This is a genomic window from Saprospiraceae bacterium (assembly GCA_016710235.1).
Taxonomy (GTDB): Bacteria; Bacteroidota; Bacteroidia; order Chitinophagales; family Saprospiraceae; genus Vicinibacter.
The window spans coordinates 2,566,000-2,623,670 of sequence record JADJLG010000001.1 but is presented as its reverse complement, the minus strand read 5'-3'; the positions used below and the strand labels follow the sequence as shown (position 1 = coordinate 2,623,670).

The 57,671-nt window shown below is 38.3% G+C and carries 48 protein-coding genes (2 of these 48 only partly in view); 26 read left to right on the top strand and 22 right to left on the bottom strand.

Going from position 1 to position 57,671, the window contains the following annotated elements:
• Positions 1-800 carry the 3' end of an ATP-binding cassette domain-containing protein gene (locus IPI99_10450; protein MBK7340936.1) on the top strand. The gene continues 826 nt to the left of window position 1, outside the view, so the window shows 800 of its 1,626 coding nt (coding positions 827-1,626); its start codon lies off the left edge, out of view; its stop codon occupies positions 798-800.
• Between the two features lie 192 nt (positions 801-992).
• Positions 993-1,436, top strand: coding sequence for a universal stress protein (locus IPI99_10445; GenBank protein MBK7340935.1), 444 nt, complete (start codon positions 993-995; stop codon positions 1,434-1,436).
• Between the two features lie 201 nt (positions 1,437-1,637).
• On the opposite strand, the gene IPI99_10440 is transcribed toward IPI99_10445, so the two are convergent.
• From IPI99_10440 to IPI99_10410, 7 genes are all read right to left on the bottom strand, one after another.
• On the bottom strand, positions 1,638-2,741 hold the full coding sequence (locus tag IPI99_10440; GenBank protein ID MBK7340934.1) for an AI-2E family transporter: 1,104 nt from the start codon (positions 2,739-2,741) through the stop codon (positions 1,638-1,640).
• 218 nt (positions 2,742-2,959) lie between these two features.
• Positions 2,960-3,232, bottom strand: coding sequence for a T9SS type A sorting domain-containing protein (locus IPI99_10435; GenBank protein ID MBK7340933.1), 273 nt, complete (start codon positions 3,230-3,232; stop codon positions 2,960-2,962).
• Between the two features lie 166 nt (positions 3,233-3,398).
• Positions 3,399-4,160: a hypothetical protein gene (locus tag IPI99_10430; protein MBK7340932.1), complete on the bottom strand. Its 762-nt coding sequence runs from the start codon at positions 4,158-4,160 to the stop codon at positions 3,399-3,401.
• Between the two features lie 10 nt (positions 4,161-4,170).
• Entirely contained in the window at positions 4,171-5,019 is an 849-nt protein-coding gene (locus IPI99_10425) for a hypothetical protein (protein ID MBK7340931.1), read from the bottom strand.
• Positions 5,016-5,681: a hypothetical protein gene (locus IPI99_10420; GenBank protein ID MBK7340930.1), complete on the bottom strand. Its 666-nt coding sequence runs from the start codon at positions 5,679-5,681 to the stop codon at positions 5,016-5,018. Before IPI99_10420 ends, IPI99_10425 begins: the two co-directional genes overlap by 4 nt.
• Before the next feature lie 144 nt (positions 5,682-5,825).
• On the bottom strand, positions 5,826-6,866 hold the full coding sequence (locus tag IPI99_10415) for a hypothetical protein (protein MBK7340929.1): 1,041 nt from the start codon (positions 6,864-6,866) through the stop codon (positions 5,826-5,828).
• Complete coding sequence (locus tag IPI99_10410; protein MBK7340928.1) at positions 6,867-7,178, bottom strand: hypothetical protein; 312 nt, start codon at positions 7,176-7,178, stop codon at positions 6,867-6,869.
• 717 nt (positions 7,179-7,895) lie between these two features.
• Between IPI99_10410 and IPI99_10405 the strand changes: the two genes are divergently transcribed.
• The 3 genes from IPI99_10405 to IPI99_10395 all read left to right on the top strand — a co-directional run bounded on the left by IPI99_10405 (position 7,896) and on the right by IPI99_10395 (position 11,875).
• Entirely contained in the window at positions 7,896-9,038 is a 1,143-nt protein-coding gene (locus tag IPI99_10405) for an acyl-CoA dehydrogenase family protein (protein ID MBK7340927.1), read from the top strand.
• Between the two features lie 32 nt (positions 9,039-9,070).
• Positions 9,071-9,520 carry a hypothetical protein gene (locus IPI99_10400; GenBank protein ID MBK7340926.1) on the top strand — a complete coding sequence of 150 codons (450 nt, stop codon included), beginning with the start codon at positions 9,071-9,073 and terminating at the stop codon, positions 9,518-9,520.
• Between the two features lie 120 nt (positions 9,521-9,640).
• Positions 9,641-11,875 carry a TonB-dependent receptor gene (locus tag IPI99_10395; protein MBK7340925.1) on the top strand — a complete coding sequence of 745 codons (2,235 nt, stop codon included), beginning with the start codon at positions 9,641-9,643 and terminating at the stop codon, positions 11,873-11,875.
• Positions 11,876-12,281: 406 nt separating this feature from the next.
• Here IPI99_10395 and IPI99_10390 read toward each other — a convergent pair whose 3' ends face one another.
• A complete protein-coding gene (locus tag IPI99_10390) occupies positions 12,282-13,262 on the bottom strand; it encodes a pyruvate dehydrogenase complex E1 component subunit beta (protein MBK7340924.1) in 981 nt (326 codons plus the stop codon).
• 228 nt (positions 13,263-13,490) lie between these two features.
• Here IPI99_10390 and IPI99_10385 point away from each other — a divergent pair, with 228 nt between their 5' ends.
• The 7 genes from IPI99_10385 to IPI99_10355 are packed head-to-tail and all read left to right on the top strand — an operon-like array spanning position 13,491 to position 22,425.
• Complete coding sequence (locus IPI99_10385; GenBank protein MBK7340923.1) at positions 13,491-15,320, top strand: UbiD family decarboxylase; 1,830 nt, start codon at positions 13,491-13,493, stop codon at positions 15,318-15,320.
• Positions 15,317-16,657 carry a hypothetical protein gene (locus tag IPI99_10380; protein MBK7340922.1) on the top strand — a complete coding sequence of 447 codons (1,341 nt, stop codon included), beginning with the start codon at positions 15,317-15,319 and terminating at the stop codon, positions 16,655-16,657. The genes IPI99_10385 and IPI99_10380 overlap by 4 nt, the downstream gene beginning before the upstream one ends.
• The gene (locus IPI99_10375) at positions 16,612-18,216 is read left to right on the top strand and encodes a M28 family peptidase (GenBank protein MBK7340921.1); all 1,605 of its coding nucleotides are present in this window, start codon (positions 16,612-16,614) and stop codon (positions 18,214-18,216) included. Before IPI99_10380 ends, IPI99_10375 begins: the two co-directional genes overlap by 46 nt.
• Positions 18,209-18,709, top strand: coding sequence for a 2-amino-4-hydroxy-6-hydroxymethyldihydropteridine diphosphokinase (folK, locus tag IPI99_10370; GenBank protein MBK7340920.1), 501 nt, complete (start codon positions 18,209-18,211; stop codon positions 18,707-18,709). The genes IPI99_10375 and folK overlap by 8 nt, the downstream gene beginning before the upstream one ends.
• Positions 18,699-19,349 carry a deoxynucleoside kinase gene (locus IPI99_10365; protein ID MBK7340919.1) on the top strand — a complete coding sequence of 217 codons (651 nt, stop codon included), beginning with the start codon at positions 18,699-18,701 and terminating at the stop codon, positions 19,347-19,349. Before folK ends, IPI99_10365 begins: the two co-directional genes overlap by 11 nt.
• A gap of 11 nt (positions 19,350-19,360) precedes the next feature.
• Positions 19,361-21,151 carry a signal peptide peptidase SppA gene (sppA, locus tag IPI99_10360; protein ID MBK7340918.1) on the top strand — a complete coding sequence of 597 codons (1,791 nt, stop codon included), beginning with the start codon at positions 19,361-19,363 and terminating at the stop codon, positions 21,149-21,151.
• A 5-nt stretch (positions 21,152-21,156) separates the two neighbouring features.
• Positions 21,157-22,425, top strand: a complete 1,269-nt coding sequence (locus IPI99_10355; protein ID MBK7340917.1) for a replication-associated recombination protein A — start codon at positions 21,157-21,159, stop codon at positions 22,423-22,425.
• Between the two features lie 32 nt (positions 22,426-22,457).
• Here IPI99_10355 and IPI99_10350 read toward each other — a convergent pair whose 3' ends face one another.
• From IPI99_10350 to alaS, 5 genes are read right to left on the bottom strand one after another with little or no spacing between them, the layout of a single operon-like run.
• Positions 22,458-23,870 carry a sugar transferase gene (locus tag IPI99_10350; protein ID MBK7340916.1) on the bottom strand — a complete coding sequence of 471 codons (1,413 nt, stop codon included), beginning with the start codon at positions 23,868-23,870 and terminating at the stop codon, positions 22,458-22,460.
• 6 nt (positions 23,871-23,876) lie between these two features.
• Positions 23,877-24,743, bottom strand: a complete 867-nt coding sequence (locus IPI99_10345; protein MBK7340915.1) for a hypothetical protein — start codon at positions 24,741-24,743, stop codon at positions 23,877-23,879.
• Positions 24,740-25,702, bottom strand: a complete 963-nt coding sequence (locus IPI99_10340; GenBank protein MBK7340914.1) for a Gfo/Idh/MocA family oxidoreductase — start codon at positions 25,700-25,702, stop codon at positions 24,740-24,742. Before IPI99_10340 ends, IPI99_10345 begins: the two co-directional genes overlap by 4 nt.
• A 1-nt stretch (position 25,703) precedes the next feature.
• Positions 25,704-26,000: a hypothetical protein gene (locus IPI99_10335; protein ID MBK7340913.1), complete on the bottom strand. Its 297-nt coding sequence runs from the start codon at positions 25,998-26,000 to the stop codon at positions 25,704-25,706.
• Between the two features lie 4 nt (positions 26,001-26,004).
• Positions 26,005-28,635, bottom strand: coding sequence for an alanine--tRNA ligase (alaS, locus tag IPI99_10330; GenBank protein ID MBK7340912.1), 2,631 nt, complete (start codon positions 28,633-28,635; stop codon positions 26,005-26,007).
• Between the two features lie 190 nt (positions 28,636-28,825).
• Here alaS and IPI99_10325 point away from each other — a divergent pair, with 190 nt between their 5' ends.
• A complete protein-coding gene (locus IPI99_10325; protein ID MBK7340911.1) occupies positions 28,826-29,806 on the top strand; it encodes a M23 family metallopeptidase in 981 nt (326 codons plus the stop codon).
• Positions 29,807-30,070: 264 nt separating this feature from the next.
• Here the strand turns inward: IPI99_10325 and IPI99_10320 are convergent, their stop codons facing one another.
• The 4 genes from IPI99_10320 to IPI99_10305 form a co-directional block, all read right to left on the bottom strand.
• Complete coding sequence (locus IPI99_10320; GenBank protein ID MBK7340910.1) at positions 30,071-30,475, bottom strand: TerB family tellurite resistance protein; 405 nt, start codon at positions 30,473-30,475, stop codon at positions 30,071-30,073.
• Between the two features lie 62 nt (positions 30,476-30,537).
• On the bottom strand, positions 30,538-31,020 hold the full coding sequence (locus tag IPI99_10315; GenBank protein MBK7340909.1) for a macro domain-containing protein: 483 nt from the start codon (positions 31,018-31,020) through the stop codon (positions 30,538-30,540).
• Between the two features lie 156 nt (positions 31,021-31,176).
• Positions 31,177-32,157 carry a 6-phosphofructokinase gene (pfkA, locus tag IPI99_10310; protein MBK7340908.1) on the bottom strand — a complete coding sequence of 327 codons (981 nt, stop codon included), beginning with the start codon at positions 32,155-32,157 and terminating at the stop codon, positions 31,177-31,179.
• Positions 32,158-32,161: 4 nt separating this feature from the next.
• A complete protein-coding gene (locus IPI99_10305) occupies positions 32,162-33,043 on the bottom strand; it encodes a hypothetical protein (GenBank protein MBK7340907.1) in 882 nt (293 codons plus the stop codon).
• Positions 33,044-33,096: 53 nt separating this feature from the next.
• Between IPI99_10305 and IPI99_10300 the strand changes: the two genes are divergently transcribed.
• The 7 genes from IPI99_10300 to IPI99_10270 all read left to right on the top strand — a co-directional run bounded on the left by IPI99_10300 (position 33,097) and on the right by IPI99_10270 (position 41,924).
• Positions 33,097-34,023: a 3-hydroxybutyryl-CoA dehydrogenase gene (locus tag IPI99_10300; GenBank protein MBK7340906.1), complete on the top strand. Its 927-nt coding sequence runs from the start codon at positions 33,097-33,099 to the stop codon at positions 34,021-34,023.
• Positions 34,024-34,040: 17 nt separating this feature from the next.
• Complete coding sequence (locus IPI99_10295) at positions 34,041-34,409, top strand: DUF983 domain-containing protein (protein ID MBK7340905.1); 369 nt, start codon at positions 34,041-34,043, stop codon at positions 34,407-34,409.
• Positions 34,410-34,734: 325 nt separating this feature from the next.
• The gene (locus IPI99_10290) at positions 34,735-37,434 is read left to right on the top strand and encodes a gliding motility-associated C-terminal domain-containing protein (GenBank protein ID MBK7340904.1); all 2,700 of its coding nucleotides are present in this window, start codon (positions 34,735-34,737) and stop codon (positions 37,432-37,434) included.
• Between the two features lie 376 nt (positions 37,435-37,810).
• Entirely contained in the window at positions 37,811-38,245 is a 435-nt protein-coding gene (locus tag IPI99_10285; GenBank protein MBK7340903.1) for a DUF1761 domain-containing protein, read from the top strand.
• Between the two features lie 324 nt (positions 38,246-38,569).
• On the top strand, positions 38,570-40,585 hold the full coding sequence (locus tag IPI99_10280; protein ID MBK7340902.1) for a urocanate hydratase: 2,016 nt from the start codon (positions 38,570-38,572) through the stop codon (positions 40,583-40,585).
• Positions 40,586-40,650: 65 nt separating this feature from the next.
• On the top strand, positions 40,651-41,049 hold the full coding sequence (locus IPI99_10275; GenBank protein ID MBK7340901.1) for a CBS domain-containing protein: 399 nt from the start codon (positions 40,651-40,653) through the stop codon (positions 41,047-41,049).
• A 110-nt stretch (positions 41,050-41,159) separates the two neighbouring features.
• Positions 41,160-41,924 (top strand): hypothetical protein, encoded by a 765-nt coding sequence (locus tag IPI99_10270; protein ID MBK7340900.1) that lies wholly within the window; start codon positions 41,160-41,162, stop codon positions 41,922-41,924.
• Between the two features lie 517 nt (positions 41,925-42,441).
• Here IPI99_10270 and IPI99_10265 read toward each other — a convergent pair.
• On the bottom strand, positions 42,442-44,211 hold the full coding sequence (locus tag IPI99_10265; GenBank protein ID MBK7340899.1) for an acyl-CoA dehydrogenase family protein: 1,770 nt from the start codon (positions 44,209-44,211) through the stop codon (positions 42,442-42,444).
• 166 nt (positions 44,212-44,377) lie between these two features.
• Positions 44,378-46,189 (bottom strand): hypothetical protein, encoded by a 1,812-nt coding sequence (locus IPI99_10260; protein ID MBK7340898.1) that lies wholly within the window; start codon positions 46,187-46,189, stop codon positions 44,378-44,380.
• A 336-nt stretch (positions 46,190-46,525) separates the two neighbouring features.
• Between IPI99_10260 and IPI99_10255 the strand changes: the two genes are divergently transcribed.
• Entirely contained in the window at positions 46,526-46,981 is a 456-nt protein-coding gene (locus IPI99_10255) for a hypothetical protein (protein MBK7340897.1), read from the top strand.
• 77 nt (positions 46,982-47,058) lie between these two features.
• The gene (locus IPI99_10250) at positions 47,059-50,166 is read left to right on the top strand and encodes a glycosyl hydrolase (GenBank protein MBK7340896.1); all 3,108 of its coding nucleotides are present in this window, start codon (positions 47,059-47,061) and stop codon (positions 50,164-50,166) included.
• A gap of 2 nt (positions 50,167-50,168) precedes the next feature.
• On the opposite strand, the gene IPI99_10245 is transcribed toward IPI99_10250, so the two are convergent.
• Complete coding sequence (locus tag IPI99_10245) at positions 50,169-50,774, bottom strand: tRNA-(ms[2]io[6]A)-hydroxylase (GenBank protein MBK7340895.1); 606 nt, start codon at positions 50,772-50,774, stop codon at positions 50,169-50,171.
• The gene (locus IPI99_10240; protein MBK7340894.1) at positions 50,753-51,739 is read right to left on the bottom strand and encodes a hypothetical protein; all 987 of its coding nucleotides are present in this window, start codon (positions 51,737-51,739) and stop codon (positions 50,753-50,755) included. The genes IPI99_10245 and IPI99_10240 overlap by 22 nt, the downstream gene beginning before the upstream one ends.
• 88 nt (positions 51,740-51,827) lie before the next feature.
• Between IPI99_10240 and IPI99_10235 the strand changes: the two genes are divergently transcribed.
• From IPI99_10235 to trmD, 4 genes are all read left to right on the top strand, one after another.
• A complete protein-coding gene (locus tag IPI99_10235; protein ID MBK7340893.1) occupies positions 51,828-53,981 on the top strand; it encodes a S9 family peptidase in 2,154 nt (717 codons plus the stop codon).
• Positions 53,982-54,011: 30 nt separating this feature from the next.
• Entirely contained in the window at positions 54,012-55,403 is a 1,392-nt protein-coding gene (locus tag IPI99_10230; GenBank protein MBK7340892.1) for a dipeptidase, read from the top strand.
• An 84-nt stretch (positions 55,404-55,487) separates the two neighbouring features.
• Entirely contained in the window at positions 55,488-56,072 is a 585-nt protein-coding gene (locus IPI99_10225; protein MBK7340891.1) for an FKBP-type peptidyl-prolyl cis-trans isomerase, read from the top strand.
• Between the two features lie 517 nt (positions 56,073-56,589).
• Positions 56,590-57,267 carry a tRNA (guanosine(37)-N1)-methyltransferase TrmD gene (gene trmD, locus IPI99_10220; GenBank protein ID MBK7340890.1) on the top strand — a complete coding sequence of 226 codons (678 nt, stop codon included), beginning with the start codon at positions 56,590-56,592 and terminating at the stop codon, positions 57,265-57,267.
• Between the two features lie 29 nt (positions 57,268-57,296).
• Here the strand turns inward: trmD and IPI99_10215 are convergent, their stop codons facing one another.
• A protein-coding gene (locus IPI99_10215) for a hypothetical protein (protein MBK7340889.1) crosses the window boundary here: on the bottom strand, positions 57,297-57,671 show its end. The gene runs 393 nt beyond the window's last position; the window shows 375 of its 768 coding nt (coding positions 394-768); its start codon lies beyond the right edge, outside the window; it ends in the stop codon at positions 57,297-57,299.

Below are 57,671 nucleotides of genomic sequence, written 5' to 3'. Positions count from 1 at the left end.
CGTCTAAAAGCAAACAGGCTACCAGTCGTAAGAAAGCTCTGGATAAACTCGTCATCGAGGATATCAGGCCTTCGTCCAGAAAATACCCCGGCATCATTTTTAAACCGGAAAGAGAAGTGGGAGACCAAATCCTCAGTGTCGAAAATCTAGCCGGATCGACAGAAGACAGGGTTCTATTTAAAAACGTGATATTCACGGTGAACAAAGGAGATAAAATAGCTCTCATTTCAAAAGACCAGGTGGCTGTTCACAGCTTTTTTGATATACTTTCAGGAATTTCAAAGGCCGATGATGGAAAATTCACCTGGGGGACCACCATCAATTCCGCCTATCTGCCCAATGAGAATACTGAGTTCTTCATCAATCAACTGAATCTTATGGACTGGCTGAGACAATTTGTGCCACCCTCCATCACAGATGTAGATGAAGTATTCCTCCGCGGTTATTTAGGTAGAATGTTGTTCAGTGGTGATGACGTCTTCAAAAAAACCAATGTACTCAGTGGGGGCGAAAAAGTGAGATGTATGCTCAGTAAAATGATGCTTCAAAGTCCCAATCTGCTATTATTGGACGAACCGACAAACCATCTTGATCTCGAATCCATTCAGGCTTTTAACGAAAATATGATCGATTTTCCGGGAATCATACTCATGAGTTCTCATGATCATACTTTTATGCAGACGGTATGCAATAGGATCATTGAAATCACGCCTAAGGGTACCATTGACAAGTTGATGAGTTTTGATGAATACATTGCCGATCCGAGAATCAAAGAACAGCGTGAACAAATGTATTCCTGAAGCAACTTTTGTTGAATTGATGAATAGCTCTCCAACAGCATCAATTTACAGATAGGAATAAAAGTCGTTTCTTGCTATTGTAACAGCAAATCCGCTAGGTTAAATTTTTAGAAAACCTAGAATATAGCATTGAAATGTTCTACCTTTGGCAATATACAATTTGCATTTACAAAATGATCAAATACTTGGAATATGGTAAACTTTAAAAAGATATTGTGCCCTTACGATTTCAGTGAAAATGCTGATGAAGCTTTGAGATATGCAGTAAAGCTTGCGAATCCCAATACAGAAATCTGTTTGTTGAATATCATTCAACTTCCTTATCTTATAGATCCATATGGATTTGTGTATTATGACGAAAAAGCGGATCAGTTGAAAAATGATGTAGAGAGTGCCATGGAGAAGAAGATCAATGAATTGAATGATAGATACAAAGGATTTGTTTTCAGCCCACATATTGCTGTCAATAATGATCCTGCAGAAGTGATTCTTCAAAAACAAAAAGAAGCCGGATGCGAGATGGTCATCATGGGCTCTCATGGCAGAAAAGGATTAAAAAGATTGCTGATGGGTTCGGTGGCTGAAACCGTATTGAGAGAAGCCGATTGTCCTGTCCTGATCATAAAACATAAATAAAGCATATCAGTATTCAGTTCAGCATCTGGCGTGCGACTATACTGCTTGATTTAATAGCTCTGTCTTCGTTCTGAAAAGTAGAATGCGCTAATGTATTCTCATTTTCAAAGTTGATTCAGATCAACCGATATCCAATTTTATTTTGGGATATTGTCATGAAAAAATATTAAAATTATACTACCGACTTGCTGGTGTCCTCATTCAACTTTTATCACCCTTGTTTTTATTGCCGGTTTCCTCTGGAAAATTTTCTTGTATTTCTTGTATTCTAGCAAGCATGTTGTGTTTACGAAACTCAGTGAGGTAGATATTCAACAAAATCAATGCATAAGCGATGAGTAAAGGGCCAAAAATAATACCGATAAATCCAAATAATTGAATTCCGAGTATCACACCAAAAAAGGTAATCAGAGGATGTACATTACCTATTTTTTTGAGCAAAGTAAATCTCAATACATTGTCCACTCCTCCTACAACAACCAAACAATAAACTGTCAGTATAATTGCATTGACGGTATCGCCTGAAAAAAATTGTACGGTACATACAGGTACCCAAACGAGCATCGTGCCAACCACCGGAATCACGGAAGCAAAACCCGTCAACAAACCCCAGACCAAAGCATTGTTCACGCCAAATATCCAATATCCCACGAAAGCCAACAGCCCCTGAAAAAAAGCCAATATAGGTATGCCTATCGCATTGGACCTAACCATGACATTGGTTTCCTTCCAGAGTTTCTCTATGTTCTCGTCAGAAAATGGGATGAACAATCTCACTTTTTGCTCCAGATAACCTGAATTGGTCTGCATAAAGTACAATATAAAAAAGGCGACCAAAATATTCACCAGCACTTCTGAAATAGAGTTTAAAAATTTCGGAATAAGCGTTGAAATTTTCTGAATATAGAACTGAATGTTCTCATCCGAAAAATCAATCTGATTGAGAATAGGTTTGGTAGCAAAAAATTGTTTTGCTTGTTCAAATTTCAGAAGAATCACTTCAGGATTTTGGATGATTGATTTCATCTCCGGCACTACTGTCTCAAAGCTAATCCATATTGGTAATATAATCGCAAAAGCAGATAAAATCATGAGAAATATACTTGCCAGACTCTTTTTCCATTTATACTTTTGGGTGAGTTTCAAATAATAATCTCGGAATAAAATGTACAACATGACTGCACCGAGAGTACCCGGAATAAAATATCTGAGTTGGTACATGATAATACCGGACAATGTCAGTATCAATGCAATGATAAATATCTGTTTCAGAATACTATCCTCAATGAGATTCTTCGAATTCATAGAATGAATAATTTAATTCAAACTTTCACAAATAAAACCTATTGCACTTACTTCATCCATATGCAGAGCTCTTGGAGTAAAGATACATTTAAATTTTAACCTATTCTTTCATATAGTTTTGTCTCACCCCACCAAGATCGGGGAGTACAGAGAAAGTCTTCTGAGACCATAAAAGGATACAAAAAAGACAAAAAGCAAGTAGGAGAATATACTTCATGTTATTGCTTTATCAACTTAGTATTGTACCACTGTCGTCCCAGAATATCTGATATACTGACGATATAAGTTCCGTGAGGTAGGTGTGAGGGAATATCCGCAATATAATGCACCCCTTCTGTGGCCTGAAATCTGCTGTGCAGTACCCTCTGTCCGTCCAGATTGACGATATTGAGATCCATCTCTTGGTTGAGCGCAGCGCGGCAGAGTATGGCCAGTCTGTCAGTCAACAAAGAACAAAGAAATATCCCATAAAGTTTGCAAATAAATATCATCTGAAACCGATATTTTAATATCTAACCAAATGCATAATGGATAAATCAGTCAAGTTAGCATTTTGGCTACATTGCTACCCTGAAGTATGGTTTTCAAATGCACAAAGGAATTTAAACACACCTTCAGGTACATAATAGATGTTGCTGAAAAGGAAAATCCTACAAATCATATTTTCGACTTTCCTGTTTTTATAAGGAACAATCTTAGACCTCCAATATAACTTTTCATACCCCACGGAATATCATAATCTGAGTTTTCGCGGTATAAATCTTTAATCCAGGTATAGTTACAAAATAAAAATAATTTCGGACACAATTTAAATGAAACCTCAGCTTCGTATGCTAATGCCAACTTTCTCAAGTTCAATTCATTGTTTTTAACCTTTGATTTAAAATATTCATCAGGTGGAGTAAACTTCAAAGCATATTCTCCGATTGACCGATATACTGAAACGGAAAAAGGCACTGATAACATGGGAGAAAATTGAAAATATACTTTATTATTAAAGTGACAATTTATACCCACACTCAATCGAACCTGATGAATTTTGTATTTATCAAGCTCGAAATAGAATATTTTATCTTCACCTTGAGATGTATTAATCAATTTTGAATCCATTTTATGCCATCCAGTAAATACTGTCTGTGCATATTTCAACCTACAAAATAAATTCCAATATTTTAACAATTTAATTTGAGAACAGACACCAAGATCGTATCCAAATTCTTCTTCTTTATACAAATAATATAAGCTTGTATTTGCATCTGAATAAATTTGAATAAATCTTCGTTCTAAGTAATAATCTACCTTTCTTGGCATATTAAAAGACAAACCTGACTCAAGCCCCAAACTCCATTTTTGAGAAAACAAATTTCCATAACTAACTCCAACTATTCCCAATATTAATACAGTCCGAACATTCAACATACTTTAGAATTTATTTTGCAAATATTTTTTTTATTGGATTGGCTTTAATCTTTCTGTAAGCCCAATCCATAGGAAAAACAATCCCCAATCGTTTACTAAAAAATGATTGCTTATTCACCCAAAGTCCTTCATCAATCTTATTCTCATTAAACAGCAAATCCAAATGCATTATTTTGAAACTGGTCCTATTCACTTCATACAATCCATATTGAGCCAAAAAAGTCAGATTCAAACGAATATCCTTGTAAATATTAAATTCTAAACCTGCCCCATATCTTAAACCAATATTCCAATGCCGAATCGGGTCAAAAGTAGCCTCGATATTATTCAATGCATATTCAGTACTGTAATGCGAATATGAATTAGCACCACTCACATAACCAATATTGTGAACTTCAGGTTCATTGTAAATTAGATTAAACCCAATCAAAGGAACAATCTTTAATTTTCTTAGATTCTTACACAATGGCAACTGTAATTCCAGGTGAACAGGAAAATTGCGGGAATATTGTCCACTACTAGAACCGAGTATACTAACACAATTATCACAAAACAGATGAGCCCGCAAAGGTAGTTTATCTTCAAGCAAAAATGTTTCATATCCAATAGACCATGTTAAATACTTATTCTGCTTATATTTTAAATACACCGAATAATTTATAGTACCGTATAAATCTGTTGAAAACAACGAAATATCTTCAATATCCGAAATCTTGGGGGAAAAAGGTGTAAATTTTAAGTAATGGTAATGTTCAGCGTTTCTACCTAATAGATCAAAGCCAAGAAAAAATTTATTTTGTGAAAAAATACAAGTATTAACCAGCATGTAAGCTGACAAAATGAGATAAGCTCGTTTCATAACTTAAATTTAGAATATTTAATTATATATTGAATTTGAAATCCCAATGTCCACTCATGTATTGGAAGTGTCCAGTCCTGTCGGGTTTGTGGGTCCTTAATTATCTGATATGACAATTCATATGGCACTATACTGATCGACGATTTTAAGGATAGATTCCATCTTTTCGCAAAGCTATACTCCCAGGCAAAACCCAATATGGTCTCCGGTTTATGTGAGTGTAAATAAAAATTAGTATAGAAAACGCTTGTTCCCAGATTCGGATCCGGGTTCTCTAAGGATTTATTATTTATTATGGTAGCTCGATTATAAGTGTTGAATGACTGTTGAATTAAAATAAATAGTGAATGCTTATGCAAAATTTGATATCCTAATTCAATAAAGCTGAAGAATTTATGCAATACCAGATCTATTCTGATAAAATTTTCATCAAAAAGCGCAATATCATTATATGGCTCAGAAAGGGTGAGATAATTTGATTTTGACTTTTTAAATCCAATACCTGCATTCAACTTAATTCTTTTATAATTTAATCCCATTCCAATTTCAATTTCATATCCTGCTGAAGGAACAGATTTAATGAATTTATCTCCCAGATAATTTTCATATCCCTTTAAGTGTGTAAGATTTAATCCGCTATGCATTAAAACAAAATATTCCATAGAATCATTTTGAGTAACCGCGGAATTAAAAAATGTAAAACAAAAAATAAATACAAAAAAACGTTCCATATTTAATATTTAGTAAACTACCTACATGAATTAATAATTCATGTAGGTAGTTTGGTCGATAAAGAAATCAATAATCTATCGCCAATATTCAAATTCATTTGTCTGAAATGTATGTGAAGGAGCTTCAGATACATTTATTCTACATCTTATATTATCAATATAGTTTTTATCCCAGCGAGTGTGTCTACCTCTTTTATTAGTCACAGTTATATTACTTATCTTTTGTGTTTTTGGCAGAAAGGCACGATCATGATTATTACATTCATCTCTATATATTGATGTACCTTCCATATTCACTGTTCCACCCATAGCTCCAACCGTCATACTAACACCAGGATTACTAAGTTTATTGTTTGTAAAATGCTTACCTGTAAGTTCAGCAATGGCTTTATATCCATCCCAAAAATCACCATTCAGGTTAAAATACTGTGATAATACCAATTTGTAAGGCAAGCCATTATAAATATAATTTGTCGTAGATATCTCTCCTGAGCATGCTTCCTTAGAAAACTGGCAAGGGCTCAACCAATTGTGAAAAGTCATATTCCCAGAAACAGTAGAATTAGCGCAACTACAATTACAGGTCGTAATTGTCCCCGCAGCACTTACAAATATGTCTGAATTTGGTCCATTGAACGATATTGAATAATTATGTGATATAGTTACCAGTTGACTAGGAGAATTGTTAATTGTAAAATTTTGGATTTGTCCATCTCCCCAATTAATACTTACGTTTAGTGCATACGCAGTTTTAACTTGCTTACCTGCCATATCATAGAGGACAATAGCAAGCTTTAAATATAGATTATTTGCCTGATAATTAGGATTATAATCGTATAGAAACAATCCTAATTTGCAAGCTCCATTTGGTGAACTAGCAATAATATCATCTGTGGCTGAATTATGCCATTTAATATTGCTCTGCATTTTTAATCCGTTTTGCCTAATATCCAAAAGTGTAGCAAGGTCGTTATTTTCAATCTGGATATAATTGAAATGATCAAAATATTTAAATATATTCGATCCAATCCAGATTTCACCATATTCATTAAATAAGCGACTTGTATGTTCCGGCATTCTTATAAATTCATGATTCGCGTAGGCTTCTCCATCCATTCATCCTAAATCATTTAATATCTTTCTCATCGAAACATAACCTCTATTTGCTTCTTCGATATCCAAAGCCTTATTTCCACAATATTCAGGATAGTCATTATAGTTGAAATTTTGTTGAATTTGATCAAGATAGTCATCATATTCATCTAATTGGTCATTATCAGAAAATTTTAATATCCCATCTTGAACAGTTGGAAAATTATTTTGTAAGGCAGCTACTTCAGATTTTGATGGATTTTCTCGGGTTTCAATTTTGCTACACGAACTCAGGAAAAGCTGCAACATAATAATAAAACAGAACACATTCTTCATGTTAATAAAATTTATAATGCTCGACATATTACAACGATAAAGTTGGCAGCCTTTACTGAAGTCCTACCTGACTTGTTCCAATCAAGATTGAGGGTCAGCTGTCGGATTCATTGAACCCCGTAATAATAAATAAATTACATGTATACTTCCTCTGAAGTCTGAAACGGTATTTTAGACGGTTGTTCTTACTTTTACTTCTATCTATTACAGTCGGCTAAGGTTCATTTCGCTCTTATTGGTAATTCAATTTAATATTACATGAAATAATCTTTAATATTAGCTTAAAAAAGCAATACAAACATAATAAACGAAAATGATAAAATCCAAGTTTTGGGTCAATTATTTTTTATATTACTGGTAGATTTTTATTTTCAGATATGTAATATTCTGCAATTATCGCAGATTACAAATATCGATTGAGTAAACCTTTAACTGTACGCAAATGAAAATTAATTCAAAATGCCAATTATTATTCCGCATTTTGTCCATGACAAAATATCAGCTTCTTGCAACACTGAGCCCATTATACTACCCTATCTTCAGAATCCTCTTTGGCCTAACAGACATAAAACTTACTTCACGGATACTTCATGAAAAAAAATGATAAATTTGGGAAAATCCATTAACAAATGGGTAAAGGCAATGGATTGCTCTGGTCGCAACATTCTCTTAGCCGAAAGAATTCCTTAACTTTGCACTTCAGATAAGTACTCTTTCATGGTAAATCATAAAACAGATCAGCTGCTACTCATACAACAAACTGCCAGAGATTTCGCAAAAACCCATATCCTACCTCATGTTATGAAATGGGATGAATCGCAGCATTTTCCTGTAGATATGATGCACGAGATGGGAAAACAGGGCTTTCTGGGTGTATTGGTGCCTGAAAAATACAATGGTGCCGGGCTGACTTATCAGGAATACATCACAGTCATTGAAGAAATAGCGAAAGTATGTGGCTCTATTGGTCTCAGCGTAGCTGCGCATAACAGCCTCTGCACAGGCCATATTTTAGCTTTTGGCAATGAGGAACAAAAGCAAAAATACCTAAGTAAACTCGCTACAGGAGAATGGATTGGCGCCTGGGGTCTCACAGAGGCAAACACCGGGTCAGATGCCATGAGAATGCAGTGCACTGCCACCCGGGAAGGTGAGTATTGGATTATTGAAGGCAGCAAAAACTGGATCACTCATGGCATCAGTGGAGACGTAGTTGTTGTCATTGCAAGGACAGGGGAACTGCTCGATAGCCGTGGGTTGACAGCTTTCATAGTTGAACGTGGCACTCCAGGATTTTCAGGTGGCAAGAAGGAAAATAAACTCGGAATGAGAGCTTCAGAAACCGCTGAATTGATTTTTAATCAATGCAAAGTTCACCAATCTCAGGTTATAGGAGAAGTTGGAGAAGGATTCATTCAGGCAATGAAAATTCTGGATGGAGGTCGAATCAGCATTGCAGCACTCTCGGTTGGGATAGCAAAAGGTGCTTACGAAGCAGCAGTAGAGTACTCTAAACAGAGGCAACAATTTGGAAAACCGATTTCCCATTTTCAAGGAATAGCATTTAAACTCGCAGATATAGCAGCGAAGATTGAAGCTTCAGAGCTTTTAACAAGACAGGCAGGAGAAATGAAAGATCGCGGTCAGAAAATGACAAAACAGGCTGCTATGGCTAAGTATTATGCGTCAGAGACTGCAGTGGCAGTGTCCATAGAAGCAGTGCAAATTTTTGGCGGTTATGGTTATACGAAAGACTTTCCTGTTGAGAAATACTATAGAGATTCAAAGTTATGCACCATAGGTGAAGGCACTTCGGAAATACAAAAACTTGTCATTGCCCGTGAAATTGTAAAGGGGTAAACTTTTGGTGTACAAAGGTGTTTACAAAACAAGTGTCTAGAAAAATATTCTTTGGCTGGCTCATTGTTCATGTACTTGTCGCACAGATAGGTCTGAACGTTTTTTCTTTCAGTTGCCACTGTGTTAAAGAAATCTACGTAAGCTTCATACCCTCTCAGGAAGCTTGCCCCGTAAATGACGCATGCAACACCAGCTGTTGCAAAATTAAGGTTACGGGCCACACAGACCACCATCATGAAACCAGCTCTCAGAAGCATCAATGTGGCAAAAAGGATGTTCAATACCTGAATGCTTCTCTCAATTTTGTACCGGAAAACAGCCATCACTTAGTAGAGATTTTTTTAGCTGAGCCACCATTGGTACAGTTTAATTTTCATTATGATAATTTATATACTTATTCATTAAAATCACCTCTTCCGGAAATCATTCCACCTCAGCATGGCAAAGAAAGACGCATTCTGCTATGCTCTTTTATTTGTTAGTTCCATAAGATAATCCATATTCTGTATTCATCTCAAAGAATTCAGATTGAATTGAGTAGTTGCATTATTGCTACTTGAATTGATTTACATTCAATTTTGAATCACTAACAATTATAATTCATGAAAAAATATATTCTCTATATCCTCTTCGTGAGCCTACCAATATTTTCGGAAGCTCAAATGATAAGTGGTATCATCTATGACCAAAACAATCAGACCTTGCCCGGCGTAACGATCCGCTTTTTAGAAACCCCTGATGGAACAGTTTCAGACAAAAACGGCGCATTCGTATTAATGAAAAAAACCGATGCAAAACATCTTATCCTATCATTTATTGGGTTTAAGGCTGACACTATATTGCTCGATGAAGCACAAAACTTCCTAAAGTTTAAGCTCCGAGAAGGAGTTGACCTTCAAGAAATCACTGTAAAAAGCGCCAGACAAAGCGCGAGTTTTTCATTGCTAAATCCAATCAATCTGGAAACACTGGGGTCACAGGATTTTAGAAAGGCGGCTTGTTGCAGTTTGTCAGAAAGTTTCCAAGGTACCAATACAGTCGATTTGACATATACGAATGCAGCAACCGGAAATCGAGAAATTCAATTTTTGGGATTACGCGGACTTTACACTCAAAACCTGATCGAGAACAGGCCTGTTTTTGGTGGAATTCTCTCCTCTCAAAGTTACGATTACATACCCGGAACGTGGTTGGATCAGATCAACATCCTCAAAGGCGCAGGAACTTCAATATATGGGATTGAATCCATCACTGGGGCTATCAACACCAGTCTCAAAAAACCAGAAACGGATCATCGCTTTTTTGCAAATGTCTATGCGGATGGGCATGAGAGAGCAGAAGTCAATTTACACCTCAATCACAGCTGGAATATAAAACAGCATAGCGGTATTTATGCACATTATTCTCAGCACCAGGGTGGACGAGATCATAACAAAGATGGTTTCTATGATGATCCTCTTCAGAATAAATGGAATGTAATCCAAAGGAATACTTTGCTTGGAACTAAATTCGAAGGGCACCTACAATTTCAAGCTTTTGGAGATAAAAAGGAAGGTGGTGCGATTTCCTCTGAAAAAAATTACCGGACAGAAATCAATACACATTTTGCAGGAGTTTCAGGCAATTTGGGTTATGTTGGCTTTGAGAAAAAAACAAGAACCTTAGGAAGCATCTGGGATCTATCTTACTCTAAAATAGACGGAGAATATGGCAGCATCCAAAGAAAATTTGATGCAAATGAACTGAGATTTTTGTCAAATATCCTTTATAATGAAAGTTATGACGACAATCATTTTATCAACATCGGTGGATCAGTACAAGCAAATTTTGCAGAAGAAAATCTGAATCTGGACTCGATCAATACTAAATTAGATTACAAAGAAATTACGCCTGCGATCAACTTGGAATACAACTTCCAAAGCGGAAGCACTTCTGATCAGGAATTGAAAAAATTCATCGCTACCATAACTCAGCGTGTGGATTGGATTAAAACAGAACAATGGTTTTTAGCTCCGAGATTGAATGTTCGTTATAATTTAGTACCGGAATTGACCTTGAGATTTTCAGTCGGTAGAGGCTATAGACTTCCTCGCATTTTGGCTGACAATCTCCAATACCTTGTTACCAATTACAGCTGGAATATTCAGTACGATGCGAAGTATGAATCTGCTTGGAACTATGGTTTAAATTTTGTCTACAAACCGAGTTTAAAAACAAAAGCATTTACTTTAAATATAGATGCATATTACACCGATTTCGAAAATCAATTGGTTGCTGACGTGGAATACAACCAAAATGAGGGAGAAGTGTATTTGTACAATTTGAAAAACAAATCTTCAGCATTACATCTTGCTACTACCCTTTCTACCACTTTAGTAAAGGGACTTGAAGTAAAGACAGGAGGAAAATATGTGGAGTCAATTGCTGCATATTGGCATGGTACCAAACAAGTACCATTGACATCCCGATGGAGAGCCTTCAGCACGATAGATTATTCAGCACCAAATCAAAAATGGTCAGTGAGTGTGACGGGTACTTATACCGGCAGCATGCGACTTGCAGAAAAGAACTTTTTGCCGATACACTCAAGTCACAATCATACCGGAACAAGCCCCGGATATTTCCTCGTAAATTCTCAACTGAATTACTCCTGGAAAAACTGGGAATTTTATGGCGGTGTCGAAAATATTACTGGTTATACTCAGCATGATGCTATCATTTCTGCTTCAGATCCATCTGCTTCATATTTCAATGCCATTGAACAATTTGCACCAACTTCAGGAATAAAACCATACTTGGGATTTCGATACAAACTCAATCATTTCAAAAAGAAATAATTTTCAGGCTGCTTTCGATAGCAACACCAGGTAACTATCAATTCAAATATTTATAGATTTACCTGGTGTTTCATTTTATTTGTATACCAATTCTTTCTAAGTTAATCTGTTTAGACCAATTGAAATCATTTCAGTTATAAAATTAAATTTTCATAACATCCCAATTTTGCGGAGATATCAGGCACAATAAATATCCAAGGGTTTAATCCCTGACATCTCCAAAAGCAGACATGACATGAATCAGATGAACTCCACTAGGTAGGGAGGAGTTATCGAGTACTATGTATAATCCCGGGCTTTAGTCCTGAGTTTCACTTCCCTCTTTTTCTTATAAAGACCTTACTTAAAAAACAAAATGGGTTTCCAAAATGTCCATTACACCGAAATGATTGCCTTCAGATATAAATTATCTGTACATCACTTGCTTCACAGCTGCAATTACTTTGGAGGGATTGGGCAGATATTCTTCCACCATGGTTGGTGCGTATCCAAGAGAAACATCCGCTGAATTCACTCTGACAATAGGAGCATCTAAATAATCAAAAGCCTGAGACTGGATTTTATAAGCAATTTCTGATGAAACTCCTGCAAAAGGCCAAGACTCATCCACTACTACTAATCTATTTGTCTTCTTCACGGACCTGATGATTGTTTCATAGTCCATCGGTCTTATAGTCCGCAAGTCTATCAGTTCCACAGAAATACCATCTTTTTCCAATATTTCTGAAGCAGCTTTACATACTTCCATCATTTTATTGAAAGAAACCAAGGTGACATCTGTCCCTTGTTTTCGGATTGCAGCTTTACCAATCGGCACAGTATAATCTCCATCGGGAACTTCACCGGTCAATCCATACATGATCTCTGACTCCATGATACATACCGGATTGGGATCTCTAATCGCTGATTTGAGCAATCCTTTTGTGTCAGCAGGATCGATACAGGAGATGACTTTCAATCCGGGACAGTTTGCCAACCAGGATTCAAAGGTTTGGCTATGCTGTTGCGCCAGTTGGCCTGCCGCACCAGAAGGCCCTCGAAAGACAATCGGACAACCAACTTCGCCCGCTGACTGAGAAAGTGTTTTTGCTGCATTGTTGACGATTTGGTCAAAGGCCAAAACGGCGAAATTCCAAGTCATGAACTCGATGATGGGTTTGAGACCGTTCATTGCGGCTCCTACCCCTATGCCGGTAAATCCGAGCTCTGTGATGGGCGTATCGATCACTCGACGCGGGCCAAACTCCTCCAGCATGCCTTTGCTCACTTTATAGGCTCCATTGTATTCTGCGACTTCTTCTCCCATGAGAAATACGGTATCATCCCTTCTCATCTCTTCGCTCATACCCTCTCTGATGGCATCCCTTAAACTTATGACTCTGCCCATAAATATTAATTTACTAATTAGTGCGCAAACTTACGATGAATCATGCATTTTTTATGGAGAAAGGAATCCATCCGGGCAAAAACTAAATCACAATTGATCTCTTTCCTCTGGTCGTTTTAGTCTCAGGGAGACTCAAATCTAAGTGCTTTTGAGTTGCAATTTAAGGATGACTTTTGCTTATGGATTTTTTTGCTGAACTTGTGCAAAATTCACAAAGAAGATAGATTAATGGCTTACAAAAATCTGGAAGCTTGCATACGAGACCTAGAGGCAATTCAACAACTGATCAGAGTTGAAGTTCCTGTAAATGCAAATCTGGAACTCGCCGAAATTCATAGAAGAGTCAATCAAGCTAAGGGACCAGCCTTATTTTTTACCAATATTACGCAATGTAAATTTCCTGTAGCGACAAATATTTATGGCACGAATTCCAGAGTTGAATATTTGTTTCGTGACATCATAGCTACTTTTGAAAAATTAAGCCGGTTACGAGCTGACCCCTCTGCTTTGATGAGTACTCCTGCAATGGCTTTGTCAGTGATACCAAGATTATATCGCACGTGGCCATCTTACGATAGATGGAATCAGGATATTCTGAGACATCAATGTAAAGTATCAGAGCTACCGCAAATAAAATCATGGCCTGATGACGGTGGCGCATTTATTACCCTCCCACAGGTAATCAGCTTTCCTCCAAATTCCCAAAAATTGAGTGAAGCAAATATTGGCATGTACCGCATCCAAATGAGTGGCAATGATTATCTTTCTGATCAAGAACTGGGATTACATTATCAAATCCATAGAGGAATAGGCATCCATCATCAGGCTTACAATGCAACAGATCAGGAATTCAAGATCAGTATTGCTGTAGGAGGGCCACCTTCGCATGCTTTGGCTTCAATATTCCCGCTACCCGAAGGTATGAGTGAGGTACTATTTACAGGACTTTTGGGGAATAGATCATACCATTATTGCCGAAACGATGGATACTTCATCCCTACGGATGTTGACTTCTGCATAACCGGAATTGTTCGTAAAAACCAATTGAAAAAAGAAGGCCCTTTTGGTGATCATCTGGGATATTATAGTTTGAAGCACGATTTTCCGGTTTTGGAAATAAAACGAGTGTTTCACAAGAAAAAAGCCATCTGGCATGCAACCGTAGTCGGGAGGCCACCTCAGGAAGACAGCGCTTTCGGTCATATCATCCATTTGTTGACTCGTCAACTTGCTGCACAAGAATTTCCGGGGGTAAAGTCCATTCATGCTGTAGATGAAGCCGGAGTACATCCTCTTTTACTTGCTATAGGCAGTGAACGTTACATGCCTTTTAGAGAAAGAAAACCTGAAGAAATATTGACTCAGGCTTTTCATATCTTGGGAAAGGGACAGACTTCACTCAGCAAATACTTATTGATTGCTGCTGATGGTTTCGACGAATTGCCTCAAATCAACAATACAAGTGATTTTTTCAGCTATATTCTAGAAAGGATTGACTGGAAGAATGATTTGCATTTTATCACCAAAACAACGATAGACACACTGGATTATTCAGGTGAAGGGCTGAACGCAGGATCTAAGCTGATATGGGCGTGTAATCGTAATCCATTGCGCAATTTACAATCCGAATATCAACTTCCTCCAATCTCTGAAATTTCAAAAGTCAAGTTAGTACAGAAAGGAATTCTCGCTTTGCAGATTGATCCTTTCAAAGCTGATCACGAGGAGGAATTCAAAATCGCTAAGTTGTGTGAACGATTGGAAAAATGTGATCTCTCTGGATTTCCTCTATTAATCCTTACAGATGATGCGGCTTTTTGTGCGCAAAATTTTTCAAATTTTTTGTGGACCACATTTACCAGAAGTAACCCTTCGACCGATATTTATGGTATTAAACCTTTTATCCATCAAAAGCATTGGGGTTGCGAAGGAAGTCTTATAATTGACGCCAGAAAAAAGCCTCATCATGCGCCTGAACTCATCACTGATCCTGCAGTTGATAAAAAAGTTGATGATCTGATGTTTCATCACCCGGAACTCAAAAAATATTTGCCATGAAAATCCCTGAGCTTTTTGAAACCAACATGAGGGAAATTCTAGCAGAAGAATATCCGGACTTCAGAGATTCGCTTGAAATGCAGCCTGTCACAGCCATCCGTTTGAATCCACTAAAATCTGCCCATCTTCAATTTGCTGTATCTGATTCTGTGCCTTGGTGCAATGCCGCAAGATATGTAGATACCAGGCCGACCTTTACAACCGACCCATATTTTCATGCCGGTCATTATTATGTACAGGATGCTTCTTCTATGATCATCCTGCATGTTTTGCAATCGCTCAATGTAGCTTCTGATTCGCAGGTGCTCGACCTATGTGCAGCTCCTGGCGGTAAATCCACATTATTGTCCCACCACATTGCAGACACAGGCATCATCCATAGTCACGAATATTCTCCACTGAGGGCAGAGACTTTAAAACAAAATATCATAAAATGGGGACATCCCCAATATTTAGTGACCAGCGGCAATGTCAGACAACTTTGCAAAACCGACTCGAAATACGATCTCATTTTGATAGATGCCCCTTGCAGTGGAGAAGGTATGCTAAGAAAAGAAAGAGATGCACTACTTCAATGGAACTCAGATAAAATATACCATTGCAAAAAGATTCAATCCGAATTAATAAAACTTGCTGCTGAGATGTTGAAAGCAGGTGGAATAATAATCTATACTACGTGCACCTTTAACAGAGAAGAAAATGAAAATGTATGCCGCGAATTTACTACTCAATTCCCTTTTGAAAACGTCAGGTGTAACTTTCCACCAGAATGGAACATACATGAGTCAGACAAATTCTTTACTTATCGATTGATGCCTCATCGGGTAAAAGGAGAAGGCCTCACCATCAGCGTTTTAAAATCCATGGATCCTCATCAGAGCGATCTCCAGCAGAAAGAATTCAAAAGAGACGTCCATGCTAAACTGAAAGGGCTTCCCAGGGCTTTGGAATCTTTTTCAGCTCAAGTACAGGTGACAAATGATAACTATTCTTACATCATGCCCCATTTGTTCCAAAAATGGAAAGTTCTTACAGAAAAAGGGATGCGACCAAGTTATGCGGGTATTCAACTGGGACATTATAAAGGTCAAGATTGGTTTATGGATCATGCATTATCACAAAGCGTTTTGCTCCCGGATTCAACTCCTGCAGTTTCCCTGAACGATTCTCAATCCTTGGATTATCTACGTGCGTTGGAACCAAATTACTTATCTTTGGAATCTACCGAAACATGGCATGTTGCTAAGTATGAACATGCAAATTTAGGATGGCTAAAAAATAACCACAAAAAATGGAAAAATTACTTACCAAAAAATTTACGAATTATTTCTTATTGATCCAAAACGGAAAGAAGATTTCAGGAATAATAGCTTTCCTGTTTATAATTCAAATCTTATCGGCGCAAAATCAAATTCCACATCTTAGTATCATTAGTCAGTCAGGAAATTATGATACCCAGATTGAGTTGAAGTACAAAGCTGTAGATCCGGACAACATTAACCTGGAAATCAGTTGTCACCTATTTGATCAGCTGGCTGATGGCTCTATTATACCACACGTGGGGGCTACGATTTCCGGTGATACCGGACATATTTTGTCAGGGGAAGATGTAAGAACAATACAAATTCATTTTGGCAGCACCAATGCTGAAACAAAAGCTACGAAAATTATTTTAAAACTTTCAGATGGTGAGAGTTTAAACCCTAAAGATATTCTCGCACAAGCTGACAGTCAACTTCTCAAAAATCATGTATATGCTTTGGAAGGAATGAGAGTGAGATCAAATTCCATTTTTTTTAAAAAATCTCAAGATTACATATATAGTTATTTATCTGCATTTCATCCGACCCGTGTACTGGAACAAAATCTCAATATCATCCCTATAGAAAATATAGAATGCAGGAAATCCGGATTTTCGAATCCACAGGAAATTATATGTCTGGATGCGCATTATGATTGTGTATCCATATCTCCCGGAGCTGATGACAACGCGAGTGGAGTTGCTGCCGTGTTGGAAGCAGCAAGAATTTTGAACCCATATGCCTGCAATAGGTCATTGAATTATTTATTGTTTGATTCGGAAGAATTAGGATTATTTGGATCAAAACAATATTTAAAATTACTTCCGAAAAACAATACCAAAATCAATGCTGATCTCAATTTCGAGATGATAGGTTTTTATACAGAACAGACCAATACACAAAAATTACCTACAGGCTTTCAGCAATTGTTTCCTGAAGCTTACAATAAGGTTGTCCAAAATGAATACAGAGGTGATTTTATCACCAATGTTGGCAATGATAATTCCAAATGGTTATCTTCCAAAATAGATAGTTTGAAGGGAATTTGTGTTCCTGAATTAAATATCATTACGATCAACGCACCAGGTACAGGTTCGATCGTGCCCGATTTGCGAAGAAGCGATCATGCCAGTTTTTGGGATAGCGGCATCCCAGCAGTAATGCTCACAGATGGTGCCAATTTTAGAAATGAAAATTACCATACTGCCCGGGATTCTGCTAAATTTTTGAACTACGGTTTTATGCAACATGTCTTGGAACTCAGTCTCGCCACATTGATTGATCTTGCAGGATTTGAACATGCAAGTTCCCAAGAAATAGACATTGTGAAAACTGTTGGCACAGAAGAATTGAAGTCTTCTTTTAGTGCGTATTATTCTGATGGCTTAGTATATGTACAAAGCCAAAATTCCAACCTCGCATTGGAAGCTGATCTATATGATGCTCAGGGACAAAAGATCCGGAATTTTAAGGTGCATCCTGAATTCAATCAGGAAGCGAAAATTGAGGTAGGTTATCTTTCGACAGGAATATACTTTTTATCGATATATAACAAAAACAAAAGCAGGCTTTTGAAGTTTGTAGTACATGACTGAGCGAAATCATATTGCATACTTGCTACTCGGTTCAAACCTCGGAAACAGAAAGCAACAGCTGGAAGAGGCAAAGATCAATCTGGAAAGAGAAGGAGCCGCGATTAACACATATTCAGCATACTACGAAACCGAACCCTGGCAGGTAGAAGGTCAGGCCAATTATTTAAATCAAGCTCTTTGTATCAATACCTCTGCTGATCCTCTGGAACTGCTTGCACTTACTCAAAGTATTGAGATTAAACAGGGCCGCACAAATAAGAAATCCAATCAGGCAAGAACCTTGGATATAGACATCCTCCTTTATGATAATGAAATCATGGAATCAGAGCAATTGACCATACCCCATCCCAGAATGCACTTGCGAAATTTTACTTTGATACCACTTATGGAAATAGCAGGTGAAGTCATTCATCCAAAGCTCCATAAATCGATAGAAGAATTATACGAAATGTGTTCAGATCCCTCAGAAGTTTATCTGCTTGATGAAGAATAAAATCGGATACAAATACATTTGCGTCGAGGGGAATATCGGAGCAGGAAAAACTACGCTCTGTGAAAAGTTATCTCAGGAATACAACTGCAAGCTTATATTGGAAGAATTTGCAGAAAATCCTTTTTTAAAATACTTTTATGCAGACCCTGAGAGATATTCCTTGACAGTAGAATTATTCTTCCTTGCGGAAAGACAAAAACAGTTGCAAAAAGAAATCATTCACAAGGATATGTTTACCGACTTTGTCCTTGCGGATTATACATTGATCAAGTCGTTGTTATTTGCTAAAAACAATCTCAATCCCGAAGAATTCAAGTTATATCAAAATATTTTTCAAGCATTATCTCAAGGTATTCCAAGACCTGACTTGTTGATTTATTTGCATCGCCCAATAGAAAATGTACTTTCTAATATTCAAAAGAGAGGAAGACCCTACGAACTCAATATTGAATTTGAATACTTAGAAAATATTCAGAATATGTATTTTGAATTTTTCAGAACGCAGACATTGATTCCAGTACTCATAGTGGATGCAGAAAACATGGATTTCTTACAAAATCCAACACATTATAACGAAATTAAACATTTGTTCACCAGAGAATTTACTCCTGGAGTACATCATATTCGCATATTATTTTAAATCAGAAAAACATGAGACAATTTTTTAAATTTGTATTTGCTTCTTGTTTGGGCAGTTTGCTTGCGCTTGCATTATTAGTATTTATAATCATTGGTTTTGGTGCCGGAATGGCAACAAAAAACCTCAGTGGAAGAAGCAGCAAGACAGTGGAAGAAAATACAGTCTTAAAACTTACTATACCCGCTGAGCTTCCTGAACAAACAAACAATACTCCTGTAAGACAAATCAGTTTTGACAATGATGTCACAATCGGAATACATGATTTTGCGAAAACAATAAAAGCTGCCGCTTCTGATCCAAAAATAAAAGGAATCTATCTCACAGATCCCGCAGGTAGTCATGGATATGCGAGTCTGCATGTCATTAGAGATGCTATGTTGGAATTCAAGAAAAGAGGGAAATTCATTTACTGCTTTTCTAAATTCATGGACCAAAATTCGTATTATCTTGCTTCCATTGCAGACAAAATATACATGCATCCTTTGGGTTTTACTGACTTGAAGGGATTTCAGGTAGCCATTCCTTTTTATAAAGAGTTAATGGAAAAGATAGGATTGAAATTCAACATTTATTATGCCGGTCAATTTAAGTCAGCCACAGAACCATTTCGTCTTGAAAAAATGAGTGAACAAAACAGAGTTCAGCTAAGCGAATTTCTGCACGACAGATTTGACACCTATCTTGAAGAAGTCAGCAAGGCAAGGAACATGCCTCAGGAAGAGCTCAAAAAAATACTGGACCAATATCTGGCATCGTCACCTGAGAAAGCCAAAGACCTAAAACTCATAGATAGTCTGGCATATGAGACTGATATCATCACAGCTATGAAATCATCCATAGGCATTCAGGAAGATCAAAAAATCCAATTGGTTTCAGTAAATTCCTATTTTGATAATGTAAAAGACAAGGATACTGATTTTGGAGCTACAAATCGCATCGCTGTTCTATATGCAGAAGGCGATATCACTGATGCCAATGGTGAAGAAGGAGAAATTGGAAGAAATTATTTAAAAACAATTCGAGAAATTAGAAAAAATAATTCTATCAAAGCATTGGTGCTCAGAGTAAACTCAAGAGGAGGATCCGCCATTCAATCTGACGAAATGCTGAAAGAACTGGATCTTTTAAAAAATGCAGGAAAACCGGTTGTGGTCAGTATGGGAGATTATGCTGCCTCTGGAGGTTATTATATTTCTTGCCATGCAGATTCTATTTTTGCGGACAAACACACTCTGACAGGTTCCATTGGTGTTTTTGCGATGATTCCGGATGTGAGCACTATGTTGGACAAGAAGATTGGAGTTGACTTTGATACCATTAGTACAGGTCCTATGGCGGCCAAATTCAATCCGACATTTCCTTGGGGCAAAGCAGAAGGTGATATTATTCAAAACAACATAGATCATACGTATGACACTTTTTTAGGCGTGGTTGCCGGCGGTAGAAACAAATCGAAAGATGAAATCCACGCGATTGCTCAAGGTAGAATTTGGAGCGCAAGACAAGCTGAAATGAATGGCTTAATTTCTAAAACCGGGAGTTTGGAGGATGCCATAGTATGTGCTGCAAGAATGGCTTCCTTGGATCGTTACCGCACTTCTGAGTATCCAACCCGAAAAGATGCGATCACTCGTATCATCGATAAAATCCAGGGCAACGACAATGAAACCAAGTCCAAATTGTCTGAGACCGTGTTGAAAGCTAGTTTAGGCGAATATTACATATACTATTCTGAGTTGATGAACTTGAAAAAAAATAGCGGCATCCAAATGAAGATGATTTATCCTGTAGAGATCAGATAACAACAATGCAACCACTCGCGGAGAGAATGCGTCCAAAATCTTTGGACGAGATCATTGGCCAAAAACAGCTTGTAGGTCCGGATGCTGCTTTGAAAAATACCTTGTTGCAAGGGCATGTACCATCGATGATACTCTGGGGTCCTCCAGGAGTTGGCAAGACCACTCTAGCCCGTATAATCGCCTCAGAAATGAAGAGACCATTTCATATATTGAGTGCAGTCCAAGCAGGCGTAAAAGAAGTGAGAGAAGCCATTCAAAAAGCGGAAAGTTCAAAATTTTTTCAACAAAATTCATCAATTCTCTTCATAGACGAAATACATCGATTCAATAAATCTCAACAAGACGCTTTATTAGGGGCAGTAGAAAATGGAACTATAGCACTCATCGGCGCCACGACTGAAAATCCATCCTTTGAGGTGAATTCAGCACTTCTTAGCAGATGCCAAGTTTATATCCTGGAACCGATAGCTGATGATGATATGCTCTTACTGTGTGAGAGAATCGTTCAGAAAGATTATCTTTTTGAAGCTAAGAAAATACACTTTGATGAACTAAACGCCGTATTACATTTTTCAAGCGGTGATGCCAGAAAATTATGCAATATCTTGGAAATGATAGGTCATCTACCAGATCCTGAAATTCATATCACTGATGATCTCATCGCTCAGCTGGTGCAAAAAAACATTGCAAAATATGATAAAAATGGTGATCAACATTATGACATTGCTTCGGCAATGATAAAGTCTATACGTGGCTCTGATCCGCAAGCCGCGGTGTACTGGATGGCAAGAATGATCGATAGTGGTGAAGATGTGAGATTCATTTCTCGCAGGTTACTCATTTCAGCTGCAGAGGATATCGGACTTGCAAATCCAAATGCGCTACTGCTTGCTGAAGCCGGTGCTCGTGCTGCTGAAATGGTGGGCTTCCCTGAATCACGCATAATACTTTCTGAAGTTTGTATATATCTCGCATGTTCTTCCAAATCAAATTCTGCCTATATGGCAATTCAAGGAGCAATGCAAAGCTCTGCTCAATCCGGCCATCAGGCAGTACCACTCCATCTTCGAAATGCCCCTACTACATTAATGAAAAAATTAAATTATGGAAAAGAGTACAGGTATAGTCATGATTATGAAAATCATTTTGTGGAACAAGAGTATATGCCTGAATCGCTAAGCCATCAAAGTTTCTATATTCCCGCAAATAATCCCGCTGAAGAAAAAATAAGAGCTCAGCTTCTAGAAAAATGGAAAAACAAATATAAATTGTAGTATATTAGTCAACGTAAGATAAAAATCTTTGCTTATTTACCTTTTCCTTGAAATAATACCCAAACTGTATAAAACAGTATTTTAAAATCAAGGCCCAGTGACCTGTTCTCAACATACAATAAATCATACTTGAGTCTTTGTAACATTTCATCCAAGTCCGAAGCATATCCAAATTTCACCTGTCCCCATGAAGTAATTCCCGGTCTGACTTTGAGCAAATGTTTGTAGTGTGGAGCTTTCTCCATGATCTGTTCGATAAAATATTTTCGTTCAGGTCGCGGACCTACCAAAGACATTTCACCGATAAGGACATTGTAGAATTGCGGCAATTCGTCCAATCTCCATTTACGCATGACAGCACCCCATGGAGTAATTCGTGGATCCTGATCATGAGACAACTGAGGACCGTTATTCTCCGAATCGACGTACATGCTTCTAAATTTTAAAATATAAAATGGTTTAGCATTTAGCCCGATTCTTTGTTGTTTATAAATGATTGGTCCGGGACTCGATAATTTAGTGCGCAAGATGATGTAAGCTACAATCGGTGACAACAAGACCAAAGCTATAAAACTTACAACAATATCAATCAGTCGTTTGAAGAAAATCTGCCATTTAGGCATCATCTCTTGACGAATCTCAATCAGCACAGCTCCATAAACATGATTCATTTTTACGGAACCCAATAAGATATCATACATATCAGGTATAATACGAACGATCAACTTGTCTCCATATTCAAAAAGTGTGTCCAGAATCGTCTTCAATTTTGTATGCTCGGTGGATTCTATGGCAATAATGACCTCCTCAATATTCGATTGCTCAATCACCTTATTGAGATCCGGCAAGCCACCCAATTGTGGCAAATGTTGGATAAGATCATTTGACCTTCCTCCATTCGAATGGATATATCCTAAAAATTTGTTTCCCAGACTGAAGTGAGTCGATGTAATTTCTTTGAAAATGTCAACAGCTTTTTGATCACTACCAATTATTAATGTATTAAATCCTACAATCCCTCGTTTGAGTCTATTGCTTGTAAATGTGAGATAAATCAAACGGAACAATACTGTCATTCCAAATTGCAGTAAAAAATATCTCCATAATCCTTCGAAAAAATGATCTTCCAGGTGTAGATTTTTGTCGGCCATCAGGATAATGAAGACCAGCAAACATCCCAGAGAAGAAATAATTAATGTACCGGTAAAAACAGACCATCTGGACAAGCGGTATACATTGCGATACTGATCAGCCAAAAGATTGACCAAAAACCAAAAAGGCGGGATCAGCAACATTCCTTTGATCCATAAATGGGATGCACTGTTTTCTTGTCCAGGATTAAAAAATCCCGATCGTTGAAAATACACACAGATGAGATACCAAGCAAATGCGGTCAGAGCCACATCCACTATTTTGTATATGATATTTTCAATCTGAGTATTCATTCCATTTTACCTGTATATGATTTTCAGATTGTCTATCTGTACGACTTGATCTATTTCAGGTTTCTCTTTGTCGTATTGTAGCTGAATTACCGGTTGGTAAGAAGTTGCTCCTGAAGAATTGGTCAACTCTGTGAAATCAAAATAAACCTTTGTCCATTCTGTCTTAGGATTTAATCTTGCTACCACCAGATCAACAGGTGTAGAGCCAGGGATTATACCATAGAGTCCTACATAAAAATTCACCGTTGATTTGAAATGCAGCTCGATGTAAACGCGATTTGGTGTCACCGGAATATTGATCGATTTTTCATATCCTCCTATATAATTCTGATGAATACTATCTACCCTAATGATTCCGGAATTGGCTCCTTCATAACTGTCAGCAGATGCGCTCAAAACCATTTTTGTTTCCAGATCACCGTCGATGTCTTTTGTAAAAAAATGAGTAAAATCAAAATCTTCATTTAAAGGAAAAAACACGTCTGATTCATACTCATAGATTGGGTTAATCAGTGTGGAAAGGCCCGGAGCAAGCAATTGGCTTGTCTCATAAGCTTTAATAAAGGGATAAATGCGCGCTTCAGTCTGAGAGCCGTTAACTCTGATGCCGGGTGTAATCCGAATCGTTGAGTTTCCGGTAGATAAAACAGGGATATTGAATGGTATTTGGTAAGCTCCTGCATAATCTCCATTTACATACATCCAGGCATCTTGAAAATTGTGGTGAATACTCCCCTGATTTCCATTAGAAGAAAGTGAATAATTTTTAATATTAATATACGAGGGAACAGCTTCTTCAGTGTTAAAGCTACTGCAGCCAAAAAGAAGCATTACAGCAATAATGCTGCAAGCCAAGATGTAGTTTTGGTTCATTGTTCGGCTTCGATTTGTTTAACTATTGAATCGACTAAGGTCAATGCCCTTAATCCATCTTCTAGCTTCACTTCGGTTTCAGTGTTATTAACGATACTTTTACAAAAAGATTGTATCTCTTCGCGAATTGCATTGACGTCAGGAATGACAGGATTTTGAATCGATATATACTTCTTTCCACGATAGCTGTCAACCTCAAAGGAGTTCTCTACAGCCTCATCTCCCATAGTAATAATTTGGGTTTCTTTGGTCATCAGATCCATGCTGATATAAGCATCATCTTGGAATACCCTTATTTTTCTCATTGGTTTTACTGAAATTCTACTTGCAGTGACATTGCAGACCAAACCATTTGCAAATTCAATTCTAGCATTGCAAATATCAGCTACCCTGCTGACGATAGAAACCCCATTTGCAGCGATGGACTTGACATCACAACCTGCGATCCAAGAAATCAAATCCAGGTCATGTATCATCAGGTCGTGAACCACAGAGACATCAGTACCACGCGGATTAAATGAAGATAATCTATGTGCTTCAATGAATCTGACATTTTTGAGAAAGGGCTTTACGGCGAGAAAAGCCGGATTGTATCTCTCCACGTGTCCGATCTGAGCTTTGACTCCCATCTTTCTTTGCAGATTGAGCAGGGCTTCCGCTTCTGCAGGCAGCGAAGTGACAGGTTTTTCTATAAACACATGCTTCCCCATTTTCATCGCTTGTTCTGCTATTTGAAAATGAGTCATAGTTGGAGTCACTATATCAATGGCATCGCATTCACTGAGCAATTCATCCAAACTTTCAAAATAGCGCAGCTGATGTTGTTCACACAATTCTCTGGCGGGTCCGCTTTGGAGATCATGGCATCCAACAAAATCTATATCACTCACTTGTTTAATGCAGTTCAAATGGATCTTTCCCAAATAACCTAATCCAACCAATCCTAATCTCACTTTCATATCACAGATAAATTGATCTCCAGCTAAAAAGCAATACTAAAACAATAATAATAACGAGAATAAATAATAGGGATGTTGAGAGTACTTGCTTTCTGAATCGGTTCAAAAAATCGGCATCATTTGGATAGTTTTCCACGACTTCTTTTTGCCATCTCTGTGAAGAAATGAGCTGTTCCCAACCAAAACGAATTCCTTTGTCCATCATAGTTTTAATATACTTCAACGTAGATACCCGAATATAAAGATTGAATCCTATCAACAGTATAGCAATACTGATAATGATAATAGTTCCTAACATAAGTTTATGAATTCAGCAATTGAGGAATCACTTCATGAGCTGCCTGAATTGCAGCAGGCAATCCGGACAATTTTTTCCCTCCGGCAGTAGCAAAAAATGCTTGCCCCCCTCCTCCTCCTTCAATGTGCGAAGTTACTTTTTTCAAAAGTTGAGGTGCCGGATAAAGTCCAGCGATGTCTTCAGAAACATAACACATCAACTGTGGTTTTTCATCAGTTTGATAAGCCAATAATAGAATACATGGAGAAAGCTGCTTGCCCAATTGGAATATCAGATTTTTAGCTATTTTACTGTCATCCAGATTTACCTGAACTGCCAATGTTTGAATACCTTTAACTCGTACAGCTTGAGGTAACAAATTCTGATACAGTTGTTGAGCATCTTTTTCTTTCCATTCCAGAATTGTTTTTTGCAAAGATTTATTCTCTTCCTGAAGATGTATGATGCTATTGACGATATCGCGAGGATGATTCAGTTTTTCTTTAATTTGTTCCAGTAGCTGCTCTTGATCCAAAACATAATTTTCTGCACCGACAGCGGTCAACGCTTCTATTCTTCTAATTCCAGCAGCCACGGCAGACTCAGATACTATTTTCAGCATTCCAATCACCGCGGTCGATGGCACGTGACATCCTCCACACAATTCTCGGGAAAATGTTGAATCAAAAGTGATCATACGTACATTCTCTCCATATTTTTCACCGAAAAGCATCATCGCACCTTTCGTCTTGGCGATTTCTATGGGGATAGACCTATCCTCTATTCTTGGGACATTTTGTCTTATTTTTTGATTGACAATTTGCTCTATTTTCTTCAACTCATCCGGCTGTACTTTTTGAAAATGGGAAAAGTCAAATCTCAAATAATTGTCATTGACCAATGATCCTTTCTGGGTCACATGTGTCCCTAAAACTTCCCTCAAAGCTGCATGCAGCAAATGTGTTGCTGAATGATTGCATTCTATCAAACTCCTTCTCATCATGTTTATCTCACAAGACATTGACCTATCCAACGTAGCTGGTAATCTATCTACTACGTGCAGAATCAAATCATTTTCTTTTACTGTATTCAATATTTGAAGAGTTTCCTCACCTGCCTGTAATATTCCGGTATCACCAACTTGACCTCCTCCTTCAGCATAAAATGGAGTTTTATCCAGAACGAGATGATAATTCTTGTTTCCCTTAGCTGTAAACTCTCTCCATCGCAACACCCTTACTTCTGGTAAAGAAGATTGGTCATATCCCACAAAAGTCGTTTCTCCATCATTGAGAATATGCCAATCGGAATACTCTTTTTTGGCATCTGCCCGAGAGCGGTCTTTTTGCTGATTGAGCGCTTGTTGATAAGCAGATATGTCAACCTCCCAATCTTTCTCTCTGGCAATGAGCACCGTGAGATCTATCGGAAAACCATAGGTATCGTAGAGTTCAAATGCATCTTTGCCGCTGAGCTGCTTATTTGAGACTTGCAGGGTCTCAAATCTCTTGAGACCTGCTTCCAAGGTATGAAGAAACGAATGCTCTTCTTCATGGATTACCTTGGTGATCAATTCTCCTTGAGAAATCAATTCAGGAAAGGCTTCGCTCATTCCTTCTACCAATATTGGAACTAAGCGAAACAAGAAAGGATCTTTGATATTCAGGTAACTATAATAATATCTCACTGCTCTTCTCAATATTCTCCTGATCACGTAACCGGGACCGGTATTTGAAGGAATGGAACCATCTGCTATCGCAAAAACTATGGCACGGATATGGTCTGCAATCACTCTCATTGCCATATCGGATTTATCTTCTCTAGTGTAAGATCCTTTATAGAGGATACCTGAAAAGTTTTCGATAAATTGGATCGTAGGTGAAAAAATATCTGTATCGTAGCTTGCTTTTTTATTTTGTAAGACCATCGACAGCCTTTCAAATCCCATGCCTGTATCGATATGTTTTTCAGGCAGTTCCTCCAGGCTACCATCTGCTTTTCTGTTGAATTGAATAAAAACCAGATTCCAAATCTCCATGACATCAGGCGTCCCTGCATTGACCAAAGGTGCACCAGGATTTCTTTTGATTTCATCTTCTGATCTCAGGTCAATATGGATTTCGCTACAAGGACCACAGGGACCCGTATCCCCCATCTCCCAGAAATTGTCCTTTTTACCAAAAAACAAAATCCGATCTTCATCGACCCACTCCCTCCAGAAACGCACCGCTTCCATGTCCCTATCCAGACCTTCGCTTTCATCGCCACCGAACACACTGATAAACAATCTGTCCTTTGGCAACCTGTATTCTTCTGTCAAAAGCTGCCAGGCCATTTGAATTGCCTCTTTTTTGAAATAATCCCCGAATGACCAGTTGCCCAACATTTCAAACATCGTATGATGATAACCATCGGTCCCTACTTCTTCAAGATCGTTATGCTTGCCACTGACCCTCAAACATTTTTGCGTATCTGCTATCCGGCGAACTTCAGGTACCTTTGTTCCAAGGAAATAGTCTTTAAACTGATTCATGCCTGCATTTGTAAACATAAGCGTAGGATCATTTTTGACTACAATTGGAGCGGATGGCACAATTTTATGTCCCTTCTTCGCAAAATAATTCAAAAACCTTTGGCGAATTTGCTTCGAATCCATGTTTTTATTTTCTAAAATTATTTTCTAAAATATTGAATTTCTTTTATTTATAAAGATAATATATATATATATATTATTTTGCCGAACCAACTTACTCGCGAATTACGAGAAATTCTTAACTTTGTATGAATCAAACAAAACGAGTTTCGTCTCGGATCGCAAAAGTAATTAAATTACCACCGATGCTGAAATGAGAGGAGAAAAATACGTATACAACCCCCATACGCTCCAATTCGAGAAAGTCAAGCTTTCGAGGAAGAATCTCGTGCTGCGCGCATTTATGTTCCTGTGCGCAGTCGTAATCACCGCTATTATTTTCACTTTCCTCACATCTGAGTATTTTCCAAGTCCTGGAGAAAAAGCACTTCGCAAAGAACTGACACAAATGGAGTATCAGTTTCTTTCAATGAAAGATCAAACTGAAAAAGCTTCAAAAATTCTTCAAAACCTTCAGAACAGAGATGCCAAAGTTCATCGTGTACTTTTTGGAATGGATCCGATAGATCAAGGTCTGTGGGAATCGGGAGTCGGAGGACACGACCCTTCTTCTTATCTCAATCACTTAAAAAATTCCGGCTCGCTACGTGATATCAAAGAACAAGTTGGAAAGCTTGAAAAACAGTTGTATCTCCAATCAAAATCGCTCGATACTCTGGAAAAATTGGCGAGAACCCGAGAAGACATGATTGCCAGCATTCCCTCAGTAAAACCTGTTCGTATAGACAAGTTGGAGCGCAATGTTGAACAACTGTCGGGATTTGGTATCCGCTTGCATCCCCTTCACAAGATCAACAAAATGCATCAAGGTATTGATTTTACTGCGCCGGCAGGCACACCTATCCAATCCACAGGTGACGGTAAGGTAGTCAAAGTAGAAAATAAATCCTCCGGCTATGGACGCTCTGTCACCATAGATCACGGATTTGGCTACGTGACCTTGTATGCTCATATGAAGGATATTGTGGTGCGACAAGGTGAAAAAGTTACCAAAGGCCAAAAAATAGGTACTATAGGCAATACAGGCACCTCTACCGGTCCACATTGTCACTATGAGGTTCATTTCAATGGCAAACCAGTCAATCCAATCCACTACTGCATGGATGGTTTAGATCCAAAAGAATATCAGGAGATGGTCGAAAAAGCATCCATTGCAAACCAATCATTTGATTGATCATTCCTTTTACTCTTTATAAATTTATAGGAGTTTTTACTCTCTTTGCATCGACCTGTTTTATAAAGCCTAATTTATATCTCGAGGAAAGACAAGCACCAATTTAATTTTTAAAAAAAGGCATTAAGCGGTGCTTAATGCATAAGTATAGAAATTTTAGATAAGCCTTATTGTGCAGCGCAGAGATCTTTCAAGATTAATCTTCAAACCATGGCTGAATTGACTTTGCAGACTTTTAATCAAAATAAAAGAGGAAGATAAACCCTACTCTCCCCCAAGATTTTGAAGAAAATGCTCTATGTCTTCCATCATCTTCGCTTCCGACTTATTGATTTTCTTGAAGTTGTAGGCAATTTCATGACAGGTGTGCAGAATTAATTCTGTAGTCTCAGTATCAAAAAAGTAGGGATGCTCTTCGGCAAAAAGTTTGAAATCTCCTAATGCGTCTTCCGCACTGTAGCCTTCATCTTCAAGCCACTCGAAGATGGCTTCAACTTCGATCCCTCCATCTGTATCAAAATCATGTTTAGCACGATCTGTCTTTCTCCAGAAGTTGTTGATTTCAGAGTGGAGATGAGCAAATTCGTCAGGATGAACTGTACCATCAGCATCGGCAACTGCATAAAACAGATACGCTATTTTTTCATAAAAGGACTCAGATTTCTTCATCTATGTGCAGACTATTCTACTGGTTGAGCAAACAATAATATTTCTATATGTGTTGTCGCGAACTATTCTTCCGCTGCCTGACCTTTTACATACTTATCATAAATATAGACCGGTATCTTGCTGTGAGCAAAATGTTCTACGATAATTGGTTCTACCTCATTCCAATCTAGACCTCCTACTCCTGTGGCTACTTTAGGCAATGCAATACTTTGAATATTGTTTTTTTCTATCTCATGCACAAGATCTTTCAAGCAATGTCTCAGATTGTGCAAACTTGCTTTTCCCGGATGACTGGAATTCGTCTGCGGTGCTTCCTGCGTCATCAGATTGAATATCTTCTTGTGATTGATTCCTTGCCACAACCAGACACTTCCCGGTTTTGGGTGATATGTCTGACAGAAATGCCTAAAATCTTTATAGAGGGAAGGAAAATCTTCTCTTAGATGTGCTGCCAATCCGGAATCAAAATGATCCATCGGCGCAACTCCGTGTGCGATAGCGTCCGCTTTACTCAACAAGATGTCTCCTTGTACTTTCTTTATCATGATTTCTCTTAATTTATTGATGATTTTAATTCTAAAAACTAAGCTAATTCTTCTCTTCAGCTTCTTCGCAAAAATACTCAACCGAAAGGATATCAAAGGAATTAATCTAATGAAAAAAAGTGCTATCCGTTTTGACGACTCAGATCTTTTCAAAGATCACATTCCCAAGATTTCAGTGATTTCAATCAAATGATCATCAGGCTCTTTCTTCGATTTGATCGCCTTGCTGAAAGGTGTGAATTCCACATTTTGGTGGACGATACCGACCATCACATTTTGTTTACCTTGCATGAGTGCTGTTACAGCTTCATAGCCCAACCTGCTAGCGAGTAAACGATCGGCGGCACTTGGTGAACCTCCCCTTTGCAAATGACCGAGCATCGTCACACGGAGATCATATTCAGTGGTTCTTTCCTGGATAAGTTTTGCGATCTCCATACTATTGCCAATATGGTTTCCTTCTGCTACGATTACTAGTCCAAACAGTTTCTTTCTCCTCAATGACTTTTTCAACTTTTCGATTAACCCGTCAATATTCGTTTCCACCTCAGGCACCAAAAAAGCACTGGCACCGGAACAAATAGCTGTGTAAACTGCTATAAATCCTGAGTGCCTGCCCATAACTTCGATCAGAAACAGTCGATTGTGAGAATCGGCAGTATCCCTGATCTTGTCGACAGCCTCTATAGCGGTATTTACCGCAGTATCAAATCCTATTGTAAAATCGGTACCGTAAAGATCATTATCAATCGTTCCAGGCAGACCGATGATAGGCATTTTGAATTCCTTGTTAAACTGAAGGGCGCCGGCAAATGTGCCATTGCCACCTATCGCCACCAATGCATCAATATCATGTTCCACCAAATTGGCATAAGCCGCTTGCCGCCCCTCAACAGTCATAAATCTCTGACTTCTCGCAGTCTTCAAAAAGGTACCCCCTCTCTGGATAATATTTGCTGAGTCGCTGATTTCCAACCTGTCAATTTCACCATCTATCATACCTTCGTAGCCACGTTGTATGCCATACACATGCAAATCATGGAAACTCGCCGTCCTGATTATTGCTCTGACTGCTGCGTTCATGCCCGGAGCATCGCCACCTGAAGTAAACACAGCTATTCTTTTGATGTCTTGCATTGGTCTAATTCGATAAAGAATGCAATATATGATAACGAACTATTCCTTCCAAAGGTCTTCGCAGTATTTGTGGTAAGGGCAGCTTTCTCTCCCGACAATAATCGTCCAATATTTCCCGAATTTGAAATGCAACACCGCCTATAAAATAGAGCCCTTCAATCCTTTGTCTATCCAATAAGGGATTTGCATAAAAATTAAAAAAATCATCTATTGACTGGACTATGATATCACGACAAAGACTCCTGTCAATATTCTGAAGCACAAATCGAGCAATCATCCCCAGAAGGTTGGCTTTATCCTCAGCCTTGTAAAATTGAGGGATCCAGTTCTGCTGATCCATCCCTGTAGCTGCAATAAAGGCATTCGAGATATCCGGATCTACTTTGCCAGAGTAAAACAACTTGACAAACTTTCTACCAATGTCAGCTCCGCCGCCTTCGTCTCCCAGTATATAGCCCAATGATGACGACTGGTCCAGAATCTGATTTCCGTCTGAGATACAACAACTACTACCCGTGCCCATGATTGAAACCAAAGATGGCAGTCCATTTTCCACAGCTCTACAAGCTCCCAAGAGATCAGAATGAACGTGTATCTCCACAGAAGGAATAATCTGACCGATTAAATCCTTCATGATTAGCTGGCCTTGGTCTCGACAGCCCGCTCCATAGAAATATATGGATTTCCAGGCATAACGCATCCTCACGATGTGGAGTGCTTCGTGCAAAGTGGATGATATGGCGGATCCTGACATAGTCAATGGATTTAGTCCCGGTGATTCCCATCGATCTATCATCGTGGTGTTCTCCAATACTGCCCACTCCGTTTTGGTAGAACCTGCATCTGCCAGTAATATCATGCATGCAATGTAGAAAAATCCATGCATTGTGTAAACATTCTACTCAAAACTTTGATTTACAGCATAAATATTTTCCCGTGATCAACAAAATAACAGTAATAGGTGCAGGTACCATGGGCAATGGTATAGCACACGTTTGTGCTCAATTCGGCTTTGAAACAAAGCTTTGTGATATCTCAGATTCAGCACTGGACAAAGCGCTCCAGACCATCTCAAAAAACTTGAACAGACAAGTTGAGAAAGGGATCTTGACCTTCGAAGAAAGTCAAGCCGCATATAATAGAATAAGTAAGTATAGCTCCATTAGTGAGGCCGTTGCAGAAGCCGATTTGGTCATTGAAGCGGCTACGGAAAATGAAGCGGTCAAACTGAAAATATTTGCGGAAATTGATAATGCTGCCCCTCCAAATTGCATTCTAGCCTCAAACACTTCGTCAATATCCATCACAAAAATTGCCGCAGCAACCAAACGCCCGCAGCAAGTGATCGGAATGCATTTTATGAATCCGGTTCCTGTGATGAAACTTGTTGAAATCATTAAAGGCTATTCAACTCAGGAAACTGTATGCGAAACGATCATAGATCTATCAGAAAAATTGGACAAAATCCCAATCGTTGTGGAGGACTTTCCGGGATTCATCGCCAACAGAATTCTGATGCCTTTGATCAATGAAGCCATCTATTCTCTACATGAAGGAGTAGCCGGAGTATCAGAAATTGATCAAATCATGAAACTCGGGATGGCGCATCCCATGGGTCCTCTACAACTCGCAGATTTCATCGGATTGGATGTATGTCTGTCGATATTGAGGTTACTTCATCAGGGTCTGGGATTGGACAAGTACACACCTTGCCCACTGCTTGTAAACATGGTCACCGCAGGAAATCTAGGGGTAAAATCCGGCGAGGGATTCTATACCTATACTCCTGGAAAAAAAGATCTCGTGGTTTCTTCACATTTTTCTCATTCTTCACACTTTTCTCATTATTCTCATTTTTCACATTAACTGCCAAACAAAATTCAATGCCTAACTGGATACAATCTGTGCTGGGGATGAAATGTCCCGCTTGTAGAAAAGGAAGTCTTTTTCCCAACAATAAACTGTTCGATTACTCTTTTACAATGAACGAGAGATGCGGAGTTTGCAATGAAGAGTTTTTTCGTGAACCGGGATTCTATTACGGTGCTATGTTTCTGAGTTACATCATTTCGGCATTCTTCAGCCTCATCTTTGTAGGCACTTTGATATTAGTATTTCATATGGATTGGGTTCTTGCAGTAGGATTACTTGCCTTAACGCTTGCCGTATTTTTTGTTTTCCTTTTCAGGTTGGCAAGATCACTTTGGATCCACATATTGGTGAAGTACAAGCCAAAAGAAAGGAGGGCATAGCGGAGAAAGCAAATTATCCGGTTTTTACTCCCTTGCAGGCCATTGATCATGATGAAAAACAATTCCTCTATTCGATTTTTATTGTCCTCTTTATGGTTATGTCGATGATGTTTGGGAACCAGATGAAATTCTTTTCAAATCAGAGGGCAAGTATTCACCATTTTAGTCTTTAAAGTAAGCGAATTCCCTTATTTATACCATGTTTAATCTTGCTGATTGGAATTATGGAAAAGTAAATTCAATTCTTTTGATTTCCTGATTTTACTGTAATTTTATAGCAGGAATTAAATTTATCATACTTCTATTATTTGGACAATCCCCTACCATGAGAATTTATTTCATCTGTTTTTTTGCCTGGATGATGACTACAATGTCGTATTCACAAGAATTTACAATATACAAAACTCAAACCTCTTTCGGTCATGAGATTGTAAAATTGCGCCTTAATGACTGCAGCGATAGCAGCACAATGATTATGCGCATAAATGGATTTTACGATGAATATCATTTCAATTCGAATAAACATATAGAATATAGTGATGATTCCTATTATGTACAAACTGATGAATCACTAAATAAAGGACCACTCACAAAATCAAGGTCAATTTTCAGTAGTCGCCCGTTTTTCGACGGTGGAATTCAATCCTTTGCACTTGACTATCAAGGCATACATTATATCGGATTGCAAGATGGAAGACTGAAGTACATGCCCTACAAATACAAAAGGGATTCTCTTGCGAGGACTTTATCTACACTAAAACCCGGCTTGCAGTGGGAGGCTTTGACGATACTCCATGACAAGCTTTATGGCATCACAGGAGCTGTTATTGAACAAAATTATTTTGATTCTACGATGCTCTACGAAATACCTCTGGATAAGCCGGACTTACCGGTCTATATCATGTCTCTCCGCTTTGATTCTGCCAACCTTGCCGGTCCTTATAATGCCGTAAGAATGTCGCTCAACCAGTACTTTCATTCATGTGACTCTGTAGATCTCTATCTGACTCTCGTTTACAATTTTAGCAGCCCTAAATCAGGTGTGGAAGTTTATCAGATCAACCTCAGAGACAAAACCCAAAAACTCGTCTGCAAGAAATCTTCCTTAAACGGAGAATACTCTTTTACCTCTCTGGCTCATGAGTCTGAGTTTATGTCATCACGCTGCGTCCTCGCTCTGGACCTTGACGAAGATGGAAGCAGCGGTGATTATACCAATGGCAATAGCTTCTATGCACCCTGCCCAACGGACAGCATCTCCCTTTGTGACGATGATCTCTATATCCACTCCATATACCCCATCGACAGCCTACAACTCGAATTTTATCTGCCGCCATTGGACGGCCTCAACGAAAACTTACTTTGCACCAGCTCTGATCCAAACTTTCTCATCGTCCAATCCGGACCTCAAAGGCTCTCTGTTTACAATAAAGCATCAGCGAGTACCATGGACTGGAAAGCTCTGATTCAGTCACTGCGATATCACAATCTCCTGCCAGTCCCTACAGAAGGCTCAAGGGAGCTCCGCATCAAGATGTACGCCAAAGGCCAACTGGTAGATGCTCTCGTCACCATCGACATCCCGAGATTACCTGAAGCAGGCTCATATGGGGAATATACAGTTTGTAGATCAGACCCTCCGTTTGATCTATTCATTGCTATTCAAGCCCCAAAGAACAAAGGGGGCAGATGGCTTGAACCACTCCACGAAGTTAATACCGGTCAATTCACACCCGGTATAGATTCGCAAGGCATATATACCTATGTGCTGGATAGGCCTCAGTGCTATAGTGACAGCGTCAGGGTAAAAATCACATACTATCCACAGACTCCCTTCAATCTGGGCAGAGACACTGTATTGTGCCAATCCACTGACTTTATGATAGATCCGCACACAAGCCTCTATGTACCGACCTGGAGTGATGGGAAGAAAAGGTTCTCCTGGAATGTCAACTCTCCCGGATGGTATTGGGCAGAAATCAAAGATACCAACTGGTGTATCACAAGAGACTCGATCTTTGTTGATTTCCGTTCCGGTCCTGTCGAAGAACAGTCTTCCGTAACAGTTTGTAGAAACAAAAATTTTGTGTACAAAAACAAAAGTTATTCCTCCGGACAGACCATAAGAGACACCATCAGCAGGAATTCCCAATGTGACAGCATCTATATCATTGAGCTAAAAGAAGCCACACAAGTCTTTAAGACAGATAGCATCTCCATATGTGAGGGAACAGAAATACCCTACCGGAACCACTGGCTAAAACCCGATAGCATTTACTTTTTTAACCTACCCGTTCAGTCGTATGCCTGTGATACCAGCTTGACAGTGATTACTTCACGCAAGGATTTGCTGCGCTACAATACTGACTTCATGATATGCCCGGATAGTATTTTATGGTATAAAAATCACTCTTATGCCCCTGGTAGAACATACCACTTGATTATACCCGGTACAGGAACAGACTGTGATACTATAGAGCAACTGAATGTAATCTCCTTTCCTAAAAACTCACTCAAAATCACAGGTGTATATAGTGCTTATCTCGATGATCAATTGATTTTGCAACTGTATGCAGATAGCAACAAACTGCGTCAATACCAAATCCAACCATTGGACGATCAAATCATGGAATTGGATAAAAATGAAATCCATGTCAGAGTGATGAGATCTCAGGATTATACCCTTGATGCTATAGATGAAAATGGTTGTGGTCTCAGCTCCACATTCAGCATACAGCTGCTGGAAAAAACTGCTATATATGTTCCAAATGTTTTTTCTCCAAATGGAGACATGGTCAATGACAAGTGGACTGTATTCGCCAGCCCGGGCTTAATCATCAAATCCTGTTCGATATTCAATAATCAAGGTCAAAGGGTATTCTTCAGTGATTCGTCGAATCCGGAATGGGATGGGACTTTCCTTGGACAAGCTCTCAATCCCAATGTCTTTGTGTACATCATAGAATATGAAAACAATAAAGGATTCATGAATAAATTGGTGGGTGATATCACCTTAGTAAAGTAATCTTATCAAATATCCCAGAGGAGTACATTGTAATAACACCGACCTCCGATGCAGTGCAAAATCGCTTTTATATTCTTGACTCTGGTTCTGATTTTAAACTTTGCTGCCACAGTGGATTTAAAAATTACTATTGGGAATGTTTTCTGTTTTTGAAGAATCATATGATTATGTTTAACATTCCAACTTATACCCATTCCAATTTTAATGGTGTTGATTGTAGTGTCGGACCGCAGTAGCTGGCAAACTACTACTTAAAAGATCACAAGGTATTTTTATATTATTATATTATTTCAATTTATCATATTTTTATTTCTATTAAAAGACATACTGGCAAATTATTCATAACTTTAAGCATCTTTAAACAAAATCAATTATTATGAACTACAAAGTAAATTGGATGGCAATAGTTGCCTGTGTTATTGCCTGTATGGGTATCGGTTTCCTATGGTACGGTGCTCTATTTCAAGCGCCGTGGATGGCAGGAAACGGAATCACCATGACAGATGACCACTCCAAAATGTTGAAAAACGGAGTTGAAATTCCAATGTCAGCAACTCCTATGATTCTCAACACCGTCGCGATGATCGTGTACGCATTGCTGATCAATTGGTTAATCAACAAAAGCAATGCTAACAACCTTGTTTCGGGAGCCACGATCGGATTCATCATCGGTTTGATCAGTTGCATCCAAGTATTCATTGGCAATTTGTTTGCCGCAAATTCGAATACGCTCAGTATGGTCAATGGCTCTTATGCCTTGGTTGTATTTACTGTAATCGGGGCAATATTAGGGGCTTGGCAAAAGAAATAAACGTGCTGTAGATCAATCTCACATGTCATGATTGAAAAGATCGATTTGAAGGTCTGATCAATCCTCCAGACAAGCTCACAATAAAAAAGACCGGGTACATTCCGGTCTTTTTTATTAAAATCCTCAAAGTTGTCATTCTGCATAACTTATGAATAACATCATCGTTATCATCATAAATCTTAAAGTCGAGGCAAGCTAGAAAGTACCAAACGAATTCATTCAACCCAAAAATGCAATCTTGCTTTCCCAAAGCGAATTTGAGTCTACATGATCCATTACATTGCATGTAAATTGTGATCTTTGGGATTCATTTCAAATGAACTTATGTCGTCTCTTCATCAATTTCAAGAACTTGTCAAGGAATTTTTACCACTAAACCTTCCTGAAAGCAGAATACCGGATCCTCAGCTACCCCATGCTCCTAAGCGCAATATTTATGGATTGTCTAAGGATGATAAACATCTTGCTGTCCGGAATGCACTCCGGTATTTCCCTTCGAAATGGCACCATATCTTGATAGATGAATTTGCTCATGAGCTGAAGCAATACGGAAGAATATACATGTATCGATTTCTTCCCGACTATGAAATGAGGGCAAGGCCGATAGAACAATACCCTTGTGTTTGTAAGCCCGCTGCTGCAATCATGCTTATGATCCAAAACAATCTGGACCCGCTCGTAGCAAAATATCCTCAGGAATTGATCACTTACGGAGGTAATGGTGCGGTGTTTCAAAACTGGGCTCAATATAGACTTTGTATGAATTACCTGAGTCGAATGAGCCTGAAACAAACCTTGGTATTGTATTCAGGACATTCCTTGGGATTGTTTCCGTCAACTTCATTTGCTCCGCGTGTAGTTGTAACGAACGGTATGATGATTCCAAACTATTCTACCAAGGAAGACTGGAACAAATTCAACGCATTGGGTGTAACTCAATACGGACAGATGACTGCGGGTTCATTTATGTATATTGGACCACAAGGCATCGTTCACGGTACCACGATCACCTTACTCAATGCAGGTAGGATGAACTTCGGCAACTCAGATCTAAGGGGCAAATTGTTTATCACTTCCGGATTAGGAGGGATGTCCGGCGCACAGTCACTTGCAGCCGTAATCACAGGCGCCACTTGCATCATTGCAGAAGTTGATCCGGATGCCATTCACCAGCGAATACAAGACAATTATATTGATGCAGCACATGTATACCATGAGCTCCCGGTTATTTTCGAAAAAGCTCAAACTTACATCGGTGATCAAGGCATTTGTCTGGTCTATGCCGGCAATGTGGTTGACCTTTGGGAATATGCAGCTCGCCATAAAATAAGCGTTCATTTGGGTTCAGATCAGACTTCCCTTCACAATATAGATGACCTTGGCTATTGTCCAGGTGGTTTGAGCTTTGTGGAAGCGAAAGAACTTCTTGCTTCGGACAAAAACAAGTTCATGGAAGAAGTCAGAAAAACTTTGAGGAGACATGTCGATGCTGTCAATATTTTGCATCAACAGGGAATGTATTTTTGGGACTATGGCAATGCATTTCTGAAAGAAGCCGCTCTCTCAGACGCAGATATTATCGACGACTCACGGCCTTCCGGCTTCCGCTATCCATCATATGTGGAAGATATCATGGGTCCCCTTTGCTTCGATTATGGCTTCGGTCCATTCAGATGGGTTTGCACCTCAGGTTCTCTGGAGGATTTACGTCTCAGCGATCAAATCGCTGCTGAAACTTTAATGCGTTTGGAACAGAATTCGGAGGGCAACAGAAGACAACAATATCAAGATAATATCAGATGGATCAGGAGCGCAGGGGAACAACTTCCGGTGGTAGGATCAAAATCAAGGATTCTCTATGCCGATGCTGAAGGAAGAATACAGATTTCTCTGGCATTTAATGAGGCTATAGCTCAAGGCAAAATAGGTCCGGTAGTTCTCGGAAGAGATCATCATGATGTTTCCGGTACCGACTCCCCGTTCCGGGAGACTTCAAATATCTATGACGGATCCCGCTTTACAGCTGATATGGCTGTCCACAACGTCATTGGAGATGCTTTCCGAGGGGCTAGTTGGGTATCCCTGCACAATGGAGGCGGCGTCGGTTGGGGTGATGTCATCAATGGGGGATTTGGCATGTTGATTGATGGAACTGAAGAAAGCAAAGTGCGTATCGAGCAAATGCTGTTTTGGGATGTAAACAATGGTATCGCCCGAAGAGCATGGGCAAGAAATCCGGGAGCGATTCAAACCATACAACTTGCCATGGACAATTTCCCAGACCTCGAGGTTACCCTGCCCAATATTGTAGAAAATGAGCTTACAAAAAATATATTTTGACAAAAGAAAGCTACATTTGTGAGAACAATTAAACTTATATCATACAATCAAAATCGAGTCCAATTATGATGAACGAAAAGGTAAGCCAAATCATGACGAGCAATTTGATCACAGTGAATCCAAATGACAATTTGCATGACATCAAAGAAATCATGATCAGCAAGAAAATACAACACGTTCCGGTCACCGAAGACAGACAATTGAAGGGCATGCTTTCAATGAATGATATTTTCAAAAAATGCAAGGAGCAACAAGATTTGAGTAAAGTTACTGCCAAAGATGTCATGACTCCCAAAGTGGCATACATAGAACCTTCAGATAAAATTGGAACAGCTGCTGAAGTATTTATGGAGCATTTGTTTCACGCTATACCTGTTATTGAAAATGGTGAATTGGTAGGCATCGTCACTACTTTTGATGTCTTGAAATATGCCTACGACAAGGAATATCCACCTCACGCTTAATTTTTAAATAGAGCTTGTACTCAAAGTTTTACAGTACATGAAAAATTATTATATATAAATTTCATGTGCTGTTTAATTATTTCCTTACTTTTGTAACAAACCACACTTTCATGCCACTTTGGTACGGCTTTTTATTGATTTTCTTTGCTGTTTTGGTCATAGCTACCATTGCTGCGTGCGTAAGTTATGTCCAAAAATACAAAAGGAATGCTGAGCAATTAGCCCTTGATAAAGAAGCAGTGAAACTGCAATTCGATCAGGTAAGGAAAGAAAAATTGGACCTGAGCGACAAATTCGAGCAGTTACAATCTCAGGAGAAAACTTTTAGGGTCGCTTATGAAGACTGGAAGTCCAAATATGAATCAATAGAGCATAAGTATCTCCAGTTAAGACGTGAATTTGACCAAATGGGCAATACTCAACAAACGACGGACAAATCATTACCAAAATTTTCAGAGTCAATTCAACTACTAGATGAAAAATTGGAAAGTTTGTCACAGCAGATCAAAACACTTGCGCAGACCCAACAACATTCAGATCCTGAGCTCGTCTCGGAAATGAGATCCTTGCTCAATCAACATATGTTGATCCTTCAACAAGTTATCGGCGAAGAGACTTTTACAAAACTGAGCTTGGCTCATGCTGCTCCAACTGATCCGCTTGTCTGGATTGTAGGCATTGATGAAAATGTAAAAGAGAAACTAGTGTCCTCAGGAATTCGCAGTTTTGAACAAATTGCAGAAATTTCCCAAAAAGAAATGAGAAATTGGTTTGTACTTTTCGAGGACGTAGACCAGAATTTAATCGAATCCTGGCCATTGCAGGCACAAGCCATTCTCAAAACAAAAAACAAAGACAAAACTGAACAGGTTTAATTCTGAATTTTCGGGTACTAGCTCTCCACCATTCAAAAATTTGTACCTTAAATATATTATAGTTTGTAAGAAAGGAATTTCACGCATAAATTCGATTCCGGAAAAACTAACTAACTGGAGTATTCAAAACACTAATTTCAAATTGACACTGGAATCTGCTTTGGTGATTCCCTGTGAGAATCTAATGGGAAATAAAATCAAGGAATCTGATTTGACCAAATGATTTTAAAAAGCAATAGTTGAGTAAAATCGTTCACCCAAAAATGAGGGACTTGATCCTTACTCTACCGAGGATCGCGATAACTATTAAGGGAGTAAACTTATCTTTTTTCAAAATTACATTTGGATCAATATTCAAGGAACGATTGCGGCTGTAACTAAACAATCATATAAAATCAATTCTCATGGATTATGCACGGTCCATTGTCCTTCATTTGGAGTCAATTTCGATCATAATCAATTTCCAAGGTAAAACCCTAAGGTTAAACCACAATGGATGAATACGCTCATTTAATAACTAAAAACAATATTCATTCGCAGCAATCATTTTACCTGCAATAGACCTTCTTAATTCTTTCACATTGACCGGCTCATACCTCGCAAATCGTTTCACACCCATGAGCATTATTTTAAGTTCATCACCTGTAGCAAAAGAAGCTAGTGCATCTTGAGCGTTTTTGACCAATCTGCTCTGAGCATCCCAAAAGAAAACCTTCATGATTGCTTCATAAATGGACATTTCTTCCTCTGTTTTCCTTGAAGAAAGCTTTTGAAGTCTCAATAACACAGACTCTGCATTGTAAAGGTCAATCATCATATCTGCGACATTCATCAGCAATTCTTGTTGATCTTTAAGTTCATGTTTTCCATCCATCTGGTATTTCACAGCAGCCCCGGCTACCATAAGAGTCATCTTTTTAAAATCCTTTGCTGATCGAATTTCCTTGCCATAGCGACCCTCCGGTTGACTCATATCCGGCAGGCTCGTCAATTCCTTCTGAACATCCCACGCAGGCCCAACCAGATCTAGTTTCCCTTTTAAAGTTCTTCGCAAAATCATGTTAATAATCAGCATCCGATTGATTTCATTGGTACCCTCGTAAATTCTATTGATTCTGGCATCCCGATAAATTCTGGAAATGGGAAATTCCTCACTAAAACCATTGCCTCCGTAAATCTGCACCAATTCATCCACAACGTAATCCAGTACCTCAGACCCATAAATCTTAATTATGGCACATTCGACAGCATACTCTTCTGATGCTTCCAACATGGCTGCACCGTAACTGCTACCTGAATTCAATAGAACTGTCTTGTGATCATCCATAAGATCGGAAACTCGGTATACCGTGCTCTCCAGGGCATACGTTCGGATCGCCATTTCGGCTAATTTGTATTGTATCGCACCAAAACCAGATATGGCTTGTTGGAATTGAACACGTTCATTGGCATATCTTACACCCAGGGTCAAGCACATTTTACATCCTCCCATCGACATGACACCGAGTTTATATCTTCCTACATTCAAAACATTAAATGCAATTAAATGCCCTTTTCCGACCTCACCTAGCACGTTGCCCACCGGTACTTGCACATTCTCAAAAAACACCTGCCTGGTAGAAGATCCTTTGATGCCCATTTTATGTTCTTCCGTTCCTAAGCTTAACCCCGCTGTGCCTTTCTCTACTAAAAATCCGGTAAACTTGTTCCCATCAATTTGGGCAAAAACTGTAAATACATCTGCGAAACCGGCATTGCTGATCCACATTTTCTGTCCATTCAGAATATAATAATTACCGTCTTGACTAAGATCAGCGCGAGTTTTGGCAGCTAAGGCATCACTACCGGATCCCGGTTCAGTCAAACAATATGCAGCTTTCAAAGTCCCGGCAGCCAGGCCTGGCAAAAATTTCTTCTTTAGTTCTTCCGTACCAAAATAAAATAAAGGCAACATCCCTATTCCGGTATGTGCAGCTAAGGAGGTGCTGAATGATCCATTCCCCCTACCCAACTCCTCAGAAATAAGCGTATTACTATGGGTATCCAAGGGTGCCCCACCATACTCTTCAGGTATGTGTGCGCCCAGTAGTCCCAATTCTCCAGCTTTATTCAGGAGTTCTACCTGATGATCAAGTTCGTTACCATACTTCCAAACTTCGGTTTCTATAAACTCTCTAACGGAATCTCTGATCATAAGTTGATCTTCTGAAAGATCCTCAGGAATAAAATTAGACTCAATATCGGTGTCCTTAATCAGGAACTCCCCACCCTTTAATAATGATGCCATGTCGAATGTTTCTAATAAAATGAAAGTTAGTGCGATTTGTTTAAATATACTAAGAAACCGATTGGCAATCAAGAAAATGTCAACTCCAAAGGCTTAAAATGTCATTGCTGAATTCTCATTTTGACTGTTCATTAGCATCAATAAAATGGTTTTAAAAACAAATTGGCTAAATCCTCTTTTCCTGAACTGTATTAGACTTTTCTTCAATAGCACTATGAGTAAACCAGGTTTTGAAATTCCCAAAAATTCTATAAAAAGACGGTCTTGTGAATCGGAGCATTTTATGACTGATCAAATAATTCATCACCTTATATTCTATCCAATGATGAAATGGAAGCAAGAACGATATGATTCCAATCTTGATGGCTAGCATTTTCCAAGGTTCTCCATGAGCAAGATGGTGAATTTTCTGATCAAGAATTAAAATAATAAATTCAAAAAGCATGATAAATGCAACAAATCCTGAAAGTCGTATCGTCCATTCCGGCCATTTATAAGTTCCCATTAGTATTATTGCCAAAAATGCCAAAGTAAGAACTATAATGATCCCCATATATTGGAGATTGAATCTACGTTCATTGATTCTTGCTAAATTATCCAACTCATTTTGTCTTATTTTTTCTTCATTACTCAATTTCAGATTAAACATTTGCTCAGAATTTGCGATTGATTGCAACGAATCTTTATACATCATTTGAAGTTGATTATATTTCAATGCATTTTTGTAATCTCCTATATTTTTGTACTGTGTACACAATTCTATAGTCACATTTATCACGCGAGGTAATACATCTAGTCCTTTAGACTTAAGAATAGCTTTCTCAAATGCTGCAATACTTTTTGTCACTTGGTTTGTGCGCTGATAAAATTGACCCAATCTCCAATAAAAGTTAAATGCATAGTAAGATTGAGACTTATCAATAAGAAATTTCTCAGCCAGAAGATTATAATATTCCGCAGAATCCAGATGATGATCAGCCTCGGATATATAAGATTTTATTTTATTATACAAATAGCAATCCGTTTTCTTAAGTAGATCTAGCTCTCGTGGAGCATACAACTCATAGTACATCTTTATTTTTTTTAAATCAGAGTTTTCGATATATACTTGACGAAGGGTTGCTGAAGCTTTGTCCTCAAGATCTATATCCATTTTGGCTCGCGCCCAAATTAAAATATTAAGGATCTCTTTTTCATCAAATTGGGCTGTGTCAATATTGTGCAATACTTGCATCTTTGATACGCTATACTTATACAAGAGAGAAGTATCGACTTTATTCATCTTTTTGATACTCCTTTCGGCATTAAAGAATGCATCGTAACTTTTATAATTCGCATTTAAAATTTGATAGTACTCTCCTATTTCAAACCAAAGTTCAGATTCATATGAACTAAAATCATATTTGTCACAGACTTCCTTTGCTTTCAATAAAAATCTGAAAGCCTCAAGTTTGTCACCTTTGAAACCGAAAGATCTGCCAGCACTGACATATGACTTTACCAGCAACAAATATTCTTTATGTTCGAGAGATTTATTGATAGCAAACTGTGCAAGAGTGTATGCTCCCTGCACCTTGCCCCAGGTGAGATAAAGCGATGAAATTGATAAAATATATGCGATCAATGTATGTTGATCGTCGTCCATTAGAGTTATCACAGAACTATAATCATCAAATAATGGCTGATGTCTTTCATTTAAAAAATGAAGCCAAGATTTTTTCTCAAAGTATATAACAAGTTTACAGTATTCACTGATTGGTTGGTCAAGCTTTGCTTTCATGATTTGAGAGGTCAGTGCACTATCCTTTTGGTGCGCTTCCATAGCATAAAAGCCAGGAATATCATAAACTTCAGAATCTCTGATAGTCTGAGAGGATCCATCAGATCCAAGCAAGGTCTGACTCGCAAAGGCAAATGCCAAAATGAGTAATTTGACCCTACCAATATTTCTATGAATAAACCCAGTAATTGTGTTCATATTTGATTGTGCTGGACTCGATGGATGATTGAATATTTCATATTAAGCACTTGTGATAATATTTGAGAAATGTTGGATAGTAACATTTTTCCATTTTCATACACTAATGATTAGTGTTTGATACACATAAAATGTACCCAGAATTGATAAAATATATAATATATGTTATTCTATAATATGTTATTTACTAGTAATTAAATACTTAAATATAATAAAAATAAGCTGCATTTTATTTCTGAACCCAATCAAACCGAATAATATATTCATTTTAAAAATTTCAATTATCTTTAATTCACTCAATTTAAAAAAATTCACTTTTAAAAACCAATAATTATCATGAAACAAGTATTATTCTTTGGACTAGGTGTACTATTTGGATTTTTCATATTTTATTTCAATATGACTGATCTGCCCCTGTTTGTTGAAGACTGCAATACGACAACATTGAGGATGCTACAGTACAATACATTACAGGAGGAGTCTTCAAATACTGCACGAAGAACCATTGATTTGGCCAGACAGAATATCCTCCATAACGATTCTACAATGAACAGGTATTTCACGATTTCTAAAGATATGGTGGCATATATGTACAGTATGTATAGTAACCCTCAAGTGGCCGGTTTTAGGCTTGTTCCTGGGGATGCAAATTATACAACTAATACCCAAAGCTTATTTTATTGTATTCCGATTGACGTTAATTTACGCGAAATGGGGAATGACACCGATCCCATTATTTACTATAAATCAGCAAGTCCCATGATAAGACCATGCCCACCTGCATGTGATTAAGATCACTCATAAGATTATTCAGTATCTCCTAGCGTTTGTAAAAATATTGAATCATTGCTTTTTGGTATTTTTGTATCATGCAAAAAGCAATTTTACTTATCATTTCCTTCTTATGTAACCTGCACATTGTACTGCAAGGACAAGAAAATCCCCATCAGAAAATTTTTGAGGCGGTCCAATGGCGAGAGCTTGGCCCACCAAGAGCAGGTAGAGTCAGCGGTGTTTGCGGTGTCAATTCTGATTTACAAACCTATTATATGGCAACCACAGGAGGTGGTGTTTGGAAAACTTCAGACAAAGGCGAATCATGGAATAATATATCTGATGGATACTTTGGAGGATCAGTAGGTGCTGTAGAAATTTCTGCCAGTGACCCGGACATATTATATGCAGGAACAGGAGAGGAAACATTGAGAGGAAATATGTCGTCGGGTAATGGTATTTGGAGATCAACCGATGCTGGGAGAACTTGGACTCATATGGGATTAGCGGGAACCAAACAAATCAGCCGCGTCCGCATTCATAGAAAAGACCCAAACAATGTCCTAGTAGCGGCGATAGGAAATGTATTCAGACCCGGTCCGGAAAGGGGGATTTTCAAGTCAATAGATGGTGGAAAAAATTGGAAAAAAGTGCTTTACATCTCAGACACTGTAGGCGCCTCCGATTTAGCAATAGATCCAATAAACTCTCAGATCATGTATGCCGGTATGTGGCATGTTCTCAGAAATCCATATCAGTTTGTAAGCGGTGGATCCGGTAGCGGTATTTACAAATCAATGGACGGCGGAGAAAGCTGGCAAAATCTGACACAAAATGAAGGGTTACCTGAAGGTATTTGGGGTAAGGTTACCCTCAGTATTTGTCCCCAGCGACCGGAGAGAATATATGCAATGATAGAGAACTTAAATGGGGGTCTTTACAGATCAGATGATTCAGGAAAAACCTGGGAGAAAGTGAATTCGGAAAACAAACTGAGGCAACGCTCATGGTATTTTACACGCGTTTATGCTGACCCGAAAAATCCCGATGGCGTTTATGTACTCAATGTTTCATTACATTACTCCAAGGATGGCGGCAAAACTTTCAGTGAAGTCAACACTTCTCACGGGGATCATCATGATCTTTGGCTTGACCCTTCAAACTCCCAGCGGATGATCGTTGGACACGATGGAGGTGCCCAAATTTCTGAGAATGGAGGAAAAAGTTGGTCCAGTATTTACAATCAACCAACTGCACAATTTTATAGAGTAAATGTAGATAACCATGTCCCGTTTAGGATTTATGCAGCTCAACAAGACAACAGCGCTATTCGAATAAATTCAAGATCAGTCGGTAATAAAATAGGTTTTGCTGATTGGGAATCAACAGCCGGCGGAGAATCCGGGTATATTGTGCCAAATCCCATTGACCCTGAAATCGTAATCGGTGGTTCTTATGGCGGTTACCTTACTCTTTATGATCACAATCGAGACATTTCGCAAGCTATAAATGTATGGCCGGACAATCCTATTGGACATGGAGCTGAGGATTTGAAATATCGTTTCCAGTGGAATTTTCCGATTTTCTATTCTGCTCACGATTCAACCAAATTGTATGTTGCTTCCAATCACCTTCATGTCAGCAAGGACCGTGGACAAAGTTGGTCAACCATAAGTCCTGACCTCACGAAAAATGATAAATCCCGCCAAAAAGCTTCCGGAGGTCCTGTGACTAAAGACAATACATCAGTTGAATATTATTGCACTATATTTTGTGCAGCCGAGTCTCCAGCAGTTGAGGGTTTGCTCTGGACGGGTTCTGACGATGGTTTAGTCTTCGTAAGCAAAGATGCAGGAAAAAATTGGACAAATGTCAGTCCTCCTCTACTGCCGGATTGGACGCTTATCAATTCTATTGAACCTGATCCTAAGGATCCATCCGTGTGTTATTTGGCGGCTACTTCATATAAAAATGGAGATGATCGTCCCTACCTTTTTCGTACAAATGATTTTGGCAAAACTTGGATGTTGATCACCAAAGGAATAGCACAAGATCATTTCACTCGTTGTATTAGAGTGGATGCGCTCGATCCCTCTGTGCTCTATGCAGGCACAGAAAAAGGAATTTATATCAGTTATAATAAAGGAGAACTCTGGTATCCGCTACAACAGAATCTCCCCATCACACCAATCACTGATCTGGTCATCAAAAACAATTCACTTATAGCCAGTACTCAAGGTCGAGGATTATGGATAATAGACAACCTGGAACCCATTCGGAAAGCCAATAAATCGATCCAGAAACCTCAACTTTTCACTCCTAACCCTTCGCTTCGAGATTATGGATCATCACAAGAAAAACCAACACCTCATGGAAAAAATCTTCCCTCAGAAATAATGCTATATTCATATTTTCCAAACTGGTCAAAAAAAGACACCGCTCTTATTTTTCTCATCAGCGATTCAAACGATACCGTATCTATATCAAGCAATTTTCCTACTGCTTCTCAAAATAAAGTGGAGATCAAAGCAGGCAGCAATTTAATATTAATACCCTATACCGGCAGCCCGGCGACATCATTTGACAATATGGTGTTGTGGTGGTCTTCATTGAAAGGCCCATCAGCTTACCCGGGTCAATATAAGATAATTTTAAAATCTAATGCTTTTACAGATTCACTTTATTGTAGAATTGATAAAGATCCTAGATTTCCTGTCACTGACGAGGATGTGAAAAAAAATTATGATTTTATTAAATCATTGAGGAATAAAATCGACGAAGCACATAAATGTATCTTAGAAATGAGAGACATAAAAAATCAAATGAATAATTTCTTCTCAGGACTACCTGATTCAGATTCTTTGAAAGAACTCAAACTCATCAAGTCCGAAATAGACTCTATTTTTACGCAGGTTGAACAAAACTTATACCAAACAAAAAATAAAAGCAATCAGGATCCTATCAACTATCCCATCAAGTTGACGAATAAACTTGGGCATCTGATCGCGCTCTACGGTGAAAGTTCATTTCCTCCACCTCAGCAGGCTATTGAGTTTAGAGATGAAACTTTTGTTAAAGTGGATCAAGAGATTAATCGCTATAAAATAACGGCATCTACACAATTACAAACTTTGAATGAAAAAATAAGAATTCTGCAATTGGATGCTATTCGACCCAAAAAAATCGAAAATAAAAAGAGCTAATTTTAATGCATTCTGTCTCCTCGGATCTCCATGGATGCCATAAGTTTCTCTTCATGATCTAAAAACTGCTCCCACCTTTTTCTGACAATCTCTTTTGGGAAATAATGTTCTGACAGCTCGATAAACATCTTGTAATGTCCGGCCTCAGATACCATAAAATGGTGATAAAATTTTTGCAAATCCTCATCCTCCAATTCTTGAGAAAGCAGCTTGAATCGTTCACAGCTCCGGGCTTCAATCAATGCACAAGTGAGAAGCTGATCCAGTAATCTATCTTCTCGACTTCCGCCTTTTTTTTGAAAAGACAGGAGACCATGCACGTACAAGTCTTTTCTTTGAAAACCGAGATTCAAGTTCCGTTTATCCAACTCCTGAATGACCAATCTAAAGTGGCCCCACTCTTCTGTAACTATCGGAGAGACTTGTCGCACCAACTCGACTCTATCAGGAAACTGCTGGACTAAAGAGATACAAGCACTTGCAGCCTTTTGTTCACAATACGCATGGTCGGTTAATATATCTTCCAAAGACATTTCGGCCAGATTTGTCCACCTCGGATCAGTCGGTAGCTGCAAACCAAGTGTTGTTAATTCCTTTGCTCGAGGCATGCAATCATTCTTTTGATAATTGAAAAATCGTAAACTTCGTATTGCTCAATTCCGGAACTCCAAACCATAACCATTTGGTCAATTTCCTTTTTTCTTAATTTACGAACTTTCTCTCTATCCAATGTTACTTGAATTTTATACGAACTCCGCCCAGTCTGTGCTTCATACACAGGTGAAGTAATACTAATATTTCTTAGATAAATAAAATCTCCATCCATAAAAATCAACTTAATAGGAATATCATAAGAGAGATTTCCCATTAATTTGAGAACCTTTTGGTTTGCTAAAATCAATTTTAAATCAAGGAACCAATTTTTTTTACTTTTTATTACCCTTGCATAACATTCTATAAAATCATTTTCCGGAAAATATTTTTCTAATTTTGGATCAGTGTTGTAAAAAAGTTTTTTGTAATTGGTGGATTTCAGCTTCCCATCTTCGGAAAGTTTGGCATCGCACTCCTCCCAAATCTGAAAGTCTTTGACACCTGAATTGTCAATCATTGGTGCTAGCGGATTAGAATTCTTCTGAACTATTTTTGGGAAATCACCTTTCCGGATTGAAATCATCTGCTTTTCAAATTTTTTCTCAGTCATGTGAACTTCAGATGGATTCATAAAGAATGCCCTACGATTTTCAGCCAGCAAAAGATCATAGGAACGCACCGCTTGATATGATCGGTCAATCTGCTCATCTAAATCCCTGTTTTTCTGCAACTCGCGCTTGGAAGGCTTCATATCTATAGTCTCGTATCTCAAACGAATAGAATCCTTTGCTTTCATCAAAATCTGAATTTCACGAAGACTTGAATCTATAGCGGATTCAATCAGGAGATTTTTCCTTTCCAGGATATTTTCAACACCTGTCTTGAGACTTTTTCCTGTCTGCGAATAAGAATCCGTCCAAAAACTGACCAATAAGCCAATTCCAAGCAGGCTAAACCTTATATGGTATGCGTTAATCATATAAAACTTCTCAAAATTATCACATTTTCCAGCTGTGGTACTACTTTTGTTATGTTTAGGCTATCTTAATCAATAATCCGACCAAAAAATGTCGAAATACAGTCTTTTTTATTTTATTTTGCCCCTTATGACCTTCATCCCAAGCTGCCAACGCAAACTCAGTGAGGACACAACTCCACCCCCACGATCCGGTTGGGTTTATCCTAAAAGCCAAAAGCAAGCGGTGACAGATGATTATTTCGGCACTAAAGTAAATGATCCATACCGCTGGCTCGAGGATGACAATTCAGTTGAAACAAAAAATTGGGTTGAGTCACAAAACAAATTGACCTTCTCTTATCTAGACAAAATTCCCTATCGCCATAAGCTCAATCAACGAATTACCGAGTTGTATAATTACCAAAGGTGTGGCGTCCCCAAAATGACAAATTCAGGAAATTTGTATTTTTTTAAAAATAATGGCACTCAAAATCATGATATCTTATACTTACGTCAAAAAGCTCAAACTCAGGATCAGGAAATTCTGAACCCAAATCAGTTTTCTGCGGATGGAACGAGTTCGTTGACAGATTATGCTATTTCAAATGATGAAAAATACCTTGCATACCAGGTTTCATCCTCCGGCTCGGATTGGAATGAAATAAAAGTAATGGATCTGAACAACAAAAATGTTCTCAAAGATCATTTGCAATGGGTGAAATTTTCATCAACATCATGGAAAGGTGATGGATTTTATTATAGCAGATTTCCTGAACCTCAAAAAGGTGATGCCTTATCTGGAAAAAACGAATACCATGGAATTTATTACCACAAACTGGGTACTGACCAAACTGAAGATCAGCTTGTCTTTAGGGATAATGACCACCCCTTTAGAAATTTTTATACAAAAGTCACTGAAGATGAGCGCTTTCTCATTATTACCGCTTCAGAGTCTACAAGTGGCAATGCCTTGGGAGTTTTGGATCTATCAGACAGGCAAAATAAGATTAATTGGATAGTTGAAAATTTTAACGATGACTATTACTACACCGGGATATTAGGTGATGAGCTTTTCTTTTCTACAAACGCAGATGCTGCAAATTGGAAAATAGTCTCATTTAATGTAAAGAATTCAAGAAGTAACTTACAGCAAACCATCATTCCAGAATCAAAAGATGCTGTCATTGACGGAAGTACTTTCTGTGGCAAATATATACTCGTCCGAACTATCAAAAATGCCACCCACCAACTTCAATTGTTCTTCACAAATGGAAATCTGTATCGAACCATTGAATTGCCGGAAATGGGCTCTGTTGGAGAATTCAATGGATTAGCTACTTCTCATGAAATGTACTTTAGCTTTCATTCATTTCTCAGGCCAAATACAGTCTTTAACTATGATATGAACAGCTCCAAATCTAGTGTTTTCTTCAAGCCAAATCTCACCTACAATCCGGATCTTTACACGACTGAGCAAATCTGGTATAAAAGTAAGGATGGTACTTCTATCCCAATGTTTCTTACTCATTTAAAAAACAAACCTACAGGTTCTTTGACTCCAACTTTGTTGTATGGCTATGGAGGATTCGACATCCCTGTTATGCCTGCTTTCAACCCAGCCCGTATACCTATCATAGAAAATGGTGGCCTGTTTGCTGTAGCAAATATCAGAGGAGGGGGTGAATTTGGAAAAAATTGGCACCTTGCCGGAACCAAACAAAATAAACAAAATGTTTTTGATGATTTTATCGCAGCAGCAGATTATCTGGTAACTCACAACTACTGCACTAGAAAAACTTTAGCCATTGAAGGAAGATCCAATGGCGGACTACTTATTGGCGCTTGTATCACACAACGACCGGATCTTTGTCAGGTTGCATTTCCGATAGTTGGAGTCCTCGATATGCTGAGGTACCATAAATTTACCATAGGTTGGGCCTGGGCTACAGATTATGGAAGTTCAGAGTCAGAGACAGATTTTAATTATTTGATTAAATATTCTCCCCTTCACAACCTAAAACCAAACAATTATCCTTCAACGATGGTTGTTACAGCAGATCATGACGACCGCGTGGTACCTGCACATTCATTCAAATTTACTGCTACATTGCAAGAAGCTCAAAAGTCAACAAGACCTGCTATGATTCGTGTCGATGTAGGTGCCGGACACGGTGCCGGAAAGCCTACTCATAAAAAGATAGCGGAGTCAGCTGATATGACGAGCTTCATGTTTGACCAGATGGGTATTACGCCAAAATATTGAAGAAATTTTCTAATGACTAAATAAAGAATTATGCAAAACGTACAATCGTATATCAACGCTCATAAAAAAAGATATCTGGATGAATTATTGGACTTTCTCAAGATTCCATCCGTATCGGCTGATCCTAAGCACGCAAAAGATGTCCGTGCTACGGCCGAATTTGTAGCAAAAGCCCTGACTCAAGCAAAAGTAGATCATGTTAAAATCCATGAGACTAAAGGTCATCCGATTGTTTATGGGGAGAAAATAATTGATCCAAAAAAACCTACGATACTGATTTATGGACACTATGATGTACAACCTCCGGATCCACTTCATTTGTGGGATTCACCACCATTCGAACCTGTAATCAAGAAAACTCCACTACATCCGGACGGTGCTATCTTTGCCAGAGGGTCTTGTGACGACAAAGGCCAAGTTTATATGCACATTAAAGCTGTTGAAGCAATGTTAGCAAATGATGAGCTGCCTTGCAATGTCAAATTTCTTGTTGAAGGTGAAGAAGAAGTTGGCTCATCAAATCTGGAGCAATTTTGTAGGTCAAATAAAGATTTGCTCAAGTGCTCTACCATATTAATTTCTGATACCTCTATTATTGCAAACAAGGTTCCATCCCTTACAGTAGGATTGAGAGGGTTGAGCTATCTGGAAGTTGAAGTCGTCGGGCCGAACAGGGATTTACATTCCGGCGTTTATGGCGGTGCTGTAGGGAATCCTGTCAATATTCTGTGCGAAATGATCGCTTCTTTGAAAGACAAAAAAGGTCGAATTACTATCCCAGGATTTTATGATGACGTGCTCAAGTTAAAGCCTACAGAAAGAAAAGCTTTGAACAAAGCCCCATTCAAAATAAATGAATATAAAAAAGACTTAGGTGTGAAAGATGTTCAGGGTGAACAAGGCTATACGGTGATCGAACAAACATCTATCAGACCAACTCTGGATGTTAATGGAATCTGGGGTGGCTATATAGGAGAAGGTGCCAAAACAGTCCTTCCCTCTAAAGCATCCGCAAAAATTTCGATGCGTTTAGTTCCGAACCAAAATTCGGAAACCATAACGAAATTATTTACCAAACATTTTGAGAAAATAGCTCCAAAATCTGTTCAAGTCAGTGTAAAACCTCACCATGGTGGAGAAGCTGCAGTTACACCGACTGATACAGCTGAATATGCTGCTGCAATGGCTGCAATGAAAAAAACCTTTGGCAAAAATCCTATTCCTGTAAGGAGCGGAGGATCCATTCCAATTGTTGCATTATTTGAAAAAGTACTCAAAGCAAAATCAGTATTAATGGGATTTGGTCTGGACTCAGACAATATACATTCACCTAATGAACACTATGGTGTGTTTAATTACTACAAGGGAATTGAAACAATACCTTACTTTTTTCAATTCTATGCTGAATCTAAAACAAAGTAAAACTATTACATGAAACAATATTTATGGTTTGCATCATTGCTTATAATTTCACAAAGCATTAATGCACAAAACAACAATTTAAAAATGGATTCATTTTCGTACAGCTTAGGAATTTTAATTGGAAATAATTTAAAAAACGAAGGAATCACTAACATCTCTGCACCAGACTTAGTGGAAGCATTGGAAGATGTACTAATGGGGAAAGGTAAAATTGCAGTACAAAACGCAAATGAGCTCGTACAAAAGACAATGTCGGAAAAAGCTGCTTTGCAAAGTGCTGGAGTTAAAGAAGAAGGTGAAAAATTTCTTGCAGAGAACAAAAACAAACCAGGGATCATTACTACGCCTTCAGGCCTCCAATATGAGGTGATCCAAATGGGAACGGGTAAAAAACCAAGCCTGCAGGATAAAGTTAAAACTCATTATCATGGGACTTTGATTAATGGAAAAGTATTTGATAGCTCAGTACAGAGAGGTGAGCCCATCTCATTTCCTGTCAATGGGGTTATAAAAGGTTGGACTGAAGCGCTCCAACTGATGCCGGTAGGTTCTAAATTTAAATTGTACATTCCCTATCAACTTGCTTACGGTGAGCGCGGCGCAGGAGCAGATATAAAACCATTTTCAGCATTAATTTTTGAAGTAGAATTACTCGATATAGAGCAATAATCTAAATGATTAAAGATGCCTCTGAAAACTTCTTAGTATTTATATCAAAGAATTTTCTGAGGCATTTTTTTTAGCAGGGTTTAGGTTTGGAGATCGTAGAGAGACTCAAATTATTATAAAATAAAGCTTTTTGGGCTGATCGAATGGTTTGGCAATGCGATTATCGAGTGCTTGATTTCACGCGATAATGAGTGATCTGAGCTAAACTTTGCGCGTCATTGTAATTACTTTAAAGAGAGTATACTTTTGTCTTTTTTTCAATTGGGTCAACAATGGTAAAACGGAGTGAATCCGAAATTAGCTAAATTAAAATTGAGCCATCCTTAAAAATTAAGCTTTGCGTCATAGATTAATATTGAAGTCAATTTTTTGCTGGATTGATCTTCAACATTAATATTGATGTTAATTCCAAATTTTAATCAATTTTTCAAGAAGTCGAAAATTGATTTTTTATTAAAAGAAATTTTTAATGTCATGTTTAAATTAAAAAATAATACATTAGCAACAAACTACGGAGATGAAAATTGATATTATTGCAGCAGTCCCAGAATTATTGCAAGGCCCATTTTCGCATAGTATTCTAAAACGAGCAAATGAAAAGGGTTTACTCGAGATTAACTTAATTGACTTACGCGATTATGGTCTTGGCCAGTATAAACAAATTGATGATTATGCTTTTGGTGGTGGTGCCGGGATGGTATTGATGGCAGAACCTCTTGTAAATTGTATAGAAAAACTAAAGAGTCAGTCAAAATATGACGAAATTGTTTATTTAAGCCCAGATGGCAAAACATTGACTCAACAGACAGCAAACAAACTCTCTTTGAAAGATAACTTATTGTTGATATGTGGGCATTATAAAGGCATTGATCAACGGGTAAGAGATCATTGGATTACAATGGAAATATCGATTGGGGATTATGTTTTGAGTGGTGGAGAACTTGCTGCAGCGGTCTTGGTAGATACAATAGGTAGATTAATTCCCGGGGTACTCAATGATGAAACATCCGCTTTGACAGATTCATTTCAAGATAAACTTCTCGCTCCACCGGTATATACAAGACCAGCAGATTTCAGAGGTTATCCTGTTCCTGAAATACTACTGTCTGGACATGCTAAAAATATTGAGGAATGGAGACAAGAGGAATCATTTAAAAAAACCAAAACTTTAAGACCCGATTTACTGGAGGAGTAATTTTACAACATTAAAAATTACGCGTACTCCTATTGAGGTGCCATTTTAATTCCAACAATTCTCACTTGCATTTTATCATTTGTCAATGTAAATACATAAGATCCTGCGGGCCAAGAACGCGCATCAACTTCCAGACTTTCCTCACCACTTTGTACACTTACTTTTCTAAAATCAACGAGGTCTCCGATTGAGTTATGTACATTGAGAATATAATTTCCGGGAATAGCATCTTGAATGTTTAAACGAAGCAATTGTGAAAATGGATTTGGAGTTAGCACCAATGAAAGTGGTTTTGGTATTGATAATTCATCTTTGCTGGCTGTATTAATTTTAACTTTCTCTGCTTGAAAATTTACTTCAGCGAATCCATGACAGCTACCACCAAAACTTTCTTTAGAAGTCAA

Excerpts from the sequence above, each read along its gene's own strand:
- IPI99_10415 (MBK7340929.1), bottom strand. The coding sequence starts at position 6,866 with ATGGATGGAGAAGCCTACGCGAATCATGAATTTATAAGAATGCCGGAA.
- IPI99_10340 (MBK7340914.1), bottom strand. The coding sequence starts at position 25,702 with ATGAAAGTGAGATTAGGATTGGTTGGATTAGGTTATTTGGGAAAGATC.
- IPI99_10305 (MBK7340907.1), bottom strand. The coding sequence starts at position 33,043 with ATGCATGGATTTTTCTACATTGCATGCATGATATTACTGGCAGATGCA.
- IPI99_10255 (MBK7340897.1), top strand. The coding sequence starts at position 46,526 with ATGAAACAAGTATTATTCTTTGGACTAGGTGTACTATTTGGATTTTTC.
- pfkA (MBK7340908.1), bottom strand. The coding sequence starts at position 32,157 with ATGCAAGACATCAAAAGAATAGCTGTGTTTACTTCAGGTGGCGATGCT.
- IPI99_10395 (MBK7340925.1), top strand. The coding sequence starts at position 9,641 with ATGAAAAAATATATTCTCTATATCCTCTTCGTGAGCCTACCAATATTT.
- IPI99_10235 (MBK7340893.1), top strand. The coding sequence starts at position 51,828 with ATGTCGAAATACAGTCTTTTTTATTTTATTTTGCCCCTTATGACCTTC.
- IPI99_10240 (MBK7340894.1), bottom strand. The coding sequence starts at position 51,739 with ATGATTAACGCATACCATATAAGGTTTAGCCTGCTTGGAATTGGCTTA.
- IPI99_10420 (MBK7340930.1), bottom strand. The coding sequence starts at position 5,681 with ATGGAATATTTTGTTTTAATGCATAGCGGATTAAATCTTACACACTTA.
- IPI99_10440 (MBK7340934.1), bottom strand. The coding sequence starts at position 2,741 with ATGAATTCGAAGAATCTCATTGAGGATAGTATTCTGAAACAGATATTT.
- IPI99_10350 (MBK7340916.1), bottom strand. The coding sequence starts at position 23,870 with ATGAATACTCAGATTGAAAATATCATATACAAAATAGTGGATGTGGCT.
- IPI99_10385 (MBK7340923.1), top strand. The coding sequence starts at position 13,491 with ATGGCTTACAAAAATCTGGAAGCTTGCATACGAGACCTAGAGGCAATT.
- IPI99_10365 (MBK7340919.1), top strand. The coding sequence starts at position 18,699 with ATGAAGAATAAAATCGGATACAAATACATTTGCGTCGAGGGGAATATC.
- trmD (MBK7340890.1), top strand. The coding sequence starts at position 56,590 with ATGAAAATTGATATTATTGCAGCAGTCCCAGAATTATTGCAAGGCCCA.
- IPI99_10265 (MBK7340899.1), bottom strand. The coding sequence starts at position 44,211 with ATGGCATCATTATTAAAGGGTGGGGAGTTCCTGATTAAGGACACCGAT.
- IPI99_10285 (MBK7340903.1), top strand. The coding sequence starts at position 37,811 with ATGAACTACAAAGTAAATTGGATGGCAATAGTTGCCTGTGTTATTGCC.
- IPI99_10270 (MBK7340900.1), top strand. The coding sequence starts at position 41,160 with ATGCCACTTTGGTACGGCTTTTTATTGATTTTCTTTGCTGTTTTGGTC.
- IPI99_10405 (MBK7340927.1), top strand. The coding sequence starts at position 7,896 with ATGGTAAATCATAAAACAGATCAGCTGCTACTCATACAACAAACTGCC.
- IPI99_10280 (MBK7340902.1), top strand. The coding sequence starts at position 38,570 with ATGTCGTCTCTTCATCAATTTCAAGAACTTGTCAAGGAATTTTTACCA.
- IPI99_10325 (MBK7340911.1), top strand. The coding sequence starts at position 28,826 with ATGAGAGGAGAAAAATACGTATACAACCCCCATACGCTCCAATTCGAG.
- IPI99_10430 (MBK7340932.1), bottom strand. The coding sequence starts at position 4,160 with ATGTTGAATGTTCGGACTGTATTAATATTGGGAATAGTTGGAGTTAGT.
- IPI99_10380 (MBK7340922.1), top strand. The coding sequence starts at position 15,317 with ATGAAAATCCCTGAGCTTTTTGAAACCAACATGAGGGAAATTCTAGCA.
- IPI99_10225 (MBK7340891.1), top strand. The coding sequence starts at position 55,488 with ATGGATTCATTTTCGTACAGCTTAGGAATTTTAATTGGAAATAATTTA.
- IPI99_10345 (MBK7340915.1), bottom strand. The coding sequence starts at position 24,743 with ATGAACCAAAACTACATCTTGGCTTGCAGCATTATTGCTGTAATGCTT.
- IPI99_10230 (MBK7340892.1), top strand. The coding sequence starts at position 54,012 with ATGCAAAACGTACAATCGTATATCAACGCTCATAAAAAAAGATATCTG.
- IPI99_10260 (MBK7340898.1), bottom strand. The coding sequence starts at position 46,189 with ATGAACACAATTACTGGGTTTATTCATAGAAATATTGGTAGGGTCAAA.
- IPI99_10290 (MBK7340904.1), top strand. The coding sequence starts at position 34,735 with ATGAGAATTTATTTCATCTGTTTTTTTGCCTGGATGATGACTACAATG.
- folK (MBK7340920.1), top strand. The coding sequence starts at position 18,209 with ATGACTGAGCGAAATCATATTGCATACTTGCTACTCGGTTCAAACCTC.
- IPI99_10320 (MBK7340910.1), bottom strand. The coding sequence starts at position 30,475 with ATGAAGAAATCTGAGTCCTTTTATGAAAAAATAGCGTATCTGTTTTAT.
- IPI99_10435 (MBK7340933.1), bottom strand. The coding sequence starts at position 3,232 with ATGATATTTATTTGCAAACTTTATGGGATATTTCTTTGTTCTTTGTTG.
- IPI99_10375 (MBK7340921.1), top strand. The coding sequence starts at position 16,612 with ATGGAAAAATTACTTACCAAAAAATTTACGAATTATTTCTTATTGATC.
- IPI99_10410 (MBK7340928.1), bottom strand. The coding sequence starts at position 7,178 with ATGAAGAATGTGTTCTGTTTTATTATTATGTTGCAGCTTTTCCTGAGT.
- IPI99_10245 (MBK7340895.1), bottom strand. The coding sequence starts at position 50,774 with ATGCCTCGAGCAAAGGAATTAACAACACTTGGTTTGCAGCTACCGACT.
- IPI99_10390 (MBK7340924.1), bottom strand. The coding sequence starts at position 13,262 with ATGGGCAGAGTCATAAGTTTAAGGGATGCCATCAGAGAGGGTATGAGC.
- IPI99_10315 (MBK7340909.1), bottom strand. The coding sequence starts at position 31,020 with ATGATAAAGAAAGTACAAGGAGACATCTTGTTGAGTAAAGCGGACGCT.
- sppA (MBK7340918.1), top strand. The coding sequence starts at position 19,361 with ATGAGACAATTTTTTAAATTTGTATTTGCTTCTTGTTTGGGCAGTTTG.
- IPI99_10425 (MBK7340931.1), bottom strand. The coding sequence starts at position 5,019 with ATGAAACGAGCTTATCTCATTTTGTCAGCTTACATGCTGGTTAATACT.
- alaS (MBK7340912.1), bottom strand. The coding sequence starts at position 28,635 with ATGGATTCGAAGCAAATTCGCCAAAGGTTTTTGAATTATTTTGCGAAG.
- IPI99_10275 (MBK7340901.1), top strand. The coding sequence starts at position 40,651 with ATGATGAACGAAAAGGTAAGCCAAATCATGACGAGCAATTTGATCACA.
- IPI99_10335 (MBK7340913.1), bottom strand. The coding sequence starts at position 26,000 with ATGTTAGGAACTATTATCATTATCAGTATTGCTATACTGTTGATAGGA.
- IPI99_10445 (MBK7340935.1), top strand. The coding sequence starts at position 993 with ATGGTAAACTTTAAAAAGATATTGTGCCCTTACGATTTCAGTGAAAAT.
- IPI99_10355 (MBK7340917.1), top strand. The coding sequence starts at position 21,157 with ATGCAACCACTCGCGGAGAGAATGCGTCCAAAATCTTTGGACGAGATC.
- IPI99_10250 (MBK7340896.1), top strand. The coding sequence starts at position 47,059 with ATGCAAAAAGCAATTTTACTTATCATTTCCTTCTTATGTAACCTGCAC.
- IPI99_10295 (MBK7340905.1), top strand. The coding sequence starts at position 34,041 with ATGCCTAACTGGATACAATCTGTGCTGGGGATGAAATGTCCCGCTTGT.